The sequence below is a fragment of the Pseudomonas boreofloridensis genome, from assembly GCF_030580795.1.
GTDB classification, from domain to species: domain Bacteria; phylum Pseudomonadota; class Gammaproteobacteria; order Pseudomonadales; family Pseudomonadaceae; genus Aquipseudomonas; species Aquipseudomonas boreofloridensis.
The window spans coordinates 56,175-112,012 of the sequence record NZ_JAUQOQ010000011.1 but is presented as its reverse complement, the minus strand read 5'-3'; the positions used below and the strand labels follow the sequence as shown (position 1 = coordinate 112,012).

The following is a 55,838-nucleotide window of genomic DNA, read 5'->3' as shown; positions in this document are numbered from 1 at the left end:
GATCGCCGACCTGGGCATCGACCGCCAGCAACTGGGCTGGCTGACCACCAGCGCCTTCGGCCTGGCCGCGCTGCTGTCGCCGTGGGCCGGGGCGCTGGTGCAGCGCATCGGCTCGCGCAACGGGCTGCGCGCGCTGTTCGTGCTGGTGGCGTTGTCGTTCAGCCTGGTGCTGGTGCTGCCGGGCTTCGTCGGCCTGGTGGTGGCGCTCCTGTTCTGCGGCGCGGCGCAGGCCTTGGCCAACCCGGCCACCAACCAGGCCATCGCGCAGACCGCCGATGCGCCACGGGCCAGCCTGGTCGGTATCAAGCAGGCCGGGGTGCAGGCGTCGGCGCTGCTGGCAGGCATTGCCTTGCCGGCGCTCAGCGAAGCGCTGGGCTGGCGCCTGGCGCTGGCCTGCTGGGCGCCGCTGGCGCTGCTGCTGGCGCTGGGGGTGGCCCGGCGGATCGCCGCACCGGCCACACCGGCCAAAACCGCGCTGCGCGTGCAGCGGCCCAATGGCTGGCTGCTGCGACTGATGGCGATCCAGGGCTGCGCGGGGCTGTGCCTGTCAGCGTTCATCACCTTCTTTGGCGTGTATGCGAGCAGTCTTGGCGTCGCCCCGGCCACTATCGGGCTGATGATCAGCGGCTTCGGCATCACCGGCATCCTCTCGCGCCTGCTGTTGACCCCGTTGGGCGCGGCGCTGCGCGATGAAACCGCGCTGCTCGGCGGGTTGTTCCTGTTCGCCCTGGCCACTGTGCTGCTGTTGCAGCAGGCGGCGCCGGGCCGGCTCTGGCCGCTGTGGGGCGCCGTGCTGGGCATGGGATTGAGCCTGGTGGCAAGCAATGCGGTGGCGATGAGCATGCTGCTGCGCGAGCCGCGCTTCGGTGGCGTGGCCGGCAGCGCCGGGCTGCTGTCGCTGGGTTTCTTCGGCGGCATCGCGCTCGGACCGCCGCTGTTCGCCGCGCTGCTGCGCCAGCCCGGTGGTTTCACGGCAGGCTGGACACTGCTGATGGCGGCGCTGTGCGTGGGCGCCGGACTGTGCCGCAGCCTGTACCGGGCGCGGCGCACGCAGGAGGGCTGCAGCGATGCCGGAACAGCGTAAGCGTCAGGCGGTCATCGAGGCCTTGCTGGCGCCGCTGGGGCGAGTCTCGCAGCAGTGCGACGGACAGTTCCCGCTGTATCGCCTGGCCCCGGACACGCCGTGGAAGCTGTCGCGGCGTGGCTCCTGGCTGGGCGGTTTCTGGGCTGCCCTGTGGTGGCGCCGCGCCGGGCTCAGCGGGCAGGCCACTGACCTGGCCGAAGCCCAGGCCTGGAGCGAACGCCTGCACGGGCAACTGGCCGAACCCAGCCTCAACCGCAGCTTCGTGTTCTGGTACGGCGCCGGCCTGGCCGCCCGCCATCCAGACGGCGCGCAAGCGCGGCAGTTGGCCGAGCGCGCCGCCGCTGCCCTGGCCGCCGACTTCGATCCTGGCTTGGGCGGTTGGTGGCTGGGCACCGGCCTGGGCGCAGGCGAGCCAGGGGCGGCCACCCTCGACGTCGATGCCCTGGCCCCGACCCTAGCGCTGCTGCACAGCAGCCCCGTGGCGAGCCACGCAGACCTGGCGCGCCGCCATCTGCAACGCTGCCTGCATAGCCTGGCCGAGCCGTCAGGCGCCTGGGCCGCCCAGGCCGTGCGCCACGCCGACGGGCACTGGCAGCGCAGCGCGCCCGGACACTGGGCGCGCGGTCAGGCCTGGGCAATGCTGGGCCTGGCCGAGGCCGTGGGCCGGTACGGCGGCGAATACGCCGAGGCCGCCGCGCGGGCGTGCGAATACTGGACTCAGCGCTGGGGCGCGCAGGCCGCCGCCGGGCGCCTGCGCGCCAACGAGGCGGACCCCTGCGCCATCGCCATCGCCTCGCTGGCGCTGCTGCGCCTGTGGCAATGCCTGCCAGGGCGCAATGCCTGGTGCGAACTGGCCTGTCGGCAGATCGGCGGGTTGCTGTCACCCGAGGTCAAGCGCGGCCGTTTCGTGGGCCACAGCTACCGCATCGGCCCACAGCAGACCCACTTGGTAGAGACGCCCTGCGCGACGTTCTTCCTGATCGAGGCGCTTCGTGCCCAGGGTCAGGTGCTGGCGGGCGACGGCGGCGTGGCCGGTTGGTAGGTGCGCGCGGCGATTCACAAAGCGCTATAAAAAAAGCCCGGCCATGTGCATGGCCGGGCTGACACACCCAAAGGAGCAACAGGTGTCAGGGGTTGGGAATGGATTCGCCCCAGCGTCTCAGGCAACCGCCGCCAGTTTCGCCTTGGCCTGGTTCAGGCCCTGCTCGTGGAAATCGCCGCTCATGTTCAGGCCTTCGGCATGGATGAAGGTCACGTCGTGGATGCCGATGAACGCCATCACCTGGCGCAGGTAGGGTTCCTGGTGGTCGCTGCTGGCGCCGGCATGAATGCCGCCGCGAGCGGTCAGCACGATGGCGCGCTTGCCGCTGAGCAAGCCTTGCGGCCCGGTGGGGGTGTACTTGAAGGTGATGCCGGCGCGCAGCACATGGTCGAGCCAGGCCTTCAACGTGCTGGGGATGGTGAAGTTGTACATCGGCGCGGCCAGCACCAGCACGTCGGCAGCCAGCAACTCGTCGGTCAGTTCGTTGGAGCGCAGCAGCGCCTGCACCTCGGCGGCGCTGCGTTGCGCCTCGGGTTTCATCCAGCCGCCGAGCAGGTCGGCGTCCAGGTGCGGCACCGGGTTCAGCGCCAGGTCGCGCAGGGCCAGGGTGTCAGCCGGGTGCGCGGCCTGCCACTGCTGGGTGAATTCGCGGGTCAACTGGCGAGACACGGAATCCTGCTGGCGGGCGCTGCTTTCGATGATCAGTACGCGGGACATGGCTGCCTCCATCGGCAAATACGGTTGCGATTCGATGGAGGTGAGACTAATGCTTGACCTATCGATAAAAAAGCGTAAAAAATCGCTGCAATCTATCGACTAATCCGTTCATTCCGCCTGGCAGTTGACGTCGATGCGCAGCTTGATGATCTGCCGATTGAATTTCGCCGTCACGTCCACGCTTCGCCCGGCGGGCACGTTGATCCGGCGCACACGGGGCGCTTCGGGGCCGTTCCTGAAGGTCACCTTGCAGGCGGCAGGCACCTGGCCATAGTTGTTCAGGGCGATGCTGCCGATGTCAGGGGCGGTGTCGTAGGCGGTGTAGTCCAGCTTCACGCCGTCCACCTGCTTCTGCACCTCGATCGGATAGGCCAGCGCCGTGATCGGCAGCAACGACATCAGTATCGCCAGGCATTTTTTCATCGTGCGCGCTCCTTGAGAGTTCGCAGCTTAGGACAACAGGAGCCGAACATGAAAGCGCCGCGCGTGACCCTGGATCAGTGGCGAACCCTGCAGGCGGTGGTCGACCACGGCGGCTTCGCCCAGGCCGCCGAGGCCCTGCACCGCTCGCAGTCGTCGGTGAGCTACACCGTGGCGCGCATGCAGGAGCAACTCGGCGTGCCGCTGCTGCGCATCGACGGGCGCAAGGCAGTGCTCACCGAGGCCGGCGACGTGCTGTTGCGCCGCTCGCGGCAACTGGTCAAGCAGGCCAGCCAACTCGAGGACCTGGCCCACCACATGGAGCAGGGCTGGGAGGCCGAAGTGCGCCTGGTGGTCGATGCCGCCTACCCCAGCGCCCGCCTGGTGCGTGCCCTGAGCGCCTTCATGCCGCAGAGCCGCGGCTGCCGTGTACGGCTGCGCGAAGAAGTGCTGTCGGGCGTCGAGGAGGTGCTGCACGACGGCATCGCGGACCTGGCCATCAGCAGCTTCAACATTCCCGGCTACCTGGGCGCCGAGTTGAGCACGGTGGAGTTCATCGCCGTCGCCCACCCCGAGCACAGCCTGCACCGGCTCAACCGCCAACTCACCTTCCAGGACCTGGAAAGCCAGTTGCAGGTGGTGATCCGCGATTCCGGGCGCAGCCAGCCGCGCGACGTCGGCTGGCTGGGCGCCGAGCAGCGCTGGACGGTGGGCAGCCTGGGCACGGCGGCGACCTTCGTCGGCAGCGGTCTGGGCTTTGCCTGGCTGCCGCGGCACATGATCGAGCGCGAACTCGAGGAAGGTCTGCTCAAGCCGTTGCCGCTGGATCAGGGTGGCAGTCGTCATCCGCTGTTCTACCTTTACGCGAGCAAGGAAAAGGCCCTGGGCCCGGCTACGCAGATCCTCATCGAGTTGCTGCGCAACTTCGACACCGCGCCGCTGGACGTGCCCTTCGCCGCCCCCGCACAAGCCTGAGAGGACCTCGGCCATGGCCCGTTTCGAACACGCGGGATGCCGTCTGCACTACGAGGTGCACGGCCAGGGCGAACCGCTGGTGCTGCTGCACGGGCTCGGTTCGAGCAGCCAGGATTGGGAGCGGCAGGTGCCGGTGCTGAGCCGGCACTACCAGGTGATCCTGATGGACCTGCGCGGCCACGGGCAGTCGGCCAAACCCCGCAGCGGCTACCGCATCGCCACCTTCAGCGACGACCTGCTGGCCCTGCTCCAGCACCTGGGCTGTGGCCCGGTGCATGTCGTCGGCCTGTCGATGGGCGGCATGGTCGGCTTCCAGTTCGCCGTCGATCACCCGCAATGGCTGCGCAGCCTGTGCATCGTCAACAGCGCGCCCGAGGTCAAGCGGCGCAGCCTGGAACACTGGCTGTGGTGGGCCAAGCGCTGGAGCCTGGCGCGCCTGCTCAGTGTCGAGACGGTCGGCCAGGGCCTGGCCGCGCGCCTGTTTCCCAAGCCTGAACAGGCCGCGCTGCGCCGCAGCATGGCCCAGCGCTGGGCGCGCAACGACAAGCGCGCCTACCTCAAGAGTTTCGACGCCATCGTCGGCTGGGGCGTGCAGGAACGCATCGGCGCCATCGAGTGTCCGACCCTGGTGATCGCCGCCGACCACGACTACACCCCGGTGCAGCACAAGCAACGCTACGTCGCCCTGATGCCCCATGCGACGCTGGCGGTCATCGAGGATTCACGGCACGCTACGCCGCTGGATCAACCCGAGGTCTTCAACCAGACCCTGCTGCGCTTTCTCGCAGCCCATTTTCCCCCTCAAGGAACATCGCGCCCATGCTGAAGAAACTCCTGCTCACTGCCTGCTCGGTCGCCTTCGCCACCAGCGTCATGGCGTCCGACAAAACCCCTCACGTGCTCCTGGACACCAGCCTCGGCCAGGTCACCATAGAATTGAACGCGGAAAAAGCGCCCGTCAGTACCAAGAACTTCCTGAGCTACGTGGACAGCGGTTTCTACAACAACACGATCTTCCACCGCGTGATTCCGGGCTTCATGGTCCAAGGCGGTGGCTTCACCGAACAGATGGTGCAGAAAGACACCCAGGATCCGATCAAGAACGAAGCCAGCAACGGCCTGCAGAACACCCGCGGCACCCTGTCGATGGCGCGCACCTCGAATCCGAACTCGGCCACCAGCCAATTCTTCATCAACGTCGCCGACAATGACTTCCTCAACCCAGGCCGCGATGCGGGCTATGCCGTATTCGGCAAGGTCACCCAAGGCATGGAAGTGGTCGACCAGATCGTCAACTCGCCGACCACCGTGAAGAAAGGCATGCGCGACGTGCCTGCCAATCCGGTCTTCATCAAGTCGGCCAAACGTATCGATTGATCGCAGGTCTCACGGGAGGTGACGCCCTCTGTGCGCGAGACCGACAGGAGTACCCATGCTGTACCGCCGTTTCGAGCAACTGATCGACATCTTCCGTGAGGCGCCCAGCGAGGCGCCGCCAAGCACGGTCTGGCCGTTTTACCTGTACTACCTGCGTCAGGTATGGCCGAGCTTCCTCGCCCTGCTGGTGGTCGGCCTCATCGCCTCGCTGATCGAGGTGGCGCTGTTCAGCTACCTGAGCCGCATCATCGACCTGGCCCAGGGCACGCCCAACGTCCACTTCTTCAGCGACCACAGCGGCGAGCTGATCTGGATGCTGGTGGTGGTGCTGGTGCTGCGGCCGGTGTTCTTCGGCCTGCACGACCTGCTGGTGCACCAGACCATCAACCCAGGGATGACCAGCCTGATCCGCTGGCAGAACCACAGCTACGTGCTCAAGCAGAGCCTGAACTTCTTCCAGAGCGACTTCGCCGGGCGCATCGCCCAGCGCATCATGCAGACCGGCAACTCGCTGCGCGATTCAGCGGTGCAGGCGGTGGATGCGCTGTGGCACGTGCTGATCTACGCGGTCAGTTCGCTGGTGCTGTTCGCCGAGGCCGACTGGCGGCTGATGATTCCGCTGCTGGCGTGGATCTTCGGCTACATCGCCGCACTGTGGTACTACGTGCCGCGGGTCAAAGAGCGCTCGGTGGTGTCCTCCGACGCGCGCTCCAAGCTGATGGGGCGCATCGTCGATGGCTACACCAACATCGCCACCCTCAAGCTGTTCGCCCACACCGACCACGAACAGCAGTACGCCCGCGAGGCGATCTCCGAGCAGACCGAGAAGACCCAACTGGCGTCGCGGGTGATCACCAGCATGGATGTGGTGATCACCACGCTGAACGGCCTCCTGGTGGTGGCCACCACCGGCCTGGCGCTGTGGCTGTGGAGCCAGTCGCTGATCAGCGTCGGCGCCATCGCCCTGGCCACCGGCCTGGTGATCCGCATCGTCAACATGTCCGGCTGGATCATGTGGGTGGTCAACGGCATCTTCGAGAACATCGGCATGGTTCAGGACGGTCTGCAGACCATCGCCCAGCCGGTGACCGTCACCGACGCGCCGAACGCCCCAGCGCTGAAGGTCGAGCGCGGCGCCGTACGCTTCGACAACGTGGACTTCCATTACGGCAAGGGCAGCAAGGTGCTCGAAGGGCTGACGCTGGACATTCGTCCGGGCGAGAAGATCGGTCTGATCGGGCCGTCCGGGGCGGGCAAATCCACCTTGGTGAACCTGCTGCTGCGCCTGTACGACGTGCAGGGCGGACGCATTCTGATCGACGGCCAGGACATCGCCCAGGTCAACCAAGCCAGCCTGCGGGCGCAGATCGGCATGATCACCCAGGACACCTCGCTGCTGCACCGCTCGATCCGCGAGAACCTGCTGTACGGGCGACCGGAGGCGAGCGAGGAAGAGGTCTGGGAGGCAGTGCGCGGCGCCCGTGCCGACGCGTTCATCCCGCAGTTGTCCGATGCCCAGGGCCGTACCGGCTTCGATGCCCATGTGGGCGAGCGCGGGGTCAAGCTGTCCGGCGGCCAGCGTCAGCGCATCGCCATTGCGCGGGTGCTGCTGAAGAACGCGCCGATCCTGATCATGGACGAAGCCACCTCGGCGCTGGACTCGGAGGTGGAGGCGGCGATCCAGGAAAGCCTGGAGACGCTGATGCAGGGCAAGACGGTCATCGCCATCGCCCACCGCCTGTCGACCATCGCGCGCATGGACCGGCTGGTGGTGCTGGAGCAGGGGCGCATCGTCGAAAGCGGCAGCCATGCCGAGTTGCTGGCGCAGCGGGGTCTGTATGCGCGGCTGTGGCATCACCAGACAGGCGGGTTCGTCGGCGTGGATTGAGGGGTTCTAACCGGCCCTATCGCGGGACAAGCCCGCTCCCACAGGTACCGCGCTGTCCGTCAGTGCAACGCGGTACCTGTGGGAGACAGGCGGGTTCGTCGGCGTGGATTGAGGGGGGTCTAACCGGCCCTATCGCGGGGCAAGCCCGCTCCCACAGGTACCGCGCTGTCCGTCAGTGCAACGCGGTACCTGTGGGAGACAGGCGGGTTCGTCGGGGTGGATTGAGGGGTTCTAACAGGTCCTATCGCGGGACAAGCCCGCTCCCACAGGTACCGCGCTGTCCGTCAGTGCAACGCGGTACCTGTGGGAGACAGGCGGGTTCGTCGGGGTGGATTGAGGGGGTCTAACCGGCCCTATCGCGGGACAAGCCCGCTCCCACAGGTACCGCGCTGTCCGTCAGTGCAACGCGATACCTGTGGGAGCGGGCTTGCCCCGCGATAGGGCCGGCACACACTCAACCCCGCCGATACGGCAGCATCTCGCGTGCCTGCTCGGCATACGCCTTCACCCCGTCTCGCTCCTGGGCCAGAAACTCATCCACCGCCCGGCGCAGACCGGGGTGACGCAGGTAATGCCAGGAGCGTGTCAGTACCGGCTCGAAGCCTCGGATCAGCTTGTGTTCGCCCTGGGCGCCGGCGTCGAAACGTTGCAGACCGTGTGCGATGGCGTAGTCCATGCCTTGGTAGAAACAGGTTTCGAAGTGCAGCCGGTCGAACTCATCCAGGCAGCCCCAGTAGCGACCATACAGGCTGTCGCCGCCCACCAGGCTCAAGGCCATGGCTACGTCGCGCCCGTTCTGCCGGGCGATCACCACCCGCAGCGCCTCGGGCATGCGCTCGGCCAGCAGGCTGAAGAATTCACGGGTCAGGTAGGGTGCGCGGCGGCGCACCGCATAGGTATTGGCGTAGCAGCGATAGACGAAGTCCCAGCGCACCGGGTCCAGTTCCTCGCCACGCAGCCAGTGGAAATCGATGCCCTGCCCGGCCACCTGCTCGCGCTCCTTGCGCATCTGCTTGCGCTTGCGCGAGGCCAGGGTGTCGAGGAAGTCCTGGAAATCGCGGTAGCCCCGGTTGCGCCAATGGAACTGGCAACCCAGACGCTCCATCCACCCAGGCTGCCCCATCATCTGCTGGTCCAGGACGCTGTCGGTGAAATTGATATGCGCCCCGGACAGTTCGCCCTTGACCAGGTACTCGGGCAAGGCCTGCAACAGCAGTGAAGCATCGGCCGGCTCGGCACTGAGCAAGCGCGGCCCACTCACCGGGCTGAAAGGCACCGCGCCGAGCAGCTTGGGGTAATAGGCGATGCCGGCGCGCTCGCAGGCCTCTGCCCAGCCGTGGTCGAACACGTACTCGCCGAACGAATGCCATTTGCGGTACGCCGGCAGCACGGCGCGCACTTGGCCGTCGCGCTCCAGCACCAGATGCTCGGCGGCCCAGCCGGTCTGCGGGCTGACGCTGCCGCTGTCTTCGAGGGCGCTGAGAAACGCATGGCGCAGAAAGGGCTGGCCGGCAGGCACCAGCGCGTCCCACTGCGGCGCCGCAAGGTCGCGCAGGTGGGCAAGACTGTAGAGGCTGGTCACGACGTCGACTCCCTGGACACAAGCGGCCAGTATCGCCAAAGGCGTCGATTCGCTCAAATCATGACGATTTCGCTTATAGCCAAAGGTTAGCTGACTTAACCGCAGCGCCATCAAAAAGACATTATTCTGTCATCCGCCCCCGCAATACTTGCGCCTGTTTTCGGAAAGCCAAGAACCTGTCTAGCCAGGCACTTTCCGTCGACATGCCAACTCGGGGCGAGGCGTACACGGGCCTCCCCACACCTTTTCAACAGGGAGAACCTTATGCGTCTTGTTTCTACACTTACCGGAGTTAGCCTCACCGGCATGATGCTGGCACTGAGCGCCCCGGCCAGTGCTGCAGTCGACGCCAAGCTGCTCGAAATGCTCCGCGCCAATGGCTCGATCAACCAGGCGCAGTACAGCGAACTGCAGGCCGACCTGGCAAAAGAAACCAAGGAAAAGGTCGACCAGAAAGCCCAGGCCGATCGCCTGAGCTCCTTCGAACAGAAAGTCGCCTGGGCTGCCAAGACCCAGATCAAGGGCGATGTGCGCCTGCGCTACGAAGACGTCAACGTCGACAACCCACGCAGCGGCAGTGGCAACCAGGACCGCGAACGCGTTCGCGCCCGTGTTGGCTTCTACAGCGAGATCAACCCGCAGGTCGACGCTGGCGTGCGTATCGCCACCGGCAGCAGCGCCGACGGCCGCTCCACCAACCAGAGCCTGGACAACTACTTCGAGAAGAAATCCCTGTGGGTCGACCTGGCCTACCTCGACTGGCACCCCACCGCCATCCCCAACCTGCACCTGATCGGCGGCAAGATGCAGCAGCCGTGGGTGAGCATGGGCGACATCATCTGGGACAGCGACCTGAACCCCGAAGGCGTGGCCGTCACCTACAAGACCAACCTGGGCGGCACCGAACTGTTCGGCAGCGCCGGTCACTACATGCTCAAGGACAACGTCGACGGCGACGGCGTGCAGTTCAAGCACGACGCCCAGCTGTACCACGGTCAGTTGGGTGCTCGCTTCGCGCCAGCCGATACCCTCAAGCTCACCGTCGGCGGCAGTGTCTACGGCTATGACAACGACAAGGAATCGGCGGCCCTGCGCCAGTTCGGCAACACCACCAACGAGTTCAACCTGGTCGAAGGTTTCGGTCAGATCGACTTCACCGGCTTCGCCATCCCGTTGGCCGCCTACGGTCAGTTCGTCAAGAACACCGAAAGCACCGACGGCGAAGACAAAGGTTGGTTGGCCGGTCTGAAGACCAAGGTCGGTGCCTGGAGCATGGACTACAACTACCGCGACGTGCAGCGTAACGCCGTGGTCAGCGCCTTCACCGATTCGGACTTCGGTAACGGCTTCACCGGTGCTCGCGGTCACAAGTTCAAGGTCGGCTACGAGATCGACAAGAACTTCGCCGTCGGCGCAGCCTATCTGATGGCCAAGACCGACCGTTCGCAACTGCCGAACACCGATGCAGACGTCGATACCCTGCAGGTCGACCTGGAAGCCAAGTTCTAACCGAACGCTCCCCTGCGTAGCTCAGCGGGAAGTGCCGAACCCCATCCGGCGCTTTCCGCTTTTTTTCGTCTGCTGCGAGGGTGATCGAGCAGTACGGCGTCGGCAGGATCGATAAAGGTAGCCATGATCGTTCGTCCTTGAGGACGGTGAGAAACAGTGGGTGAGGATTCATGCACGTCGGGCCAGCCACAGCGTCCAGCGATCGCGCTCGACCAGAGCGCTAGCAGGCACCCGAGCACGGATGTAGGTGATCAGCTCCTGTAACTGGTCATCGCTCAGGGCGTGCAGGATGGAGCGCCCCGTGCGTGCGGCGAGCTCTTGGGCATACGCGTCGAATGCGTCGTAGCGTCGCCGCGTTTCCCATAGGCTCTGGACACGCTCCAGGCGCAGGCCTGCGTTGCGCAACGCGCAGGCGACCGTGTTTGGATCAGGACGTCGTTGCGCTTCCAGAGCGCGCAGGTGAGGAAATTTCTCGAAGAAGTAGCCGCGCAGATGCTCGGCAGATGCCGGCTGTGCCACATCCTCCGCGGTGCGATCCTGCACCAGCAGGATGCCGTCATCGCGCATCAGACGGCGCGCTTCGGCGAAGCAGCCCGCATAGTCGTCCAAGTGATGAATCAAGGCACGCTCGAACACCAGGTCGAACGCACCTGCGGGCAAACCGGTACTGGAGGCCTCGCCCTGCTCGAAGGTGAGGCCGCTGATGTGCGACGTGCGCTCACGTGCACACTCAAGCATCTGCTGCGAAAAATCCACGCCAGTGACCTGCGCGGCGCCCAGTTTTTTCCAAGCGGTGGAATAGATCCCACCGCCGCATCCGATGTCCACGACGTGCATGCCCATCGGATCAAGCAGGGCAGTCATGGCGACAGACCAGCTGTCCGACGCCTCGCGCGTTGCATAGGTGTGCCTGTTGGAAGCATCGTGAAAATCAATGGTCATTGGCCTACTCCTTTGTCGCTTCGTAGCGTAGGTCCACTAATTAGGTATGTAAAATATATAAAAAGTACTTTATAAATACTTTAAAAATATTATCGGATGGTTCAATGGAACTCAGACATTTGCGCTACTTCATCGCCGTAGCGCAAGAGCAGCACATGACGCGTGCCGCTCACCGGCTTGGCATTCAGCAGCCACCTCTGAGCCAGCAGATCCAAGACCTGGAGCGTGAGCTGTCGGTCCAATTGTTCGAGCGCAGCCCGCGCCGCATTCGCTTGAACACTGCTGGCCAAGTCTTTCTCGAAGATGCGCGCAAGCTGCTGGAGCAGGTCGAGACGGCGGTCGAGCGGGTGCGCCAGACGGCCCGCGGCGAGTTGGGCAGCATTCGCCTGGGCTACACCAGTTCCGCCGCCATTCATGACCGAGTGCCGCAAGTGATCCGCGTGTTCAGAGAGCGCTATCCGCTGATCGACCTGCATGTCCAGGAGAACACCACCCGCGACTTGCTCGATGCGTTGCAGGCAAGGCAGCTCGACGCCGCGTTCGTGCGCTCCACCACCGAACGCTACCCTGACCTGCAGGCCATCGATCTAGGCGGTGAACCCATGGTCGCGGCGTTGCCGCAAGGGCATCGGCTGGCGCTGGGCACTGCGCCCCTGGCGTTGAGCGAATTGGCCCACGAGCCGTTCGTGGCCTACCGTCGTGCCGATGGTCCCGGTATTCAGGACGTACTGATGGCGGCATGCCGCAGAGCAGGCTTCGTGCCGCGCGCGGTGGAAACCGTGCCACGGATGCTGTCTGCTTTAACGATGGTGGCAGCCGGTCGAGGGGTGTCACTGGTGCCGGCGTCGCTACGCGTGGTGCTGAGCGACAGCGTGCACTACCGAACACTGGAGGCTGCGGACAGCTTCAGCGTTCCACTGACGCTGGCACACGGGCCTGTGCAGCCGGGTTCCCCGTTGAGTCGCTTGGTAGGCATCCTGCAGGCGCCAGAAGGGTAAGGCGCTACCCAGCGATCTGTGTCCGCACCCCTGTGACAAGGGCCTTGGAGCAGGCTGCCCGGCCAAGGCCACCGCCGCGATCAACGCTTGCGCAGAATCACGCTGCCGATCGAATAGCCCGCGCCGAACGAGCTCAGCACCGCCACCGAACCCGGCGCCAGGTCATCCTGATACAGGTGGAAGGCGATCACCGAGCCGGCCGAGCTGGTGTTGGCATAGCGGTCGAGGATCACCGGCGCTTCCTGCTCGCTCACTTCGCGCCCCAGCAGCTTCTTGACGATCAGGTGGTTCATGCTGAGGTTGGCCTGGTGCAGCCAGAAGCGCTTGACGTCGGCAGGCTGCAGTTGATTGTCGGCCAGGTGCTTGCCGATCAGCTCGGCGACCATCGGGCAGACTTCCTTGAACACCTTGCGGCCTTCCTGCACGAACAGTTTGTCCGTGCTGCCCTCGCCCTCTTCAGCCGCGCGGTTGAGGAAACCGAAGTTGTTGCGGATGTTGTTGGAGAAGGTGGTCAGCAGCTTGGTGCTGACGACGTCGAACTGGTGCGCCGAGGTGGCCTGGTCGGCCCGCTCGAGCAGCACCGCCGTGGCCGCGTCGCCGAAGATGAAGTGGCTGTCGCGATCGCGGAAGTTCAGGTGCCCGGTGCAGATCTCCGGGTTGACCACCAGGATCGCCCGGGCCTGGCCGAGTTGAATGGCGTTGGCGGCGTTCTGGATGCCGAAGGTGGCCGAGGAACAGGCCACGTTCATGTCGAAGCCGAAGCCCTGGATGCCCAGCGCCTGCTGCACTTCGATGGCGATGGCCGGGTAGGCGCGCTGCAGGTTGGAGCAGGCGACGATCACCCCGTCGACATCGGCGGCGCTGCGCCCGGCACGTTCCAGCGCCTGGCGGGCGGCAGCCACGGCCATTTCGCAGAGAATCGACGGCTCGTCGTTGGCGCGCTCCGGCAGGCGTGGCTTCATGCGTTGCGGGTCGAGGATGCCGGCCTTGTCCATGACGAAGCGGCTCTTGATGCCCGAGGCTTTCTCGATGAACGCCGCGTCGGACAGCGGCGCGGCCTCCAGTTCGCCACGCTCGATGGCTTCGGCGTTGTCATAGTTGAACTGTTGCGACCAGGTGTTGAAAGACTCCACCAGTTCTTCGTTGGAAATACTCTGGGCCGGGGTAAACAGGCCGGTGCCGCTGATCACGACGTTGTGCACGGTCGTTCCTCTGGTCTGTGGCACGTCAGTGCCAATTTGTAGTCGGATGGACAGCTTGCAGCAGGATCGCGACCGAACCCGCCGCCCGCAGGCGCGGGTTCAACCGCGACGAGGCCCGCATCGCCGGACCAAAATTGCGCCAAGTGTGCCACAAATCGGCGCAGTTTAACCCTCCACCAGCGCCCATTGCTTGCTCAGACGTTTGTCTGAAATCGCCACCTTGGTCCCCAGTTGCTGGGCGAACAGCGACACCCGGTACTCCTCCAGCAGCCAGCGGTAGAGCGTGAGCTCCGGATCGCGCTTGCCCTCCTGGGCGTGCTTGTCGGCACGGGCTTTGTACTGGGTCCACAGGGTGCCCAGCTCGCCGCTCCACACCCGGTCCTTCTGCACCTGCGCGCCCAGCTTCTCCAACCGCAGTTCGACGGCCTTGAGGTAGCGCGGCAGCTCCTTGAACCACTGCGTCGGGGTTTCGCGCACGAAGCCTGGGTAGACCAGGTTGGTTAACTGCTGCTTGATGTCGTTCAAGGCCACGGCCTGGCTCAGGTCGATCTTGCCCTTGAAGCGCTTCTGCAGCCCGTGCCAGAGCTTGAGCATCTCCAGCGTCTGGCGCGCCAGGCGCTCGGCATGCTCGGTCCAGTCACCGCGCTTGCGCTCGGCCAGCGAAGCGAGCGCAGCGCCGTCTCGCGGCAACGTGGTTTCGCCTTCCAGCACGCAGCTGTCGAGGCTGGCCAGCAGGATATCTTCGACCAGCGCGTCGATGCGGCCCAGCTCGCGGTACAGCAGCCCCAGTTCGGTCAGCCCCGGCAGCTTGCCGCGCAGGAACTTGGCGGGCTCGGCCAGTTGCTGCAGCAACAGGCGCTGCAGGGCACGGCGGTGCTGGAATTGGGCTTCGGCCTGGGTCGAGAAGCGTCCCTCGCGCACACGCCCCGCGTCTTCAACCAAGGCCGGGTACACGGTCAGCGACAGGCCGGCGATCTTCTGCTGGGCGGTCTGCGCCACTTCGGAGAAGGCCTTGGCCTGCACCGGCTGCTCGGTCTTTTCAGTGCGTGGCAGGGCCAGCGCCGCTTGGCTGGCCGCGGCGAAGCGGGCGGTGAGTTCGGCCAGGTCGCGGCCCTCGCCGAGAAACTTGCCCTGGCCATCGACCACTTCGACATTCATGCGCAAGTGCCCTTCGACCTGCCCGGCCGCTTCGGCCCAGGCTTCGTCGGACACGCGGGCACCGGTCATGCGCAACAGCTCGTGACCCAGCGCCTGGGGCAGCGCACCCTGGCCGAAGCTCAGTCGCACCAGCGCGGCCTTGACGAAGTCCGGCACCGGCACGAAGTTCTTGCGCAACGCTTTGGGCAGGTTACGCACCAACGCCACGCACTTGGCCTCCAGCAGCCCCGGCACCAGCCACTCCAGGCGCTCGCCCGGCAAGGTCGGCAGCAACGGCGCCGGCACCCGCACGGTGACCCCGTCGCGCGGGTGATTGGGTTCGAAGTGGTAACTCAGCGGCAGGCGCAGATCGCCCACCTGCAGATGATCCGGGTACTGCGCGGCGGTGACTTCGCTGGCTTCGCGGGCCAGCACGTCTTCCTCGCGCATGATCAGCAGGTCGGCGTCCTTCTGGCTGTTCATCCGGTACCAACTGTCGAAGGTCGCGCTCTGGTGGATCTCCTGTGGCAGGCGCGCCTCGTAGAAGGCGTAGAGGGTTTCCTCGTCGGCCAGGATGTCGCGTCGGCGCGCCTTGGCTTCCAGTTCGTCGAGCTGTTCGAGCAGGCGCTTGTTGGCCGCCAGGCACTTGGCCCTGGACTGGATTTCGCCGCCCACCAAGCCCTCGCGGATGAACAGCTCGCGTGAGGTCGCCGGATCGATCGGCCCGAAATGCACCGGGCGACGGCCGACGATGATCAGCCCGTACAGGGTGATCTGCTCGTAGGCCACCACCTGGCCACGCTTCTTCTCCCAGTGCGGCTCGAAGTGATTCTTCTTGATCAGGTGCCCGGCCAGCGGTTCGATCCAGTCCGGCTCGATCTTGGCCACCATGCGCGCGTACAGCTTGGTGGTCTCGACCAATTCCGCCGCCATCAGCCATTGCGGGCGCTTGCGGCCGATGCCGGAGGACGGATGGACCCAGAAGCGGCGCTGGCGCGCGCCCTGGTAGTCGCCCTCTTCGGCCTTGTGGCCGATCTGGCTGAGCAGGCCGCTGAGGATCGCCTTGTGCAGGCGCGGGTAGTCGCACGGCTCCTTGTTCACCGTCAGTTGCAAGTCGCGGCAGATCAGCGACAACTGCCGGTGGGCATCGCGCCACTCGCGCAGGCGCAGGTAGTTGAGGAACTGCTTGCGGCACCAGTTGCGCAGCGGATTGGCGGTGAGGGCCTGGCGCTGCTCCTCGAAGCCGCGCCACAGGTTGACCAGCGCGGCGAAGTCCGAATCGACGTCCTTCCACTGGGCATGGGCCTGGTCGGCGGCCTGCTGGCGCTCCGGCGGACGTTCGCGCGGGTCTTGCACGGACAGCGCGCTGGCGACGATCAGCACTTCCTGCAAGCTGCCCTGGCGGGCACCTTCGAGCAGCATGCGGCCCAGGCGAGGGTCGATCGGCAGGCGCGCCAACTGGCGACCCAGCGGAGTCAACTGGTTCTCGCGGTTGACCGCCGACAGCTCCTGCAACAGGTTGAAACCGTCGCTGATGGCCTTGCCATCCGGCGGTTCGATGAACGGGAAGGCGTCGATGGCACCCAGGCGCAGGTGCAACATCTGCAGGATCACCGCCGCCAGGTTGGTGCGCAGGATCTCGGGATCGGTGAACGCCGGGCGGCCGTTGAAATCCTCTTCGCTGTACAGGCGGATGCAGATCCCCGGCTCGACCCGTCCGCAGCGCCCTTTACGCTGGTTGGCGCTGGCTTGCGACACGGCCTCGATGGGCAGGCGCTGGACTTTGGCGCGGTAGCTGTAGCGGCTGATACGGGCGGTACCGCTGTCGATCACGTAGCGGATGCCAGGCACCGTCAGCGAGGTTTCGGCGACGTTGGTGGCCAGCACCACGCGTCGGCCGCTGTGGGACTGGAAGATCTTCTGCTGTTCGGCCGGGGTGAGCCGCGCGTACAGCGGCAGGATCTCGGTATGGCGCAACTGCGCCTTGCGCAGGATCTCGGCGGCGTCGCGAATCTCGCGCTCGCCGGGTAGGAACACCAGCACATCGCCCGGGCCCTTGCCCTGGCTGCGCTCGTGCGCGGCAATTTCGTCCAGCGTGGCGAGGATCGCCTGATCGACGCTGAGGTCGTCCTCGACCACGTTGCCTTCCTCGTCCTGCTCGCTGGTCAGCGGGCGATACCAGGTGTCCACCGGGTAGGTGCGCCCGGACACCTCGATGATCGGCGCGCCGTCGAAGTGCTGGGAGAAGCGCTCCAGGTCGATGGTCGCCGAGGTGATGATCAGCTTGAGGTCGGGACGGCGCGGCAGCAGGGTCTTGAGGTAGCCGAGCAGGAAGTCGATGTTCAGGCTGCGCTCGTGGGCTTCGTCGACGATGATCGTGTCGTAGCGCTCGAGGAAGCGGTCGTGCTGGGTTTCGGCCAGCAGGATACCGTCGGTCATCAGCTTGACCAGGGTGTTGGCATCGCTCTGGTCTTCGAAGCGCACCTGGTAGCCGACCAGCGCCCCCAGGGGCGTGCCCAGTTCCTCCGCCACCCGCGCGGCGACGCTGCGCGCGGCAATTCGCCGTGGCTGGGTGTGGGCGATCAGGCCATGGCTGCCGCGGCCCAGCTCCAGGCAGATCTTCGGCAACTGGGTGGTCTTGCCCGAGCCGGTCTCGCCGGCGATGACCAGCACCTGGTGTTCGGCCAGGGCTTTCTTGATTTCGTCGCGCTTGGCGGCGATGGGCAGGTTGTCGTCGTAGCGGATGCTCGGCACGCTCTGCTGGCGCGCGGTGACCTGGGCGCAGGAGGCCTGGACCTTCTGCGCCCACTGCGCCAGCTTGGCCTCGTCGGGGCGCTTGCGCAGCTCGTGCAATTGCCGCCGCAGGCGGTGGCGGTCGGCGAGCATGGCGTGGTCGAGGGTGTGCAGCAGTGTGTCGATGGCGTGGTCAGTCATGGGGCTTCTGGGTGATGCAGGTGGCCCTGCTTTCTCATGATCGGCATTCGGAAGGTGGGCGATTGTCGCAGATTTGCCCGGACTTTGCTGGATGGGGTGGCTGAGCTGGGGGCTGTTGCGGCGTTGCGGGCTTGGACGTCAGGGGCGACGACGCTCGAACACCGCCGACCGCTCGAACAGCAGTCGCGTGCCGATCAGGGTGAAGAAAATGGTCCAGTCCAGACCGTCCAGCCACAGGATTTCGCGCTCGCCCAATTGCGTGCAACTGGTGATGCTGGCCACCATGAACAGCAGACACACCGCATCGCGCAGACGCGCCGATCGGCACAGCCAGTCCAGCACGCAGCCGGCGACCAGGATGAAGGCCAGGGTGGAAAGGGTGGACATGGCAGCTCCTGCATTGACGATGTCGGCGTCGCGGCGTGCATGGGGAGTGAAACCTTCACCTGATCATGCGACGCGGCCTACCCGACAAATCCGAACAGGTCAGCGCAAAGACTTCCCTATTGGCAGGACAGATTCCGAATGTTTAGTGATAACAGGAGTGAACGTCGCCACTCACCGCTTTAATCACCCTTCCAGCGCATGTGAGTATCCAACCCATGACCCCCGAGCCGATCACCCCGCCCCCGCCTTCACGCCCTTCGCTAGCGAAGGCCAGGGCGCGCGCCGGTGAGAATCCGCTGGTGCACGTCATCCTGGCCTTCTGGGCGCTGTGGCACTGCCGCCATGCACGCCCGCCGGACACCTCGCTCGCCTTTTCCTGACGCCCACCGCAGCCCTGTGGCTGCCTGACTTCGTCCGACGCACCGCGCCTGTTTCGCGGTGGTCCCGTGCGCACCCTCACCCAGGGCGCGCGAGCGAGCGCTTACATGCATTTTGCCGATCCCAATCACGCCCGCCAGTTTCTGGCGAGCAACCCCGATATCGAGTTGTTCGAGCTGTTCATCCTCGACGCCAACGGTGTACCACGCGGCAAGCTGCTGCACCGCGACGAGCTGTTGGCGGTGTATGAACAGGGCCGACCGTTGCCCAGCACCATCCTCGGCCTGACTATCCAGGGTGACGACGTGGAAAACTCCGGCCTGGTGTGGGACGTCGGCGACATCGACTGCCGCGCCTACCCACTTGAAGGCAGCCTGGTGCGTCTGCCCTGGCGCAGGGTGCCCACTGCCGCCGTGCAAGTCAGCATGCATCCCAGCGAAGGGCTGCCGGCCAGTGTCGCCGACCCCCGGCATGTGCTGCTGCACACCCTCCAGGCCCTGAAAGCCGACGGCTACCACCCGGTGATGGCCTGCGAGCTGGAGTTCTACCTGCTCGATCAGCAGCGCGATGCCCAGGGCCAACCGCAGCCGGCGCTGGACCGCGACGGTGGACGACCGCGTGCCACCCAAGTGTATGGCTTGCGCGAACTGGAGCAGATCGAGCCCTTCCTCGCCGACCTCTACGCCGCCTGCAAGGCCCAGGGGATACCGGCGCGCACGGCGATTTCCGAGTATGCCCCCGGGCAAGTGGAAATCACCCTGGAGCATGGCGATGCGCTGACGGCGATGGACCAGGCCGTGCGCTACAAGCGCCTGATCAAAGGCGTGGCTCACGCCCATGGCATGCAGGCGTGCTTCATGGCCAAACCCTTCGCCCACCTCGCCGGCACCGGCATGCACATGCACCTGAGCCTGGCCGATGCGGCCGGGCGCAACCTGTTCACCAGCGACGATGCGGCCGGTACGCCGCTGCTGCGCCAGGCAGTGGCCGGGATGCTGCGTCACCTGCGCGAATCACTACTGCTGTTCTGCCCCACCGCCAACGCCTACCGGCGCTTCCAGGCCAACAGCTATGCACCGCTGGCGCCGACCTGGGGCGTCGACAACCGCACCGTGAGCCTGCGCGTGCCGGGCGGACCGGCGGCCAGTCGGCATATCGAGCATCGCGTCTGTGGCGCCGATGCCAATCCCTACCTGGCCGCCGCTGCGATGCTCGCCGCCAGCCACGCCGGTATCCGCCAACAGCTCGATCCGGGGGCACCGGTGCAGGGCAACGGCTACGCCCAGGCCCAGGAACACCTGCCCACCGACTGGCTGACTGCCCTTGAAGCCCTGGAGGGCTCGCAGTGGGCACGCGACGCCTTGGGCGACGCTTTTCTCGGCGTGTACCTGAAGGTCAAGCGCGCCGAATACCGCCAGTTCATGGCCGAAGTGGGCGAACAGGACTGGCGCTGGTATTTGCACCAGGCCTGATACCCCGAACGACAAGGAATTTCTCATGCATGCAGCAGTGAACGGCGCCCAGGCGCAACGTGCCTCTTCCTACTACAGCGCCACGCTCAACGACCCCGTCGAGTACCCCCGCCTCGAGGGCACGGTCGAGGTCGATGTGGCGATCATCGGCGGCGGTTTCACTGGCGTCGCCACAGCGGTGGAGCTGGCCGAGCGCGGCCTGAAAGTGGCCATCGTCGAAACCCATCGCATTGGCTGGGGCGCCAGCGGGCGCAATGGGGGTCAGGTCACCGGCAGCCTGTCGGGCGACGAGGCGATGCGTACACAGATGCGCCGGCGCCTCGGCGCCGAAGTGGACGACTTCATCTGGCAACTGCGCTGGCGCGGGCATCAGATCATCGAGCAGCGCGTGGCACGCTACGGCATCCAGTGCGACCTCAAGCACGGCCACCTGCACGCGGCCATGAAGCCCTCGCACCTGGATGAACTGCGCGCCTTCGAAGCCGAGGCCCAGCGCCGCGGCATGGGCGATCAGGTGCAGTTGCTCGACCGTCGCGGCGTCTCCCAGCACCTGCAGAGCCCGTTGTACCTGGGCGCGCTGAAGAACAGCCGCAACCTGCACCTGCACCCGCTCAACCTGTGCCTGGGCGAGGCCCGTGCCGCCGGCCAACTGGGCGCGTTGATCTTCGAGCAGTCCGAGGTGCTGGAGATCGTCCACGGTGCGCGTCCGGCGGTGATCACGGCCCACGGGCGCATCGACGCGCGCCAGGTGCTGCTGGCCGGCGACGTCTATCACAAGCTCGAGCAGCGTCAGCTCAAAGGCAAGATCTTTCCGGCCATGGGTGGGATCGTCACCACCGCTGCGCTGGGCGAGCTGGCAGAGCAGATCAACCCCCACGACCTGGCGGTGTACGACTGCCGCTTCGTCCTCGACTACTACCGCCTGACGGCCGACAAGCGCCTGCTGTTCGGCGGCGGCGCCCACTATTCCGGACGCGACTCACGGGACATCGAGGCCGAGCTGCGGCCATGCATCGAGCGCACCTTTCCCGCGCTCAGAGGCGTGCCGATCGAGTTCGAGTGGAGTTGCGCGATGGGGATCGTGGTCAACCGCATTCCGCAGTTGGGCAAGCTGTCGGACAACGTCTGGTATTGCCAGGGCTATTCCGGGCACGGCATCGCCACCAGCCACATCATGGGCGAAATCATGGCCGAAGCGTTGACCGGCACCCTGGAGCGCTTCGACACCTTCGCCCAATGCCGGCACATCAAGGTGCCGATGGGCGACCTGCTGGGCAACCCGTTGTTGTCGGTCGGGATGTGGTACTACCAGATGCTGGAAAAACTGCGCTGACCTGCGGGCACCCGCCCCTGCTGTAGGCCGTGTCTACAGCAGGGGCTGCCAGGGCTCAGGCGGTCTTTTTCAGGCCCAGCTTTTTCAGCTCTTCATCGCGCAGTTCGCGGCGCAGGATCTTGCCGACGTTGGTGGTCGGCAACGCATCGCGGAACTCGATGGCCTTGGGTACCTTGTAGCCGGTGACGTTGGCGCGCATGTGGGTCATCACCTGCTCCTTGGTGAGGGTCACGCCGGGCTTGGCGACGATGAACATCTTGATCACCTCGCCCGACTTCTCGTCCGGTACACCGATGGCTGCGCACTGCAACACGCCGGGCAGCGTGACCAGCACGTCTTCCAGCTCGTTGGGGTACACGTTGAAGCCCGAGACCAAAATCATGTCCTTCTTGCGGTCGACGATGCGCATGTAACCATCCGGCTGGATCACCGCGATGTCACCGGTCTTCAGCCAGCCGTCGCTGTCGAGGATCTCGGCGGTGGCGTCTTCGCGCTGCCAGTAGCCCTTCATCACCTGCGGCCCCTTGATGCACAACTCGCCGATCTCGCCCAACGGCAATTCCTGGCCGTTGTCGTCGATGACCTTGCACAGGGTGGACGGCACTGGAATGCCAATGGTGCCCACCTGGTTGGCTTCCGACGGGTTGACCGCCGCCACCGGGCTGGTCTCGGTCATGCCGTAGCCTTCGCAGATGGCGCAGCCGGTGACCGCCTTCCAGCGCTCGGCCACGCTCAATTGCAGGGCCATGCCGCCGGACAGGGTGACCTTCAGTGCAGAGAAATCCAGGCTGCGGAAGGTGTCGTTGTTGCACAGCGCGACGAACAAAGTGTTGAGTCCGACGAAGCCGCTGAACTTCCACTTGCTCAGTTCCTTGACCATGGCGGGCAGGTCACGCGGGTTGCTGATCAGCACGTTGTGGTTGCCGATCAGCATCATCGCCATGCAATGGAAGGTGAAGGCGTAGATGTGGTAAAGCGGCAGCGGCGTGATGATGATTTCCGAGCCTTCCTGCAGGTTCGAGCCCATCAGGGCGCGGCACTGCAGCATGTTGGCGACCAGGTTGCGGTGGGTCAGCATCGCCCCCTTGGCCACGCCCGTGGTGCCGCCGGTGTATTGCAGCACGGCCACGTCGTTGGCCTCGGGGCTGGCTTCGGTCACCGGCTGGCCCTTGCCCTTGGCCAAGGCCTCGTTGAAGCGCACCGCCTGCGGCAGGTGGTAGGCCGGCACCATCTTCTTCACGTACTTGATGACGCTGTTGATCAGCACGCGCTTGAGCGGCGGCAGCAAGTCGGCCACCTCGGTGACGATCACGTGCTTGACCTGGGTCTTGGGCAGCACTTTCTCAACCAAGTGGGCCATGTTCGCCAGGCACACCACCGCCTTGGCCCCGGAGTCGGTGAACTGGTGTTCCAATTCGCGGGCGGTGTACAGCGGGTTGGTGTTGACCACGACCAGACCGGCGCGCATGGCGCCGAATACCGCGACGGGGTATTGCAGGACGTTGGGCAGTTGCACGGCGATACGATCGCCGGGCTTGAGATCGGTGTGCTGTTGCAGCCATGCGGCGAAGGCGCCGGACAGGGTGTACAGCTCACCGTAGGTGAGGGTCTTGCCGAGATTGCTGAACGCCGGCTTGTCGGCAAAGCGCTGGCAGGATTGCTTCAATACGGCCTGAATGTTGGGAAATTCGTCAGGATTGATTTCCGCCGTAATTCCGGCTGGGTACTTATCCTTCCAAAAATGTTCGATCATGGAAGCCCACTCCTTTAGCAACAGCGAATGCTCTACGCGTCGATGCGCTTATTATTGATATGGGATGAGGGCTCAGTGCAAACCGCATCATCCGAAGCGCGCCGAGAGTAGCAGCTTTGCCGGGGGCCGCCTAGGGCCGCGGCGGCCCGCACAGTCACAAAAATGACCTTAAATTACATTGTGGTCACATTTTGAATTTCGCCCTCCTGCGGCGAACAAGCACTGAACCTCTCCGACTGCGCGGTGGCAGCAGCGACCCACCCCCGCTGCTGCCATTGGCACCTCAGGCGATGTCGCGCAATTCGCGGCGCAGGATCTTGCCCACCGGGGTCATGGGCAGCGAGTCGCGTAGCACGATGTGCTTGGGGACTTTGTAGCCGGTGAGGTTGGCCTTGCAGAAGGTTTTCAGTTCCTCGACGCTGACCCCGCCCGCCCGCGGCACCACGAACAACTTCACCGCCTCGCCGGAGCGCTCGTCCGGCACGCCGATCACCGCACAACTGGCCACCTGCGGGTGGCCCATGAGCACATCTTCGACTTCATTGGGGTACACGTTGAAGCCCGAGACGATGATCATGTCCTTCTTGCGGTCGACGATACGGGTGAAGCCTTCGGCATCGATGACCGCGATGTCACCGGTCTTGAACCAACCCTCGGCATCCAGCGCCTCGGCCGTGGCCTCGGGTTGTTGCCAGTACCCCTTCATCACCTGCGGCCCCTGGATGCACAGCTCGCCGCGCTCGCCCAGCGGCAGCTCCTGACCCTGGTCATCGATGACCTTGAACGCCGTGCCCACCACCGGAATACCCACCGTACCCAATCGCGCCAACGTGCCGTAGGGATTGGTGCTGGCCACCGGCGAGGTTTCGGTGAGGCCGTACCCTTCGACGATGCGACAGCCCGTGAGCGTTTCCCAGCGCTCGGCCGTGGCCTTGACCAGTGCCGTGCCCCCCGAATTGGTGACCTTCAGCGACGAGAAGTCCAGCGACGCGAAGCCTGGGTGGTCCATCAGCGCGACGAACAACGTGTTGAGCCCCAGCAACGCCGAGAAACGCCACTTGCCCAACTCTTTGATGAAACCAGGGATGTCGCGGGGATTGGTGATCAGCACGTTGTGGTTGCCGGTGGCGGTCATGCACATGCAGTTCGCGGTGAAGGCATAGATGTGATAAAGCGGCAGCGGCGCGATCATCACCTCCTGCCCTTCCTTGATCAGCGGCTGGCCGTCGGGGCCATGCTGGGAAAAGCAGGCCAGCACCTGCTGCATGTTGGCCACCAAGTTGCGGTGGGTCAGCATCGCGCCTTTGGCCAGGCCTGTGGTGCCGCCGGTGTACTGCAGCACGGCGACGTCATCGAGCGTGCGTGGTACCGGGGTGCGGCGAAGATCGCGGCCCTGGCGCAGCACCTGCTTGAATGACAGCGCCTGGGGCAGACGATAGGCCGGCACCATCTTCTTCAATTTGTCGACGACGGTGTTGATCAGCCAGCCCTTGGCGGCAGGCAGCAGGTCGCCCATCTTCGCCTCGATCAGGTACTCGATGCCGGTGTCCGGCAGCACGTTCTGCACGCGCTGGCCAAACATGTTCAAGTACACCAGCGCGCGGGCGCCGGAGTCCTTGAACTGGTGACGCATTTCGCGTTCGGTGTACAGCGGGTTGGTATTGACCACGATGAGCCCAGCGCGCATGGCGCCGAACACGGCGATCGGGTACTGCAGCACATTGGGCATCTGCACGGCGATGCGCTCGCCAGGCGCCAGATCGGTCTGGTGCTGCAACCAGGCGGCGAAGGCGGCCGAGTGGCGATCCAGGTCGGCATAGGTCAGGGTGACGCCCAGGTTGCTGAACGCCGGGCGCTCGGCGAAGCGCTTGCAGGCGCGCTCGAAAACCTCGACGACCGACGCATAGTCGCCCATGTCGAGGATGGAGGGCACGCCCGCCGGGCGTTTGTCGTTCCAGAAGTCGGCTTGCATTTATTGTTGTTCCTCAGCCTGAACCGTCCATGCCCTGATTGCCCTTGGCAAACAGGCGTTCAGCCGACGTTAGCAGGTAAGCCTGAGGGGACAAACACAGGAAGGGCTGCCATTAACATCGTGAATCTTATTTGTGCCCTCCCTGCAATTCTGGTCATTGTGCATACACTGATCTGAGGCCCGTGCGCAAAGGATCGGTCATGTCTCCCAACGCCTTCTGGCTACCCACCGGCGAGCGGTGCAGCCTGTATGTCCACCAGTGGTTGCCGCTCACCCCGGTCAAGGCCGTCGTGCTGCTGGTCCACGGCATGGCCGAGCATGGCGGACGTTATGGACGACTGGGCCAGGCGCTGAACGAGGCCGGTTTCGCCCTGTTCGCACCCGACCTGCGCGGTCACGGCCGCACCGCCGCACCGGCCGATCGGGGCCTGTTCGCCGAGCGCAATGGCTGGAGCACGGTGCTCGATGACCTGGGCTTGCTCAGCCAGTACATCGGCCAGCAGTTTCCCGGCACGCCGCTGTTTCTGTTCGGCCACAGCATGGGCAGCTACCTCGCCCAGGCCTATTTGCTGCACCACAGCGCCAGCCTGCAAGGCACCGTGCTCAGCGGCTCGAACAGCCGGCCGGCGGCGCTGTACCGTGCGGCGCGGCTGATCGCCCGCCTGGAAACCTGGCGCCAGGGACCGCGCGGGCGCAGCGGCGTGATCGACTGGCTGTCGTTCGGCGCCTTCAACAAGGCATTCAGGCCCAACCGCACCGCCTTCGACTGGCTCAGCCGCGATGCGCAGGAGGTGGACGCCTACCTCAACGACCCCCTGTGCGGCTTTCGCTGCTGCAACCAGCTATGGCTCGACCTGCTGCAAGGCCTGGTGCAGATCAGCCAGCCCCGCCACCTGGCGCAGATCGACCCGGACCTGCCGCTGCTGGTGATCGGCGGCGAATGTGATCCGGTCAGTGCCGGCGGACGTCTCACCCATCTGGCCGACGCGCTGCGCGCCACCGGTAACCGCCATGTACAATTGCGCGTCTACCCCGATGCCCGGCACGAAGTGCTCAATGAAACCCATCGCGACGAGGTCACCCGCGACATCATCGTCTGGCTGGAACAGGCCCTGGCCCTGAACCGTCCAGCCCGTAGCGAATGAACACCCGCCTCGTCCCTCTCAAGGAAGCCCTGATGACCCAGGTCAGCAACACGCCCTACGAAGCCCTCGAAGTCGGCCAGACGGCCAGTTACGAAAAAGCGGTGGAAGAACGCGACATCCAGCTGTTCGCTGCGATGTCCGGCGATCACAACCCGGTGCACCTGGATGCCGAGTTCGCCGCTAAGAGCATGTTCCGCGAGCGCATCGCCCACGGCATGTTCAGCGGCGCACTGATCAGTGCTGCGGTGGCCTGCACCCTGCCAGGGCCGGGCACCATCTACCTGGGTCAGCAAATGAGCTTCCAGAAGCCAGTGAAGATCGGCGACACCCTGACCGTGCGCCTGGAAATTCTCGAGAAGCTGCCCAAGTTCAAAGTGCGCATCGCCACCAACGTCTACAACCAGAACGACGAACTGGTGGTCTCCGGCGAGGCCGAGATTCTCGCCCCGCGCAAGCAGCAGACCGTCGAACTGGTGTCGCCGCCGAACTTCGTCGCCAGCTGAGGGCTCAGCCTGCCAGGACCTGCGCGTAGCGCGCACGGTCCACGTTCGCGCCGCTCAATACCACTGCCACACGCCTGCCGACCTGGCGTTCGCGCTCCTGCAGCAGCGCCGCCAACGCCGCAGCACCGGCGCCTTCGGCGGTGTTGTGGGTGGTTTCGTGGTACAGGCGCATGGCCTGGGCGATCTCGTCGTCGCTCACCCGCACGATCCGCGCCGCGTGCTCTCGCACCAGGGCGAAGGCCTCGGGGTTGGGCACACGGCAGGCCATGCCGTCGGCGAAGGTGTGCGCGCTGGCGGTGGTGACGATACGCCCCGATTCGAAGCTGCGCGCATAGGCATCCGCCGCACTGGAGACCACGCCGACGATCTCGGTGCGCAGCCCCAGCAGGTTCCGCGCCTGGATCAACCCACAGATGCCCGAGCCCATGCCGATCGGCACGTAGACGGTGTCAAGACCGGTCACCGCCTCGAACAGCTCCAGGGCGTAAGTCGCCACGCCGCGTACCAGTTGCGCATGGAACGACGGCACCATCAGGTAGCCACGGCCCTGGGCCAGTTGTGCCGCGTGCTCGCGGGCCACATCGAAATCGACGCCATGCTCGATCAGTTCCGCCCCCAGCGCGCGCATGGCCGCGTTCTTTTCCAGCGAGTTGCCTTCAGGCACTACGATCACCAGCGGCAGGCCCGCTTGCCGCGCCGCCAGCGCCATGCTCTGCCCGTGATTGCCGCGGGTCGCGGTCACCAGGCCAGCGGGCACCTCGCCGCTGTCGAGCAGTGAACGCACGTAGACCAGTCCGCCGCGCACCTTGAAGGCGCCGGTGGGGGCATGGTTTTCGTGCTTGACCCATACCTGGCATCCAGTCCGCTCGGCCAGCAGCGGCCAGGCCAACTGAGGCGTCGGCGGCACATGCTGATGAACGAAATCGGCGGCTTCGCGCAAGGCGGTGAGGTCGAACATGGCGGTCATCCTTCTCGGTTGCAGTTGCCTCGATCCTGAGCGCCCGGCATTGTATGGGTCAAACCTTATATTGCATGGGCCGCAATTTCGTGTGGACACCTCACCTGGTCGATGATGACCAACCCCGCTACCTGGCGCTGGTCGATGCCATCGCCATGGCCATCGAGCGCGGTGAACTGACAGTCGGCGAGCGCCTTCCCCCGCAGCGGCGCCTGGCGTGGAAGCTGGGGCTCAATCCAAGCACCACGCAGCAGGCCTACCGCGAAGCGGCCGCCCGCCACCTGGTGGCCGGCGAAGTCGGGCGCGGCACCTATGTGCTGGCGGGGAGCAAGGAAGCGACGCTGTTTCGCCTCAAGCAGCACGACCGCCATCCGACCTTGATCGACCTGTCGACCAACGTGCCGGTGGCCGACCTGGCCCCACAGGATCTGCAACAGAGTCTGCAATCGTTGCTGCAGGCAGGCGACTTCAACCTGCTGGATCACTACCTGGACCATGATCGACTGCTGCTGGGCCGCCTGCAGGGCGCCCATTGGCTCAGCCTGCGCGGCATCACCGTGGATGCCGACGACCTGCTGCTGTGCGGCGGCGCGCAACAGGCACTGACCTGCGTGTTGCAGTCGCTGTGCCAGCCCGGCGAGCCGGTGATGGTCGAAGCGCTCAGCGCGCCCGGCATCAAGGCGGCTTGTCGACAACTGCGCCTCCCCGTGCAGGGCGTGGCCCTGGACGGTCAAGGCTTGCGCCCCGAGGCGCTGGAGCGGGTGGCGAGGGCCAGCGGCGCGCGGGTACTTGTGACCACGCCGACGCTGCACAACCCCACCGGAGCGTGCATGGACGATGCCCGTCGCCAGGCCATCGCCGACGTGGTCCGACGCAATGAGCTGTGGGTGATCGAGGACGATGTCTACGGTGCGTTCAGCGAACGGCCACCGTTGTATCCACTGCTCGATGGCCGTGGCGTGCTGGTCAGCAGCCTGTCGAAAACCGTGGCCGCCGGGCTACGGGTAGGCTGGATCGCGGCGTCGCCGGAGCTGCTCGAACGCATCGACCCCCACACCCGCGCCACCCACTGGTCGGTATCACCGCTGAATCTGCAGATCGCCTGCCAGTGGATCGGCGAGGGCACGGCAGCACGCCGGTTGGCCCAGCAGCGCGAGGAAGTCGCGCAACGCTGGCGTCTGGCCCGACGGTGGTTGGGCGAGGCCTTGCTCACCCGCGAGGCGCCGTCCCCGCATATCTGGGTGCGCACACCCGCCTGCGCCGAAACCTTGGCGGCAGCGTGTCGGCAACGGGGCGTGGAAGTGGTGCCAGCCAGCGTGTTCGCGGTGGGCGGCGAGGCAGTGAAAGCCGTGCGCATCAGCCTGTCGGCGGCCGTCAGCCGCGCGCAGCTCACACAGGGGCTGGAGATCGTGCGCGCAGTGCTGGACGACGGCAGTGACTGAGGCACCTAGCCCTGCTGGCAACCCTCGCCCATGGCGCGGTATTGAAGGGTGTGCACCTGCCCCTGGTGATCTTCGTAAGTCATGGTCGCGGGTACCACCTCGCAGACATTGGGCAGGGTCGACAGATGGATGACCCGCTTGATATCGAGGTTGGTCGAGTAGTCGTATTGCACCGGGGGTTGGGCCTGGGCCGTCTTGACCTCATCCGCCAGGGCGAACGAAGACATCCCGACCAATGCGAGGATCAGTAATGGTTTCATGATTCAAGACCTTGAAGACAATCGGCTAGATCGACTTCTTGTGCCGTCACTGGCGTGGAGAAGTTGTCACCGAAGCGGTGACACGAAGCACGAATCCCGCTTCGGACAGTGCGAAAGGGATAGCTGGAATTCTACGCCTGCCGCGCCGTACGTGAACCCGGCAGTCGGAGTTTCACCCTTGCTCCAAATGCAACAATCTGCGACAAAGCCGCCCATGACTCCGCCTGACTATCATCGGCTATGCCACTCACAGCGCCGCTTGCTCGAGCATTTCTATCGCCTGCAGGGCTCGCGCATGCGCGCCAGCGGAGACGGTGAGTCATGGGTAGCACGGGCTGACGGCCTGATCGGCGCGCTGAGCCTGACGCCGGTTGCCGGGGGTCAATGGTTGACGGGATTGTTCGTCGCCGAATCGTGGCGCAGGAAAGGCATCGCGGCGGGGTTGATCGAGGCGTCACTGGCAGCACGTCCAGGCCCGACCTGGCTGTTCTGCCACCCCGACCTGCAGACCTTCTATGCTCGGCTGGGGTTCGACTCAACCCATACCCTGCCCGCCGAACTGGCTTCTCGCTTGGCCCGCTACCAGCGCAGCAAGTCACTGGTGGCGCTGGTGCGGGCGGGGTTCACGCCAGGCTGAATCGCGCTTCAGGCATCAGGCTGACGCGGGTGCGACTCGGCCGATACCGGCTGCTCGTGACCAAGCACGGTGATGGTCTCCTTGGGTTTCTCGCCGTCGAAGTCCTTCTCCCCGGGATCCTTGCCCTCGGCCGACATGTGCTCGATCACCGCATTCATCTCGGCACCCAGCAGCAGCACTGCAGAGGAAATGTAGAAATACAGCAGCAGTACGATGATCGCCCCGATGCTGCCGTACATGGCGTTGTAGTCGGCGAAGGTTTTCACGTAATAGGCAAAGCCCAGTGACGCCAGGATCCACACGACCACCGCCAGCACAGACCCCGGCGTGATGAAGCGGAATTTCTGCTTCACATCCGGCATGACGTAATACATCAACGCCACCGCGACCATCATCAGCAGGATGATGACCGGCCAACGGAGCACCGTCCAAACGGTGACGATCACCTCTTGCAAGCCGACCTGGGCGGCGATCCACTCCATCACCTGCGGGCCAAGTACCATCAGTGCCGCCGCCATCAGCAGCATGCCGGCGATACCGATGGTGTAGAAGATCGACAGGGGAATGCGCTTCCACACCGGACGGCCTTCGGGCACGTCATAAGCGGCGTTCATTGCGCTCATCATCAGGCGCACGCCGGCAGAGGCGGTCCACAGGGCGATGACGATACCCACCGACACCAGCCCACCCTTGGACTGCTGCAATTGGTCGATCACCGGATTGACCTGTTCCAGCGCCTGGGGCGGTAATACCAGTTCGGTTTGCAGGCGCAGCCAGGAGAAGAAGTCGGGAAGGTGCAGGAAACCGATCAGGGCGATCAGGAACAGGATGAAGGGGAACAGCGAAAACAGCATCTGGTAGGCCAGTGCCGAGGCGTAGGTGGACATCTCGTCGTCAAGGAACTCCTGGACGGTGCGCACCATCACGCGGTGCAGAGGCAGCCCCTGCAAGGCGGGAAAAATCATAGCGTCTCCTTTCGCCGCTCGATCGTCGTGGTTGTCACAAGGCGGTCAAGTCTAATAGACCACGCGGCTGGTGTACTGCTCCCTGCCTGTTTCAGGAAAAAACCTACTCAGGTTGCGACAACCCACAGTAAAAGGCCGCCGCGTGAAAGAGCGTAGTCGCTCATCCACTTGGCGGCCTTGAGCGTTACAGGCAGTTACTTGTCGAGCTTGTCCTTGACCTTGCCGACTTTCTGCTGAGCTTCACCCTTCAGTTCCTGGGCTTTACCTTCGGCCTTCAGCTTGTCGCTGTCGGTGACCTTGCCAACACCTTGCTTGACGTTGCCGATGGCTTCGTTCGCCAGGCCCTTCGCTTTGTCTTTAGTGCCGCTCATGGTGAATCTCCTGATAGAGACACGTGAACCGTGCCGACAAAAGGTTGACCGCTGGGCTTGTCGGGGAGTTTCAAACTTTTTCACCTCGCCGAACCCGGCGGCAAACAGCGGGCGAATACCGCACCGAATCGACCTTCGCTCACTGCAAGAGCCTGACCCGCGCCTCTAGAATCGGCCGCTCATAACAACAACAGTTTGCGGACCTACCTGCCCATGCGTCTGATCACCTTGCTCGCAGCCGCCCTGCCGCTGCTGCCCCTGCCTGCCCTGGCGGCAGACCCGACCACCCCTGAAATCCTGCGCGTCGATCGTTACAGCGACGATGGCCAGCCCGGCACCCTGCGCTGGGCGCTGGAAACCAGCAATTCAGCCCCTGGCCGTTATCGCATCGACATCGTGCCCGTGGGCGAGCCGCCTTATGTCATCCGCCCCAACCGGGCGCTGCCGGAGATCAAGGGGCCGCTGCGCATCACCGGGCTGTCCTGGGCGCGTGACGGTCAATACATCGCCATTGACGGCTCCGGCTACATCCGCGACCAGGGCGTGCGGACCTGCCCCGGCGCCCTGCCCGGCCAGTTCGGCACCAACGTGCGCACGACCCGCTACCCCGGGCTGGTGCTGCGCGACACCCAGGGCGTGCACGTGAGCGGTTTGGAGGTGCGCAATTTCTGCATCGGCATCCTGGTCAACCGCGCCAGCGGCAACGTCATCGAGGACAACCGCATCGTTGCCAACAAGGGCGGTGCCGGCATCATGCTCACCGGCGACGACGGCGCCGGTAATCCGACCGCCACCACCACGATCAATAACAAGGTGTTGCGCAATCAACTGATCGACAACGGCGACGGTCTGGAACTGACCCGTGGCGCGGCCTTCAACCTAGTGGCCGACAACCTGTTCCGCTCCACCGACGCCAATCCCGAGCCGTCCCAAGGCATCGAAATCCTGCTGGGCAACGACAACACCGTGGTGCGCAACCGCTTCGAGCACTACTCCGACGGTCTGCAGATCAACTGGGGCAAGCGCAACTACCTGGGCGCCAACACCTTCACCGGCAACTCCATCGGCGTCAGCGTCACGGGCGAAGACAACGTGCTCGACGGCAACCTGATCCACGGCAACCGCATCGGTGTGGCCCTGCGTCCAGAGCCACAAGTGACTGCCACGCGCCTGACCGCCAACCGCATCTGGGGCAACGGCCTGGACATTCGTCGCTGCCAGGCGGGCGGCTCGTGCGTGCCGAACCAGCGTACCGGGGCCATCGTCTTCGGCGTGCCGGCCCAGGCACATGCGCTGTACGTCGGCTCGCGCGGCGTCGGAGCGGAATTGGCGAAGCAGGACCAGGCGATCATCTGCGACGCCAACGGCCAGCCCCAGCCGTGCCAGCCGCTGCCCAACCATAATCAACCCGCGCCACGACTGTTGGCGTTGGACGGCGCGTTGCTCAGAGGAGAGGTGCAGGGACCGGCCTCGAGCCGGCTGCGTATCGAAGTGTTCGGCAACTCCACGGCCGATGGCCAGGAGGCCGAACATTTTCTGGGCGAGGTGCTGGCCAACAGTGATGCTCAGGGCCACGCACGCTTCGAGATGATGTTGAGCGACATCGACGAACTGCACAGTTTCACCGCCACGGTGACGACCGCCGATGGCGCGACCTCGGAGTTGAGCCCGCCATTACGGCGATGAGCCGGGCCACGGCAGCGACGGCCGGTGCGCCGTGGCTGCCGTGAACCCTGCAGACCTTGCCGCGCCCCGCGCCGCCTTGCACAATGTCAGGCCTTTCAGGCGTCAACCCGCAGGAACCTGCATGAAACTCGACAAACCCACCGCCATTGCCCGGCGCAACGAAGCGCTGGCCCGGCCGGTGCTCGACCGCGACAACACCCTGTTCGCCATCCTCGACAAGAAACGCAACCTGTGGTGGTTCGAGGTGCCGGTGGGCTTGCTGCGCAAAGGCCAGCCCGACTGGGTCAACCTGCTGCTGCACACCCCCGATACCGACACGCTGCAACACTTGAAGGTGCCGGTGAACTTCCTGCGCGCGCATCAGGAACAGATGGAAATCCGCAACCCCGGCAAGCGCCGCTCGACCATCAGCCTGGCACTCAGCGCCGACCGCGACTCGCTGCTGCGCGACACCCGCCCGGGCGGTGAGCAGTTGGACTTCAGCCCCTTCGTGCAGGGCTGATCAGGCGCGCTCGATGCGATCGTCATGGATGACGATCAGCCCTTGCCTGAACAAGCCACCGATCGCTTTCTTGAAGTTGCCCTTGCTGACGTTGAACAGCTTGGCGATGACGTCCGGCGCGCTCTTGTCGCACACCGGCAACACCCCACCGGCCTCCTCCAGGCGCTTGAGGATCTGCGCCTGCAGGTCGTCGGCCAGCGCCGCGCCCACCGGTTGCAGGCTCAGGGCGATCTTGCCGTCGGGGCGCACTTCCTTGATGAAGCCCTGTTCGTGCATCCCCGAACGCAGGAACTTGAACACCTCGTTCTTGTGAATCAGGCCCCAGTGACGACTGTTGATGATGGCCTTGAAGCCCATCGGCGTCTCGCCAGCCACCAGCAGTTCCACCGGCTGACCCGGCGAATAGTCGGCCGGGGTACGATCGAGGTAGCGGTCCAGGCGCGCGGTGGCGGTGATGCGCCGGGTGCGCTTGTCGAGGTAGGCGTGGACCACGCAGTAGTCGCCGATCTTCAGCGGCTGCACTTCTTCGGAGTAGGGCATCAGCAGGTCCTTGGACAGCCCCCAGTCGAGGAAGATACCGGCGCCGTTGATGTCCTTGACCTTGAGACTGGCGAAGCCACCGACCTGGATCTTGGGCTTTTCGGTGGTGGCGATCAGCTGATCTTCGCTGTCCAGGTAGATGAACACGTTGAGCCAGTCGTCCAGCTCCAGCTCAGCGTCTTTGGGGAAGTAGCGCCTGGGCAGGAGGATCTCGCCGTCGGCGCCGCCGTCCAGGTAGAGACCGAACTCCACGTGTTTCACGATTTGCAAACTGTTGTAACGCCCAAGCAGAGCCATTTCCGATGTTCCTCCAGACAAGGCGGCTATTCTACACCCGATGCGCCCAGGCTGCCGATCCGCTGGAACCGCCGAGCGTACCGCCGCGTCTACTCCCTGGTCCGCTACCTGCAAGGATTCGCGCATGCCTGCCCAGCTCATCCGCACCCTGGTGCTCATCGTCGGCCTGGCCCTGACGCTGGGGGCCTGCACGCGTATCGACCTCGCCTACCGCAACCTCGACCGCCTGGTGCCCTGGTCGCTGGGCGACTACCTGGACATGAACCGCCAGCAGAAGGCGCTGCTCGACGAACGGCTCAAGGATCACCTGGCCTGGCACTGCAAAACGCAGTTGCCGGGCTATCTCGACTGGCTCGACAAGGTCCGGCAGATGGTCGCCGACCAGGCGGTCACCGACCAGGCCTTGCAACAGCGCACCGCCGAGGCGCGCCTGGCCATCGGGCGGGTGGCCGAGGCGATCACCCCGTCGGCCGCCGAGCTGTTGCGCGACATGAGCGATGCCCAGGTGGCCGAGATGCGCAAGGCGTTCAGCGACGACATCGCCGAGCGCCAGAAAGAGTACGTCGACACCCCGCTGCCCAGGCAGATAGAAGAGCGCGCCACGCGTATGCACAAGCGCCTCAAGCCCTGGCTGGGCGAGCTCAGCGCCGTCCAGCGTCAGCGGGTGATGAGCTGGTCCCAGGCGCTGGGCGATCAGAACCGCGAGTGGATCGCCAACCGCCAGGCCTGGCAGCAGCAGTTGCTGCTGGCCATGGACCAGCGCCAAACCCCGGCCTTCGAGCCGCGCCTGGCGCAGTTGCTACAAGACAAGCAGAGCCTGTGGTCGCCGGCCTACCGCGCTGCCTTCGACAACACCGAGCGCCAGGCCCGCAGCCTGTTGGTCGACTTGCTGCAGCAGAGCAGCGCGGCGCAGCGCCAGTTGCTGATCGAGCGGCTGGGCAAGGTGCGCCAGGACTTCAGCCAGTTGAAGTGCCTCAAGGGCTGACCGGTTCACATCGCAAGAAACGACAGGAAAGCCCCTCCCCGCTCACGTACACTCGCGCCCCTGTCCCGTCCACCGGAGATGTCCGTGAGCCCCATCGCCCTCGCCCGCCTGCTGATCCTCGCCGCCTTCTGGGGCGCGAGTTTCCTGTTCATGCGCATCATCGCGCCAGAGCTGGGTGCGCTGCCCACCGCCTTTTTCCGCGTGTCCATCGCCTGCCTCGGGCTGATCGCCATCCTCGCCGCCGGGCGCGTGCGCTGGGACTTTCAGGGCAAGCTCGGCGCCTGTCTGGTACTGGGCATGATCAACTCGGGCATTCCGGCGACCTTCTATTCGGTGGCCGCGCAAGTGCTGCCCGCCGGCTACTCGGCGATCTTCAACGCCACCACGCCGCTGATGGGCGTGCTGATCGGCGCGCTGTTCTTCCATGAGGCCATGACCCTGCCCAAGCTGTGCGGGATTTTCCTGGGGCTGTTCGGCGTGGCCATCCTCAGCGGTGCCGGCCCGGTCGCGCTGGACCTGGCGCTGCTGCAAGGCGCCCTGGCGTGCCTGGCCGCGACCACCTGCTATGGCTTCGCCGGCTTTCTCGCACGGCGCTGGATCAGCGGGCTGGACAGTCGGCTATCGGCCCTGGGCAGCATGCTCGGTGCCACCTTGCTGCTGGCCCCGCTGTTCGCCTGGAGCGCCTTGACCCAGCCGCCGCCCAGTTGGGGCGGCTGGTCGGTGTGGGGCTCGTTGCTGGGACTGGGGCTGGTGTGCACGGCGTTCGCCTACATCCTGTACTTCCGCCTGCTGGACGAGATCGGGCCGGTCAAGGCCACCACGGTGACCTTTCTGATTCCGGTATTCGGCGTGCTCTGGGGGGCGTGGCTGTTGGGCGAGCCGCTGTCGCTGGCGCACCTGTATGGCGGGGTGATGATCGGCGCGGCCTTGTGGCTGGTGCTGCGACCGGCGCGCCGCTGAGGGAAGGCCCCGGCGTCGTCGACAACGCCGGGACAGGCAGATCAGAACAACCAGCGATACAACAGGTAGGCCACCAATACGGCCAGCACCGGTCGCAGCACACGGTAGGCCTTGGGGTTGGCCCGCTTGAACTGTTTCACATGGGTACTGATGCGGTTGCTGAAGCGCTTGCTCCAGGCGTAGGCCTGGTTGATGCCACCCACGCGCTCGTCGTCGGTGTTCTGCGGCGCGGTGGCGCGGCCGAGGAACGCGCTGACCTTGCGGTTGATGCGGGTCATCAGCGGGCTGTTCAGCGGACGCTCGACGTCGCAGAACAGGATCACCCGGGTCACGTCGGTTTCATTCTTCACCCAGTGCACGTAGGTTTCGTCGAACATCACGTCCTCGCCGTCACGCCAGGCGTAGACCTGGCCGTCGACGTAGATGCGGCAGTCGTCGGAGTTCGGCGTGGACAGCCCCAGATGATAGCGCAGGGAGCCGGCGAACGGATCGCGGTGCGGATTGAGGTGGCTACCGCCGGGCAGCAGGGCGAACATCGCACCCTTGACGTTGGGAATGCTGTTGACCAGTTCCACGGTGCGTGGGCACAGCGCCTCGGCCGAAGGCAGGGCCTTGTCGTACCACTTCAGGTAGAAACGCTTCCAGCCCTTCTTGAAGAACGAACCGAAGCCGGCATCGTTGTCCTTTTCCGCAGCGCGAATGTAGCCCTCGTCGAACAGGCGCATGGCCTCTTCGCGAATTTCCTGCCAGTTGTTCTTCAGTACATCCAGCTCGGGAAAGCGCTGACGGTCCAGGTACGGCTTGGACGGCACCCCGGAGAACAGGTACATCAGGCTGTTATAGGGCGCGAACAGCGCCGAATGATTGACGAACTGGCGCAGCACCGGCAAGCGCGCCTTGCCCCGCAGGTGCACGAACAGCACACTGCCGAAGAACACCAGCAGGACACCCGCCTTGGCGAGGAAGGAAAAGGTCATGCAACACTCCTTTGGGGGAATCAGGCCGTCCCCGAATAGCCGGACATGATAAACCCATCCCAGACAGCTGCAACCTGATCCCGATCAAGCCTTTTTTCGAGCGGCAAGTGGCAAGCTTCAAGCGGCAAGCTGATCGGTGGGGTTCCACGGTGCAGCTTGCAGCTTGCAGCTTGTTGGCGCTTAGCGCTGAGCGTCTGCGCTCAGGGCTGGAGTTCCTGGTCGGTGAACAGGTCGCTGAAGAGCATGCTCGACAGGTAGCGCTCGCCGGAGTCAGGGAGGATCACCACCAGCGTCTTGCCTTGCATTTCCGGCTTTTCTGCCAGGCGGACGGCAGCGGCCATGGCGGCGCCGCAGGAGATGCCGCAGAGGATGCCCTCTTCCTGCATCAAACGAATGGCCATGGCCTTGGCTTCTTCGTCGGTGACCAACTCCACCTGGTCGACGATCGACAGGTCCAGGTTCTTCGGGATGAAACCGGCACCGATGCCCTGGATCTTGTGCGGGCTTGGCTTGAGCTCCTCACCGGCCAGGGCCTGGGTGATCAGCGGCGAGGCCGCCGGCTCCACCGCCACCGACAGGATCGATTTGCCCTGGGTGTGCTTGAGGTAGCGTGATACGCCGGTAATGGTGCCGCCGGTGCCCACGCCCGCCACCAGCACATCGACCGCGCCGTCTGTGTCGTTCCAGATTTCCGGGCCGGTGGTCTTCTCGTGGATGGCCGGGTTGGCTGGGTTCTCGAACTGGCCTGGCAGGAAGTAACGCGCAGGGTCGGAGGCGACGATCTCGTCGGCCTTCTCGATCGCGCCCTTCATGCCCTTGGCCGGATCGGTCAGCACCAGCTCGGCGCCCAGCGCCTTGAGCACCTTGCGCCGCTCCAGGCTCATGGACGCCGGCATGGTCAGGATCAGCTTGTAGCCACGTGCAGCCGCGACGAAGGCCAGGCCGATGCCAGTGTTGCCCGAGGTCGGTTCGACCAAGGTCATGCCCGGCTTGAGCTTGCCGCTGCCTTCGGCGTCCCAGACCATGTTGGCGCCGATGCGGCACTTGACCGAATAGCCTGGGTTGCGTCCTTCGATCTTGGCCAGGATGGTCACCCCACGCGGGGCGATGCGATTGATCTGCACCAGCGGCGTGTTGCCGATGGAATGGGCGTTGTCGGCGTAGATACGGCTCATGGCTGCAGTCCTTGAATCGTGGGAAACAGGCGGAAAACCTCAAGGGTAAGCCGGCCCCCAGCACGGCGTAAAGCCCGGTCGAACCAAGCCGGGCAACGGGCGGTCAACCGCACAACCTGACCTGGAGACCCTGGGATGAAAGCTCGCTATCGCTGGCCGCTGCTCGGCCTGGCTGGCCTGGTCGTGCTGTTGGTGGCCCTGCACCTGGCCCTGCCCTACCTGGTGCGCGACTACCTCAACGACAAGCTGGCCGACATGGGCGACTACCGCGGCCAGGTCAGCGACGTGGACTTGGCCTGGTGGCGCGGGGCCTACCAGATCAACGGGTTGAAGATCGTCAAGACCAGCGGCAAGGTGCCGGTGCCGCTGCTCGATGCACCGCTGATCGACCTGTCGGTGAGCTGGCATGCACTGTGGTACGACCAGGCGGTAGTGGCCGAAGTGGCCTTCGTGCACCCGGAACTGAACTTCGTCGACGGCGGCAGCAAGCAGAACTCCCAGACCGGTCAGGGCACCGACTGGCGCGCGCAATTGGAAAAGCTGTTGCCGATCACCCTGAACGAGGTGCGCATCGACGACGGCATCCTGACCTTCCGCAACTTCAATTCCAAGCCCCCGGTCAATCTCAAGGCCACTCGACTGCAGGCCAGCATCCGCAACCTGACCAACGTGCGCGACGAGGCTGGCCGGCGCGATGCCAGCTTCCAGGCCACAGCCTTGATCGCTGGCGACGCCAAGGTGGAAAGCCGCGCCACCTTCGATCCGTTCAGCGACTTCGACGACTTCGAGTTCCGCCTGCGTGCCACGGGTATCGAACTGCGCCGCCTCAACGACTTCGCCAGCGCCTACGGCAAATTCGATTTCAATGCCGGTAATGGCGATGTGGTGATCGAAGCCCAGGCCGAAAACGGCCGGCTCAAGGGCTACATCAAGCCGCTGTTGCGCAACGTGGACGTGTTCGACTGGCAGCAGGACGTGGAGAACAAGAACAAGGGCGTGTTCCGCTCGATCTGGGAAGCGCTGGTCGGGGCCAGTGAAACCGTGCTCAAGAACCAGCCGAAGAATCAGTTCGCCACCCGCGTCGAGCTCAGCGGCAGCGTTCACCAGCAGGACATCAGCGCCTTCGAGGCATTCCTGCAGATCCTGCGCAATGGCTTCGTCCAAGCCTTCAATGCCCGCTACGAACAGCCCGCGCCGACCTCGAATTGAGCACTGCCTGACGGGGCATTCAGCCAGTGAATATCGGGTCTGCATTTTCGCTCGCCGAGGTGCGGGTTATAGTCGCGGGCACATCACAGACACGCGTCGTCAGCGGTGCAGCCTTCGCGGATGAACCCGCTCCCCCAAGGCCACCCCTGACACCTCATAAAGGAACGGTTTCATGAAATTCGAAGGCACCCGCAACTACGTCGCCACCGACGACCTGAAGCTGGCGGTCAATGCGGCCATCACCCTCGAACGCCCGCTGCTGGTCAAGGGCGAGCCCGGCACCGGCAAGACCCTGCTCGCCGAACAACTGGCCGAGGCCCTGGGCGCGCGCCTGATCACCTGGCACATCAAATCCACCACCAAGGCCCAGCAGGGCCTGTACGAGTACGATGCCGTCAGCCGTCTGCGCGACTCGCAGTTGGGCGTGGACAAGGTCCACGACGTGCGCAACTACCTGAAGAAAGGCAAGCTCTGGGAAGCCTTCGAGGCCCAGGAGCGGGTCATCCTGCTGATCGACGAAATCGACAAGGCCGACATCGAATTCCCCAACGACCTGTTGCAGGAACTCGATCGCATGGAGTTCTACGTCTACGAGACCGACGAAACCATCAAGGCCGCCCAGCGCCCGATCATCATCATCACCTCCAACAACGAGAAGGAACTGCCCGACGCGTTCCTGCGCCGCTGCTTCTTCCACTACATCGCCTTCCCCGACCGCGACACCCTGCAGCGCATCGTCGATGTGCATTACCCGAACATCAAGGCCTCGCTGGTCAGCGAAGCGCTGGATGTGTTCTTCGACGTGCGCAAGGTGCCGGGCCTGAAGAAAAAGCCTTCCACGTCCGAGCTGGTCGACTGGCTCAAGCTGCTGATGGCCGACGACATCGGCGAAGCGGTGCTGCGCGAGCGCGATCCGACCAAAGCCATTCCACCGCTGGCCGGCGCGCTGGTGAAGAACGAGCAGGACGTGCAACTGCTCGAACGCCTGGCCTTCATGAGCCGTCGCGGCAACCGCTGAGGGCCTGGCCATGCTGCTCAACCTGTTCAACGAACTGCGCGCAGCCAAGGTGCCGGTGTCGCTGCGCGAACTGCTCGACCTGCTCGACGCCCTGCAGCAGCGGGTGGTCTTCGCCGACATGGACGCGTTCTACTACTTGGCCAGGACGATTCTGGTCAAGGACGAACGGCATTTCGACAAGTTCGACCGCGCCTTTTCCGCCTATTTCAACGGTCTGGAACGCCTCGACCATCACCTCGAGGCGCTGATCCCTGAAGACTGGCTGCGCAAGGAGTTCGAGCGTTCGCTCAGCGCCGAAGAGCGTGCGCAGATCCAGTCCCTGGGCGGGCTGGACAAGCTGATCGAAGCCTTCAAGCAGCGCCTGCAAGAGCAGAAGGAACGTCACGCCGGCGGCAACAAATGGATCGGCACCGGCGGCACCAGCCCGTTCGGCTCGGGCGGTTTCAACCCCGAGGGCATTCGCGTGGGCGATGCCGGGCAGCGCCAGGGCAAGGCGGTCAAGGTGTGGGATCAGCGTGAGTACAAGAACCTCGACGACCAGGTCGAACTGGGCACACGCACCATCAAGATGGCCCTGCGCCGCTTGCGCAAGTTCGCCCGTGAAGGCGCTGCCGAGGAACTCGACATCGACGGCACCATCGACCATACCGCCCGCGATGCCGGGCTGCTGAACATCCAGATGCGCCCGCAGCGACGCAACACCGTCAAGCTGCTGTTGCTGTTCGACATCGGCGGCTCGATGGACGCCCACGTCAAGGTCTGCGAGGAGCTGTTCTCGGCCTGCAAGACCGAGTTCAAGCACCTGGAGTACTACTACTTCCACAACTTCGTCTACGAGACGGTGTGGAAGAACAACCTGCGCCGCAACGCCGAACGCTTCGCCACGTTCGACCTGCTGCACAAGTACGGCGACGACTACAAGGTGGTGTTCGTCGGCGACGCCGCCATGGCGCCGTATGAAATTACCCAGCCGGGCGGCAGTGTCGAGCACTGGAACGAAGAAGCGGGTTATGTGTGGATGCAGCGCTTCAGGGAGAAATTCCGCAAGATCGTGTGGATCAACCCGTATCCCCGGCAGACCTGGGACTACACCGCGTCCACGCACCTGGTACGTGAACTGATGGAAGACCGCATGTACCCGCTGACCTTGCAGGGCCTGGAAGAGGCGATGCGCTACCTGTCGAAGTAGCGCGACCATTCATCCGCGATGGGCCTTAACGCCAACGTTGCAGGTACGCCTGCTGCTCGCGCCATGCAGTGTCCTGCACCACCGCCCTGAAGCGCACCACCGCCCCCGGCATGCACTGCGCCAACTGCGCCAGCGCCAGGGGCGTGAGGGCCCCGAGTCGCGGATAGCCGCCGATGGTCTGGCGGTCGTTGAGCAGCACGATCGGCTGCCCATCCGGCGGCACCTGCACGGCGCCCAGGGGAATGCCTTCGGAAATCATCGGCGGTCCTTGGTACACCAAGGGCGGCCCCAGCAGACGGCTGCCCATGCGGTCCGCTCGGCTGTCCAGGGTCCAGTCGCGGTTGAACGCCTCGAACAGGCTGAGGCCGCTGAACGCGCCGATCTGCGCGCCCATCACCAAGTCCAGTTGGGGCTTGGCCGAAGCGGTCGGGCGCAGGGCGGCAGGCACCTCACGCACCGCTGGCGTGCCCTCGCCGAAGCGCAACGTCTGCCCTTTGGCCAATGGCCCGCCGCAGCCGTCCAGGCCGCCGAGTTGCTCACGTGCCACGGTGGCGCAACTGCCCAGCACCGCCGCCCCGTGAAAACCGCCGGGCGCAGCCACGTAGGCGCGCACGCCCTGACGGGGCTGCCTGAGGGTCAGGCGCTGGCCTTTACCCAAGGCCAGGCTGCGCCAAGGGGCAACTGGCTGGTCATCGACGCACGCGTCCAGGTCGGCGCCGGCCAGGGCCACCACGCAGTCCTGCTCGGCCAGCACCGTGAAACCGCCCAGCGCCACCTCCAGCACCGGGGCGTCCAGGGCATTGCCCAGCAGCCAGTTGGCCCAGTACATCGCCACCCAGTCCAGCGCGCCACCCTGGGTCACGCCCAAATGCCGCACACCCAGGCGCCCGCCATCCTGCAACTGGCACAGGGCGGTGCTGGCCTCGATCGTCAACTGCTTCATGCGTAGGCCTCCTGCGGGCGATCGTCGCCGCCCAGGGCGATGAACTCGGCGTGCGACACGGCCACGAAACGCACCCGGTCACCCGGCTGCAACAGGCTGTAGCCGTCACGGTCACGGTCGAACAGGCGCACCGGGGTGCGCCCGAGCAGGTTCCAGCCGCCCGGCGACACCGCCGGATAGGCCGCCGTCTGCCGCTCCGCGATCCCCACGCTGCCAGCGGCCACGCGCTTGCGTGGCGTACTCAGGCGCGGCGTGGCCAGGCGCTCGTCCACCATGCCCATGAAGCCGAAACCCGGCGCGAAGCCCAGGGCGAACACCGGGTATTCGCGCTCGCTGTGCAGTTGCACGACCTCCTGCTCGCTCAGGCCACTGCGTGCGGCCAGCAGGGGCAGCTCGGGACCGACGCTGGGGTGGTACCACACCGGGATCTCATGGCGGCGTCCGCTGCTGCCTGCGTCGGGCGCAAGTCCCGCCAGCGCCTGATCGATGCGCGCCCGCGCCGAGGCCGGGGCCAGATCGGACTGCAGCATCAGCGTGGTGTAGGACGGCACCAGGTCGATCAGGTGCGCGCCGAACGCCGCGCGCAGGCGCTGGCTGGCGGCGAGGATCCACGGCATGTTGGCCTCGTCGATGGCGTCGAACAGCCGCACCATCAGGCTGTCGATGGCCACCACTTCGATACGCGGGTTCATCGCGGCGCCCTCATGCCTGCAACGCATCCAAGGCCTCGCGGATCTGCCGGACGGCCGCCACCGAGCTTTCGTTGTCACCATGCACGCACAGGGTGGCGGCGTTGAGCCGCAGCGCGCTGCCGTCATCGGCCACCAGCGCCTCACCGCGCGCCAGGCGGACGGCCTGCTCCACGACCAGTGCCGGATCGTGATGCACGGCGCCGGGCAGGCGTCGCGACACCAGGTGACCGCTGGCGGTGTAGGCGCGGTCGGCGAAGGCCTCGAACCACAGCGGCACGCCGACCTCCTCGCCCAAGGCCTGCGCGGCGCTGTCGTCGGCGGTGGCCATCAGCATCAGCGGCAGACCGGCCTCGTACGCCGCCACCGCTTCGAGCACGGTCCGCAACTGACGGGGGTCGGCCATCATGTCGTTGTACAGCGCGCCATGGGGCTTGACGTAGGCCACGCGCCCGCCGAGCACCTTGCAGATACCGTCCAGCGCGCCGATCTGATAATGCAGCAGGTCACGGATCTCCTCGCTGCTGCAGGCCATGGAGCGGCGACCGAAGCCGTTGAGGTCGGGGTACGCCGGGTGAGCGCCGATGCTGACGCCATGCTCCAGCGCCAGGGCGACGGTGCGGCGCATGGTGCCGGGATCGCCGGCATGGTAGCCGCAGGCGATGTTGGCGCAGTCGACGAAGGGCATCACCTCGGCGTCCAGGCCGGTGCGCCAGTTGCCGAAACTTTCGCCCATGTCGCAGTTGAGCAGCAGGCGTTGGCGGTGTGTCGAGGGGTTCATCAGGGCCTCGTCTTGTTGGTATGGTTCGGGGCGAGCCGCGCTGCGGCGTGTGCGTCATTGTCGGAACGCCGCGCAACCGGCGTCCAATGAGAAAAACCTGCGGTCTGGAACAAGAAAAACCGATCGCCCAGCCTTGCGAGCCCTCCATGAACCTGCGCTTTCTCGAAACTTTCGTCTGGGTCGCCCGGCTCAAGAGCTTTCGCCTGACGGCCGAGAAGCTGTTCACCACCCAGGCCTCGGTGTCCAGCCGCATCGCCGCGCTGGAGGCCGACCTGGGCGTGAAGCTGCTGCTGCGCGACTCGCGCGGGGTGAGCCTGACGCCCGAAGGCAGCCGCGTGCTGGAATACGCCGAACGCATGCTCGACACCGCCCAGGCGATGAAGCAGTCCTTGGGCGCCGAGCGCACGCGGGTGGGCCGAGTGCGCCTGGGCATCATGGACACGGTGATCCACACCTGGATGAGCGCGCTGGTGGCCGAGCTGACCGCGCGCTATCCGCAGGTGGAGATCGAACTGGTCGCCGACACCGCGCTGAACCTGCGCGAGCACCTGCACAAGGGCTTCGTCGATGTGATCCTGCAGACCGACCTGCTGCGTGAAGAACGCATTCGCAGCCTGGACCTGGCGCGCTACCCCATGGGCTGGATCGTCGCCAGCGGCTCGGCCCTGCATCGCGAGTACGCCGACCTGGCCGAGCTGGCACGCGAGCGAATCCTCACCTTTTCACGCAACTCGCGTCCGCATCAGGACGTCGCCAGCCTGCTGCAGGCGGCGGGTGCCCACAGCTTGCGGCTCAATTGCGTGAATTCGGTGTCGGCGATCACCCGACTGCTGCGTGACGGCTTCGGCGTCGCTGCACTGCCCCCGGCGCTGGTGGCCAGCGAGCTGGCACGGGGCGAATTGGCCTTGCTCGACGGCCTACTGGCGCCGCCGAGCCTGGAACTGGTGGCGTCCTGGCAGACCGGCGTGGAGCTGGTGGAGGAAGTGGTGGGTGTGTGCCGGCAGGTGCTGGCGCGCTACGCGCAGGAGGCGGGCGAGCGCAGGATCGTGCTGGTGCAGACAAGTAGAGCCTAGCGCCAGCTCTCCTTCACCGCGCCCCGCCGACCACCGAGAATCGCCCAGCCGATGCCCAGCAAAAGGCTCTCGACCAGCAGCGCCAGCAGGAACCCGCAACCGATGCCCCAGCCGATCGCCTCGGGCACCAGCAGGATCTGGTAGCTGTAGCCCTTGAGCGTTTCCTCGCGAAGCTGCGGATCGGCCTGCGCCACGACATGCCAGGTACGGCTGACCCAGTTGCCCTGCAACGCCTGCCACTCGCTCTCCAGCAACTGGTTACGGGTCATCAGGCTTTCGATGCTGTTGGCATCGCTGTTGAACACCGGGTCGTCGCTGCTGCGGTAGTGCCGCAGCAACGCTTGCAGATCGCCGTTGAAGAAGCGCTCGGCGGTTTCCTGGAAGCCCGCCAGGGCCTCGCGCGACTCGAGCATGTGCGCTTCGACGCGCTGGCTGTAGTCCTTGACCAACCCCGGCACCTGGATGCCGGCCAGCAGGCCGACGGTGAACAGCAGCAACCGCAGGTAACTTCTGAACATGCTCGCTCCTCAGCCGTTGGCGACGCACTCGCCATGGCGCCACAGGGCCCACTGGCCAGGGGTATAGCGCTGCCAGGTTTCGTTTTCGGTGAGCGCCTCGGTGGCGATCACCGTGACCACATCGTTGGGGGTGGTTTGCGACTGGAAGTCGACGATCAGGTCGACATCCTTCAGGCGCGCGGCGCCGAACGGGGCGCGCCGGGTGATGTGTACCAGCTTGGTGGAGCAGTAGCAGAACAGCCAGTCGCCGTCGCTGAGCAGGCAGTTGAACACGCCTTTGTCACGGTAACCGGCGCACGCCTCGACCAGCACCGGCAGCAGCGCCTCGGCTTCGACCGGCTCGGGGAAGGCCTCGCGCACGCGGTTGAGCAAGTCGCAGAACGCCGCTTCGCTGTCGGTGTCGCCCACGGGGCGGTAAAAGGTCTTCTCGCCGACGAACCCTGCCAGTTGACCGTTGTGCGCGAAGCACCAGTTACGCCCCCACAACTCGCGAACGAACGGGTGAGTGTTGGACAGGCAGACCTTCCCGACGTTGGCCTGGCGGATGTGGCCGATGACCACCTCGCTCTTGATCGGGTAGCGCTGCACCAGGTTGGCCACTTCCGATTCGCTGCTGGCGGTCGGGTCCTGGAACAGGCGCAGGCCACGCCCCTCGTAGAAGGCGATGCCCCAGCCGTCGCGGTGCGGGCCGGTGCGCCCGCCGCGCTGCATCAGGCCGGTGAAGCTGAAAACGATATCGGTCGGGACGTTGGCGCTCATGCCCAGCAATTCACACATCGACCAGCGCTCCGTGTCAGATCCGGGGTTCGACGCGACCGCCGCCATTGGCGGGACGGCGCGGTGCCGGGGCGGGCGGCTCGCTGCGGTAGCGGTCGCGCGGGTCGACCTGCGGGGCATCGTCGTCCATCGCCTCGTCTTCGGCGGCGCGCCGGCTGGCAGCGGCCTCGGCCCGCGCCTTGCGCTCGCGAGCACGCTTTTCCAGCGGCCAGCGCACCAGCACGAACAGCAGGTACAGGGCGAAGGCGATCATCCCGTACATGGCCAGGTCCGACGCCGCGCGCCAGGCGTTGTTGCCCACCTTGAACGCCAGGTCCAAGGCGGTGATGGCAATGGCCGGGGCGAAGCTGTCCTTGACCGGATCGACGATGGTGGGGCTGAACAGCAGCACGGCCACCAAGACCCGCAGCGGCTCGCGCAGCCAGCGCCACATCCAGCCGGTGAGCTTGAAGGCCACCAGCAGGCAGCCCACGGCAGCAACGGCGTAGAGGCCCCAGGCCAGTGTGTAGTCTTGTTCGATCATGGTGTCCGTGCAAGGCAGGCGAAGAGGCGCCTATGATAAACACTTTTAGGGGCACAGGTGCCCTTTCCATCTCGGGACCTTTCATGCCTATCAGACCCCAGCCCCCCATTGCCCGCCAAGCCCCCGGCCGCGATCCCTACGCCTGGTTGCAGGAACGCGACAACGCCGAGGTACTGGCCTACCTGGAGCAGGAAAACGCCTACCAGCAGGCGTGCCTGGCCGACCAGGCCGAACTGCGCGAGCAGCTATTCGAGCAGATCAAGGGCCGCATCCTGGAAACCGACCTGTCGCTGCCCTCGCCCTGGGGCCCTTTCCTCTACTACACCCGCACCACCGCCGGCGACGAGTATCCGCGTCACTACCGTTGCCCGCGTCCGGCCGACGACAGCCTGCAGGTCGACGAAGGCGCCGAGCAGTTGCTGCTCGACCCCAATGCCCTGGCCGAGGGCGGCTTCCTGGCCCTGGGCGCGTTCAACGTCAGCCCCGACCATCGCCTGCTGGCCTACAGCCTGGACACCCGTGGCGATGAAATCTACACGCTGTACGTCAAGGATCTGGACACCGGCGCCCTCACCGCCCTGCCCTTCGACGACTGCGACGGCAGCCTGACCTGGGCCAACGACAGCCGCACCCTTTTCTTCGCCGAACTGGACGAGACCCACCGGCCCTGGCGCCTGCTGCGCCACACCTTGGGGGAGGCCGACGCGACGCAGGTCTTCGAAGAGTCGGACGGACGCTTTTTCCTGCACTGCTACCGCAGCAGCTCGGAGCGTCAGTTGGTGCTGCTGCTCAACAGCAAGACCACCAGCGAGGCCTGGGTGCTCGATGCCCAGACGCCCAAGGCGCCCTTCACCTGCCTGGCGCCACGGGTCGAAGGCCACGAATACTTCCCCGACCACGGCCAACTCGACGGCCAATGGCGCTGGTTCATCCGCAGCAACCAGGATGGCATCAACTTCGCCCTGTTCCATGCGCCCGCCGACAGGGTTCCCACCCACGCCCAGTGGCAGGTGCTGGTGCCGCACCGCAACGAGATCATGCTCGAAGGCCTTAGCCTGAATGCCAGCGCGCTGACGCTGAGCCTGCGCGAAGGCGGTCTGCCGATCATCGAGGTGCATCCCCAGGGTCTGCCGGCCTACCGCGTCGAACTGCCGGACGCGGCCTACAGCTTGTACGTGCAGGACAGCCTGGAGTTCGCCAGCGCGTCTATCCGCCTGCGCTACGAGGCCCTCAACCGCCCCGCCCAGGCGCGCCAGTTGACCCTGGCCAACGGCGCGCAGCAGGTGCTCAAGCAAACGCCAGTGCTGGGCCCGTTCGATGCCGACGACTACGTCAGCCAGCGCCTGTGGGCCACCGCGGCGGACGGCACGCAGGTGCCGATCAGCCTGGTGCGCCGACGCCAGGACCTGGGCCGCAGCGTGCCACTGTACCTGTATGGCTACGGCGCCTACGGCGAAAGCCTGGACCCCTGGTTCTCCCACGCTCGCCTGAGCCTGCTCGAGCGCGGCGTGGCCTTCGCCATCGCCCACGTGCGCGGCGGCGGTGAGCTGGGCGAAGCCTGGTATCGCGCCGGCAAGCAGGCGCACAAGCAGAACAGTTTCGACGACTTCATCGCCTGCGCCGAACACTTGATCGCCCAAGGCGTGACCCGCTCCGAGCAGTTGGCGATCAGCGGCGGCAGCGCCGGCGGCCTGCTGATCGGCGCCGTGCTCAACCAGCGTCCCGAGCTGTTCCGTTGCGCCATTGCCGAAGTGCCCTTCGTCGATGTGCTCAACACCATGCTCGACCCCGAGCTGCCGTTGACCGTCACCGAGTACGACGAGTGGGGCAACCCCGAAGAGCCCGAGGTGTACGTGCGCATCCAGGCCTATGCGCCCTACGAGAACGTCAAGGCCCAGGCCTACCCGGCGATGCTGGTGGTGGCTGGCTACAACGACAGCCGCGTGCAGTACTGGGAGGCGGCCAAGTGGGTGGCCCGGCTGCGCACCCGCAAGACCGACGACAACCTGCTGCTGCTCAAGACCGAAATGGGCGCCGGCCACGGCGGCATGAGCGGGCGCTACCAGGGCTTGCGCGACGTGGCCCTGGAGTACGCCTTCGTGCTCGATGAACTGGGCGTTACGCGCTAGCGTCAGTCGCTTTTGACCGGCGGCGCGGGCGACAGGCCCGGCAGGGGCTGATCCTTCGGCGGCCCTGGCTTGGGCATGGGCGGCAACAGCGGCCCGCCGGCCTCGCTGCCGCCGGCCTTAGGCGGCACGCTCGGGGTGATCTGTGGATAGGGCGTGGGCGTGGGCGTACCTGGCGCACCGGGCACCGGGGCCAAACCGCCCGAAGGCTGGCCGGCAAGCGCGGCGCACGGCGCGGCGAGCAGCCACACACTGGCAAGCAGTACAGGCAACATCGATCACCTCCCGTCCGGAACCTGCCTACAGGCTACGCCCAATCGCGCGCGTTTGCCTGTGCGCTGCACCGCAGTCGCGCTAGACTCAGCGCAACCACCGTCATAGCCCTGATAACGATAAAGGTAACACCATGAGCTCGGCCTCCACCTCCGCCGCCACCGCCCGTCTCGACCGCATCCTCGCCGACGCCAAGCGCGACAAGGAAATGGGCTACCGCGACAAGGCGCTGAAGATGTACCCGCACGTCTGCGGACGCTGCGCCCGTGAATTCGCCGGCAAGCGCCTGTCGGAACTCACCGTGCACCACCGCGACCACAACCACGACAACAATCCCCAGGACGGCTCGAACTGGGAACTGCTGTGCCTGTATTGCCACGACAACGAACACTCGCGCTACACCGACCAGCAATACTTCGGCGAAGGGTCGCTGAGCACGCCCAAGACCAACGTGGCCACGCACAACCCCTTCGCCGGCCTCGCCGCGCTGATGAACAAGGACTGACCGTCCAATCGCGCCCACACGACGTCGGCGAGCCCGTATAATCGCGCTCTTTTTTTGCGAAGGGCCCCGACTCGTGGCGAACAAACGGTACAGCTGCATCGGCCTGTTCAACCCCAAATCCGCGGAAAACGTCGGCTCGGTGATGCGCGCCGCAGGCTGCTACGGGGTCAACTCGGTGTTCTACACCGGCAAACGCTACGAGCGTGCCCGCGACTTCGTCACCGACACCAAGCGCGTGCACTACGACATCCCGCTGATCGGCATCGACGATCTGCAGCGCATCATCCCGCTGGGCTGCACGCCGGTGGCGGTGGAGTTGGTCGAGGGCGCCCGGCCGCTGCCGGAATACACCCACCCCGACCGCGCGATCTACATCTTCGGCCCCGAAGACGGCAGCCTGGACGACAGCGTGCGCGCCTGGTGCGAGGAAACCATCTACATCCCCACCCACGGCTGCATGAACCTGGCCGCGACGGTCAACGTGGTGCTCTACGACCGCCTGGCCAAGGGCCTGAACACCCGCTCAGGGCCGAAGTTCAAGTAATGGTGCGCAGCGGCCAGCGCCGCCGTGCACCGGACCGCGCGCCTTGGCACCTCCTCACGACGCGTTGATCCAGATGGTCTTGAGCTCGGTGTACTGATCGTGCGCCCAGATCGACTTGTCGCGCCCACCAAACCCGGACTCCTTGTAGCCGCCGAACGGCGTCGAGGCATCGCCTTCGCCGAAGCAATTCACCGTCACCACACCGGCGCGGATTTCCCGCGACAGGCGCAACGCGTTGCGCAGACTGCCGGTATAGGCGGATGCGGCCAGTCCATAGACCGTGTCGTTGGCGATCTCGATCGCCTCGTCGAGGGTCTTGAAACTGGTCACGCTCAGCACCGGGCCGAAGATTTCTTCGACGAACAATCGGTTGTCGCGGCCCACGTTGTCGACGATGGTCGGCTGCACGAACACCCCAGCCTGGGTTTGCCCGCCCTGAACCACAGCAAGCTGCTGTTCAGCCGCATACGCCAGGTACGACTTGACCTTCTCGAAGTGCGCCTTGCTGACCATCGCCCCCAGACGATTCTGCGGATCGAGCGGATCACCCAGCTTCCAGTCCTGCAGATGCTTGCCGATCAGCCCCAGCAGCGCGTCCTTGACGTCCTCGTGAACGATCAGCCGCGAAGACGCCGAACAGTTCTCACCCATGTTCCAGAAAGCCCCGGCGGTCACGAACTGGGCCACCTCGTCGAGGTTCTCGCAATCGTTCATGACCACCGCAGGGTTCTTGCCGCCCAGCTCCAGGACGACGCGCTTGAGGTTGGATTCCGAGGCGTACTTGAGGAACAGCCGGCCGGTGTCGGTCGAACCGGTGAAACTGACCATCGAAATGTCCATGTGCCGGCCGATGGCCTCGCCCACTTCGCGGCCGCCGCCCGGCACCAGGTTGAACACCCCCGCCGCAATGCCCGCCTCATGGGCCAGTTGCGCCACACGCAGGGCGCTGAGCGTGGTTTCCTTGGCCGGTTTGACCACGATCGAGCAGCCCGCAGCCAACGACGGAGCGATCTTCCAAGCCAGCATCAGTAGCGGAAAGTTCCAGGGCAGCACCAGGCCGACCACGCCGATGGCTTCGCGCACCACCAAGGTCACCGCGTCGTGACCGGTGGGCGCGGTCGCGTCGTAGATCTTGTCGATCAGTTCCGCGTGCCAGCGCAGGGTATGAATGGTTTCCGGGACATCGACGGTCTGGCATTCGCTCACCGGTTTGCCGCTGTCCAGGCTTTCCAGCACTGCCAGCTCATGGGCATTGTCCTCCAGCAGTTGGGCGAACCTGAGCAGCAAGCGCTTGCGCTCGCCGGGCTGCAGCTTGGACCAGGAGCCGGCCTCGAACACGCGCTTGGCAGCCGCCACGGCCACGTCGACGTCGTGCCTGTCGCAGGCGGCAACTTCGGCCAGTGGCTGGCCGGTGGCCGGATTGGTGGTGACGAAGGTTCTGCCGCCGATCGCATCGCGGAACTCACCGTCGATGAACGCCTGCGTGCGCGGTTGCAATCTGGCAGCGATGGCCGCGTATTCGGCCTTGCTCAACAATGGGGCCATGGTCCTGTTCTCCTCAATTGATCTTGGCGATGGTGGCCTTGAGTTCGCTGACCACTTGGGCGAGCGCTTGCTGCTCGGCCACGTCGAGGTCTTGCAACGGCTTGCGCACTCCTGCGCTCTTCAGGCCATTGAGCGCCACGCCATGCTTGATCGACTGCACGAACTTGCCGCCCTCGAGGATGTCCATCAGCGGCATCAGGGCGGCCATGATCCGGCGGCCCTTGTCGAAGTTCTTCTCGACCACGCAGGCCTCGTACAGCGCCACATGTTCACGCGGGATGAAGTTGGAGCCGGCGCAGACCCAGCTCTTCGCGCCCCAGGCGAAGAACTCCAGGGCCTGATCGTCCCAACCGCAGGACAACTGGATGTGCGGCCGGCGCGTCGCCAGGCGGTGCAACTGGCCCATGTCACCGGAGCTTTCCTTGATGGCGACGATGTTTCCGACTTCAGCCACGGCGTCGAAGAACGCATCGCCCATGCCCACGCCCATGCGGCCTGGGTAGTTGTAGAGCATGATCGGCAAACCGGCGGCGGCGTCCACCGCCTTCACGTGCAACGCGATTTCCTGCTGGGTGGGCAGTGCATAGGGTGGGGTTCCGACCAGCAGTGCGTCGGCCTGGATCTGCCTGGCGTGTTCGGCGAAGGCCACCGCATCTTCGGTGCGAATGCCACCGGTCCCGACGATCAGCGGCAAGCGCCCGTGGAGCACGTCCTTGGCCTTGGCAGCCAGGTCGATCCGCTCCTGGGCGGTGTGCGCGTAGTACTCCCCGGTCGAGCCGCCGATGATGACGCCATGGATTTTCGCCTCGACCAGGTATTCGAGGACTTCGGCGAATGCAGCCATGTCGATCGAGCCATCGGCAGCCAGCGGGGTGATAGCAGGGGTGTAGATACCTTCGAAGTGCATGACGGGTTCTCCTGTGAATGCAAAGGGTGTCGGCCGCACCGAGACACCGGCGCGGCCGGAGGGATCAGCTCAGCGAGGCTGCTTGTTGCAGATTCAGCGAACGGGTTTCAGGCGCCAGCGCCCAGGACACGACCAGGCCGAGCAAGGTGACCGCCGCGGCGGCGTACATGGTGAAGGCGATGCCGTAGCGATCGAGCACGATCGGCACCAGCCAGGTACCGATAGCCGCACCGACCCGTGACAGCGACGTCCCCACGCCGACGGCGTTGGCGCGGATCTCGGTGGGGAACAGTTCGTTGGGGTACACCAGTTGCAGGACCTGGGCGCCACCGATGAACAGCGCATAGGCACCGAACAAGGCGAGGATCAGCCACTCGGCGCCGGCGTGGAAAACGCCCAGTCCCAGCAATGCCAGGCCCGACCAGAAGAAGCTGTGGATCAGCATGCTGCGCCGGCCCATGCCATTGATCAGGCGCGTGGCGATGATGCACCCGACCACGAACAGCAAGGTGATCGCCACCGAGCCGAACGAGGCCCAGTCTCCTTTCAGGTTGAGCGCGCCGAGCACCTTGGGCGCGAAGGCGTACACGGCGAACACCGGGATCACCGAGCAGGACCAGAACACGGCGACGAACATCATGCGTTTGCCGTAGCCCGAGTGCAGCAGGCTGCGAAACGACAGCGTCTGCTGCTCGGGCTCCTCGGGCAGGTTGCGCAGGCTGAAATCGTTGCCGTATACGCTGCGAATCACGGCGTCGGCTTGCTCCGCTCGCCCTTTGCTGAGCAACCAGCGTGGCGACTCGGGCGTGCCGATGCGCACCACGAACAGCAGCGCGCCGATCAACGCCGGGCTGGCCAGCACCAGACGCCAGGCATCGTCGCCCCCTTGGCGCAAGAGGAAATCGCCGAGCATGTAGGCGAAGGCGGCACCGGCGAACCACAGGATGGTCAACGTGGCCAGGCGCGGACCGCGGTTGCGCTTGGGCAGAAACTCGACCAGCAGCGAAGTCGCTACCGGGTACTCGATACCGACCGCGACGCCCACCACGAAGCGCAGCAGGAACAGCGCCATTGCCGACTCCACCCAGAACTGGCTGAGCGAAGCGAGAATGAACAAGGTCGGACCGACGAAGAACACCCGCTTGCGACCGAAACGGTCGGTCAGCCAGCCGCCCAGGAAACCACCGAAGAAAATGCCGATCAGCGCCGACGCGGCAATCATGCCCTGCCAGAAGCTGTCCAACGACAGTCCGGCGGTCATCTGCACCATGGCGACACCGATGATGCTCAGCACGTAACCATCGACGAAAGAGCCACCGCCGGAACGCACGGTGAGCCACTGATGAAAGCGATTAAGCGGTACGTCTTCAATTGATACAGTATTCGTTGTCATTATTTTTCCCCTGCTTATATCGAACGCAGGCCGTTTTCAGGACGCACGAACCCGCGACACTGAACTTGGCGTCAGCGACGGGAGCCCGAAGTTGTTCTTCGAACCGAAACAGCACGCAATGGAAAGTGCAGGCCGGACTTACCGAGTCCAGCGAATATCAAGTGATGTCGAACGCTTCAATGCCCTTCAGCTTTCTTGCCCGGCGCGGTATTGCCCCCACTTCAGATTGAAATTGAGCCCCAGCGACACCAGCGGCGCCGGGGGGTCGGCACTGGGTCCAGGCGTGTCGAGGACGAACTGGATCAATTCATTGCGTTGGCCTGCCAACCAGTCGCCGAGCAACTTTCCGGTCGCCGTGCCACGGGTCACGCCCAAGCCATTGCAGCCCAACGCACCGTAGACATTGGGCGCCAACTTGCCGAAATGCCCCATGTGATTGCGCGACATCGCCAATGCGCCACCCCAGGTGTATTCGAACGGCAGCGCCGGCAACATCGGAAATCGCCGGGCAAAGGATTGGCGATGCCGCTGGGCGACTCGGGCGAGGTATCTGGCGTTGGCCCGACCGTCCGGGTTGAAGCTGAAACTGTTGCGGATCAGCAACCGGTTATCCGGCGTGCGGCGGACCGTGGTGCCGAAAGGATCGGCCGGAATCAGCCCCCAGTAGGGCTTGCCGCCCAGGCTCGCCTGCTCTTGCGCCGTCATCGGCCGAGTCAGGCTGGCGTAGGTGAAGACCGGCAGCATGCGGCCTTTGAGAAATCCGAAGTTCATACCAAAGGCGTTGGTGGTGAGCACCAACTGATCGGCCGTGATCGACCCTCGCGCATGGGAGAGCACCGTCTTGGCGCCGTACTGCACGTCGGTGATCGGCGTATGCTCGTAAAGTGTCACGTTGGCCGGCAAGTTATCGGCCAGCCCCTTGACCAGCGCCGAGGGCTGGATCAAGGACGTGCCGGGGGTGAACAGCGCCTGGCGGTAAAAATCGGTCCCGACGTGCTCCGGTAGTTCGCCGGCCTCGAGCATCTGATAAGGCTGATCGAGCCGGTCCAGGCCGCGGCGGTAAGCCTCGAGCACGGCAATGCCGCGTGGCTCGACAGCGGCCTGGTACTTGCCGCAATGCGTCATCTGGCACTCGATGGCGTAGCGCTCGACCAGTTCCTTGAGAAACGACTGGCCGCTGAGGTTGAGCTTGAGCGTCTTGCGGGCGATGGCGATATCACCGATGTAGTCTTCAGCGCCGATGTCATGGGGCAAGTCGATGGCGAAGCCCGCGTTGCGCCCGGATGCGCCATAGCCGACCTCCTGGGCTTCGATCAGCAC

52 protein-coding genes (2 of these 52 cut by a window edge) are annotated in these 55,838 nt (G+C 65.3%); 25 read left to right on the top strand and 27 right to left on the bottom strand.

Going from position 1 to position 55,838, the window contains the following annotated elements; all coding sequences use genetic code 11:
• Positions 1-1,084 carry the 3' portion of an MFS transporter gene (locus Q6A47_RS14955; protein ID WP_304484670.1) on the top strand. Its footprint begins 95 nt before the window's first position, so the window shows 1,084 of its 1,179 coding nt (coding positions 96-1,179); its start codon lies off the left edge, out of view; its stop codon occupies positions 1,082-1,084.
• Positions 1,068-2,126 (top strand): glucuronyl hydrolase, encoded by a 1,059-nt coding sequence (locus tag Q6A47_RS14950; RefSeq protein ID WP_304484669.1) that lies wholly within the window; start codon positions 1,068-1,070, stop codon positions 2,124-2,126. The genes Q6A47_RS14955 and Q6A47_RS14950 overlap by 17 nt, the downstream gene beginning before the upstream one ends.
• A gap of 117 nt (positions 2,127-2,243) precedes the next feature.
• On the opposite strand, the gene Q6A47_RS14945 is transcribed toward Q6A47_RS14950, so the two are convergent.
• Positions 2,244-2,843 carry an FMN-dependent NADH-azoreductase gene (locus tag Q6A47_RS14945; protein WP_039576164.1) on the bottom strand — a complete coding sequence of 200 codons (600 nt, stop codon included), beginning with the start codon at positions 2,841-2,843 and terminating at the stop codon, positions 2,244-2,246.
• Positions 2,844-2,951: 108 nt separating this feature from the next.
• The gene (locus Q6A47_RS14940; RefSeq protein ID WP_029613683.1) at positions 2,952-3,266 is read right to left on the bottom strand and encodes a hypothetical protein; all 315 of its coding nucleotides are present in this window, start codon (positions 3,264-3,266) and stop codon (positions 2,952-2,954) included.
• Between the two features lie 48 nt (positions 3,267-3,314).
• Between Q6A47_RS14940 and Q6A47_RS14935 the strand changes: the two genes are divergently transcribed.
• Genes Q6A47_RS14935 through Q6A47_RS14920 form a run of 4 tightly spaced genes read left to right on the top strand, consistent with a single transcriptional unit; the run spans position 3,315 to position 7,503 of the window.
• A complete protein-coding gene (locus Q6A47_RS14935; protein WP_039576162.1) occupies positions 3,315-4,238 on the top strand; it encodes a PA3225 family LysR-type transcriptional regulator in 924 nt (307 codons plus the stop codon).
• Positions 4,239-4,251: 13 nt separating this feature from the next.
• Complete coding sequence (locus Q6A47_RS14930) at positions 4,252-5,064, top strand: alpha/beta fold hydrolase (RefSeq protein ID WP_039576161.1); 813 nt, start codon at positions 4,252-4,254, stop codon at positions 5,062-5,064.
• Positions 5,058-5,615 (top strand): peptidylprolyl isomerase, encoded by a 558-nt coding sequence (locus Q6A47_RS14925; protein WP_304484668.1) that lies wholly within the window; start codon positions 5,058-5,060, stop codon positions 5,613-5,615. The genes Q6A47_RS14930 and Q6A47_RS14925 overlap by 7 nt, the downstream gene beginning before the upstream one ends.
• 55 nt (positions 5,616-5,670) lie before the next feature.
• On the top strand, positions 5,671-7,503 hold the full coding sequence (locus Q6A47_RS14920) for an ABC transporter ATP-binding protein (protein WP_116887767.1): 1,833 nt from the start codon (positions 5,671-5,673) through the stop codon (positions 7,501-7,503).
• A gap of 454 nt (positions 7,504-7,957) precedes the next feature.
• On the opposite strand, the gene Q6A47_RS14915 is transcribed toward Q6A47_RS14920, so the two are convergent.
• A complete protein-coding gene (locus tag Q6A47_RS14915; protein ID WP_304484667.1) occupies positions 7,958-9,085 on the bottom strand; it encodes a GNAT family N-acetyltransferase in 1,128 nt (375 codons plus the stop codon).
• A 264-nt stretch (positions 9,086-9,349) separates the two neighbouring features.
• On the opposite strand from Q6A47_RS14915, the gene Q6A47_RS14910 reads away from it, so the two are divergent.
• Positions 9,350-10,594, top strand: coding sequence for a putative porin (locus tag Q6A47_RS14910; protein ID WP_039576153.1), 1,245 nt, complete (start codon positions 9,350-9,352; stop codon positions 10,592-10,594).
• 168 nt (positions 10,595-10,762) lie between these two features.
• Here the strand turns inward: Q6A47_RS14910 and Q6A47_RS14905 are convergent, their stop codons facing one another.
• Complete coding sequence (locus tag Q6A47_RS14905) at positions 10,763-11,458, bottom strand: class I SAM-dependent methyltransferase (protein WP_304484666.1); 696 nt, start codon at positions 11,456-11,458, stop codon at positions 10,763-10,765.
• 182 nt (positions 11,459-11,640) lie between these two features.
• Between Q6A47_RS14905 and Q6A47_RS14900 the strand changes: the two genes are divergently transcribed.
• Positions 11,641-12,534 (top strand): LysR substrate-binding domain-containing protein, encoded by an 894-nt coding sequence (locus tag Q6A47_RS14900; RefSeq protein WP_304484665.1) that lies wholly within the window; start codon positions 11,641-11,643, stop codon positions 12,532-12,534.
• A gap of 80 nt (positions 12,535-12,614) precedes the next feature.
• On the opposite strand, the gene Q6A47_RS14895 is transcribed toward Q6A47_RS14900, so the two are convergent.
• The 3 genes from Q6A47_RS14895 to Q6A47_RS14885 form a co-directional block, all read right to left on the bottom strand.
• On the bottom strand, positions 12,615-13,736 hold the full coding sequence (locus Q6A47_RS14895; RefSeq protein WP_039576146.1) for a beta-ketoacyl-ACP synthase III: 1,122 nt from the start codon (positions 13,734-13,736) through the stop codon (positions 12,615-12,617).
• A 165-nt stretch (positions 13,737-13,901) separates the two neighbouring features.
• Positions 13,902-17,807 carry an ATP-dependent RNA helicase HrpA gene (gene hrpA / locus Q6A47_RS14890; protein ID WP_304484664.1) on the bottom strand — a complete coding sequence of 1,302 codons (3,906 nt, stop codon included), beginning with the start codon at positions 17,805-17,807 and terminating at the stop codon, positions 13,902-13,904.
• Positions 17,808-17,945: 138 nt separating this feature from the next.
• A complete protein-coding gene (locus tag Q6A47_RS14885; RefSeq protein ID WP_295484889.1) occupies positions 17,946-18,194 on the bottom strand; it encodes a hypothetical protein in 249 nt (82 codons plus the stop codon).
• A 485-nt stretch (positions 18,195-18,679) separates the two neighbouring features.
• On the opposite strand from Q6A47_RS14885, the gene Q6A47_RS14880 reads away from it, so the two are divergent.
• Both Q6A47_RS14880 and Q6A47_RS14875 read left to right on the top strand, forming a co-directional pair.
• Positions 18,680-20,044, top strand: a complete 1,365-nt coding sequence (locus Q6A47_RS14880) for a glutamine synthetase family protein (protein WP_304484663.1) — start codon at positions 18,680-18,682, stop codon at positions 20,042-20,044.
• A 25-nt stretch (positions 20,045-20,069) separates the two neighbouring features.
• Positions 20,070-21,377: an NAD(P)/FAD-dependent oxidoreductase gene (locus Q6A47_RS14875; RefSeq protein WP_304484662.1), complete on the top strand. Its 1,308-nt coding sequence runs from the start codon at positions 20,070-20,072 to the stop codon at positions 21,375-21,377.
• Positions 21,378-21,432: 55 nt separating this feature from the next.
• Here the strand turns inward: Q6A47_RS14875 and fadD1 are convergent, their stop codons facing one another.
• On the bottom strand, positions 21,433-23,130 hold the full coding sequence (fadD1, locus tag Q6A47_RS14870; protein WP_029613689.1) for a long-chain-fatty-acid--CoA ligase FadD1: 1,698 nt from the start codon (positions 23,128-23,130) through the stop codon (positions 21,433-21,435).
• Between the two features lie 283 nt (positions 23,131-23,413).
• On the bottom strand, positions 23,414-25,102 hold the full coding sequence (fadD2, locus tag Q6A47_RS14865; protein WP_304484661.1) for a long-chain-fatty-acid--CoA ligase FadD2: 1,689 nt from the start codon (positions 25,100-25,102) through the stop codon (positions 23,414-23,416).
• 200 nt (positions 25,103-25,302) lie between these two features.
• Between fadD2 and Q6A47_RS14860 the strand changes: the two genes are divergently transcribed.
• Both Q6A47_RS14860 and Q6A47_RS14855 read left to right on the top strand, forming a co-directional pair.
• On the top strand, positions 25,303-26,247 hold the full coding sequence (locus Q6A47_RS14860; RefSeq protein ID WP_304484660.1) for an alpha/beta hydrolase: 945 nt from the start codon (positions 25,303-25,305) through the stop codon (positions 26,245-26,247).
• Between the two features lie 32 nt (positions 26,248-26,279).
• A complete protein-coding gene (locus tag Q6A47_RS14855; RefSeq protein WP_039576132.1) occupies positions 26,280-26,750 on the top strand; it encodes a MaoC family dehydratase in 471 nt (156 codons plus the stop codon).
• Between the two features lie 4 nt (positions 26,751-26,754).
• Here the strand turns inward: Q6A47_RS14855 and Q6A47_RS14850 are convergent, their stop codons facing one another.
• Entirely contained in the window at positions 26,755-27,708 is a 954-nt protein-coding gene (locus Q6A47_RS14850; RefSeq protein ID WP_304484659.1) for a threonine dehydratase, read from the bottom strand.
• Positions 27,709-27,782: 74 nt separating this feature from the next.
• Here Q6A47_RS14850 and Q6A47_RS14845 point away from each other — a divergent pair, with 74 nt between their 5' ends.
• Positions 27,783-29,150, top strand: a complete 1,368-nt coding sequence (locus tag Q6A47_RS14845) for an aminotransferase-like domain-containing protein (RefSeq protein WP_304484658.1) — start codon at positions 27,783-27,785, stop codon at positions 29,148-29,150.
• A gap of 5 nt (positions 29,151-29,155) precedes the next feature.
• Here the strand turns inward: Q6A47_RS14845 and Q6A47_RS14840 are convergent, their stop codons facing one another.
• A complete protein-coding gene (locus Q6A47_RS14840) occupies positions 29,156-29,410 on the bottom strand; it encodes a DUF2790 domain-containing protein (RefSeq protein ID WP_029613691.1) in 255 nt (84 codons plus the stop codon).
• Positions 29,411-29,624: 214 nt separating this feature from the next.
• Between Q6A47_RS14840 and Q6A47_RS14835 the strand changes: the two genes are divergently transcribed.
• Entirely contained in the window at positions 29,625-30,047 is a 423-nt protein-coding gene (locus Q6A47_RS14835) for a GNAT family N-acetyltransferase (protein WP_304484657.1), read from the top strand.
• Between the two features lie 8 nt (positions 30,048-30,055).
• Here Q6A47_RS14835 and Q6A47_RS14830 read toward each other — a convergent pair whose 3' ends face one another.
• Together Q6A47_RS14830 and Q6A47_RS14825 are read right to left on the bottom strand one after the other, a co-directional pair.
• A complete protein-coding gene (locus Q6A47_RS14830) occupies positions 30,056-31,012 on the bottom strand; it encodes a YihY/virulence factor BrkB family protein (RefSeq protein WP_029613693.1) in 957 nt (318 codons plus the stop codon).
• 194 nt (positions 31,013-31,206) lie between these two features.
• Complete coding sequence (locus Q6A47_RS14825; protein ID WP_080754705.1) at positions 31,207-31,383, bottom strand: CsbD family protein; 177 nt, start codon at positions 31,381-31,383, stop codon at positions 31,207-31,209.
• Positions 31,384-31,596: 213 nt separating this feature from the next.
• On the opposite strand from Q6A47_RS14825, the gene Q6A47_RS14820 reads away from it, so the two are divergent.
• Together Q6A47_RS14820 and Q6A47_RS14815 are read left to right on the top strand one after the other, a co-directional pair.
• Positions 31,597-33,069, top strand: coding sequence for a right-handed parallel beta-helix repeat-containing protein (locus Q6A47_RS14820; RefSeq protein ID WP_304484656.1), 1,473 nt, complete (start codon positions 31,597-31,599; stop codon positions 33,067-33,069).
• A 121-nt stretch (positions 33,070-33,190) separates the two neighbouring features.
• Positions 33,191-33,571 carry a hypothetical protein gene (locus tag Q6A47_RS14815; RefSeq protein ID WP_037028026.1) on the top strand — a complete coding sequence of 127 codons (381 nt, stop codon included), beginning with the start codon at positions 33,191-33,193 and terminating at the stop codon, positions 33,569-33,571.
• On the opposite strand, the gene Q6A47_RS14810 is transcribed toward Q6A47_RS14815, so the two are convergent.
• Positions 33,572-34,408, bottom strand: coding sequence for a CvfB family protein (locus Q6A47_RS14810; RefSeq protein ID WP_304484655.1), 837 nt, complete (start codon positions 34,406-34,408; stop codon positions 33,572-33,574). It abuts the gene before it with no gap.
• 124 nt (positions 34,409-34,532) lie between these two features.
• On the opposite strand from Q6A47_RS14810, the gene Q6A47_RS14805 reads away from it, so the two are divergent.
• Together Q6A47_RS14805 and Q6A47_RS14800 are read left to right on the top strand one after the other, a co-directional pair.
• Positions 34,533-35,393 carry a DUF6279 family lipoprotein gene (locus tag Q6A47_RS14805; RefSeq protein WP_039576120.1) on the top strand — a complete coding sequence of 287 codons (861 nt, stop codon included), beginning with the start codon at positions 34,533-34,535 and terminating at the stop codon, positions 35,391-35,393.
• An 84-nt stretch (positions 35,394-35,477) separates the two neighbouring features.
• The gene (locus Q6A47_RS14800) at positions 35,478-36,353 is read left to right on the top strand and encodes a DMT family transporter (protein WP_304484654.1); all 876 of its coding nucleotides are present in this window, start codon (positions 35,478-35,480) and stop codon (positions 36,351-36,353) included.
• 41 nt (positions 36,354-36,394) lie between these two features.
• Here Q6A47_RS14800 and Q6A47_RS14795 read toward each other — a convergent pair whose 3' ends face one another.
• Both Q6A47_RS14795 and cysK read right to left on the bottom strand, forming a co-directional pair.
• On the bottom strand, positions 36,395-37,330 hold the full coding sequence (locus Q6A47_RS14795) for an aspartyl/asparaginyl beta-hydroxylase domain-containing protein (RefSeq protein WP_029613695.1): 936 nt from the start codon (positions 37,328-37,330) through the stop codon (positions 36,395-36,397).
• A 200-nt stretch (positions 37,331-37,530) separates the two neighbouring features.
• Positions 37,531-38,505: a cysteine synthase A gene (gene cysK / locus Q6A47_RS14790; RefSeq protein WP_039576116.1), complete on the bottom strand. Its 975-nt coding sequence runs from the start codon at positions 38,503-38,505 to the stop codon at positions 37,531-37,533.
• A gap of 135 nt (positions 38,506-38,640) precedes the next feature.
• Here cysK and Q6A47_RS14785 point away from each other — a divergent pair, with 135 nt between their 5' ends.
• From Q6A47_RS14785 to Q6A47_RS14775, 3 genes are all read left to right on the top strand, one after another.
• Positions 38,641-39,714 (top strand): DUF748 domain-containing protein, encoded by a 1,074-nt coding sequence (locus Q6A47_RS14785; protein ID WP_304484653.1) that lies wholly within the window; start codon positions 38,641-38,643, stop codon positions 39,712-39,714.
• Positions 39,715-39,886: 172 nt separating this feature from the next.
• Positions 39,887-40,732 (top strand): AAA family ATPase, encoded by an 846-nt coding sequence (locus Q6A47_RS14780; protein ID WP_029613698.1) that lies wholly within the window; start codon positions 39,887-39,889, stop codon positions 40,730-40,732.
• A gap of 10 nt (positions 40,733-40,742) precedes the next feature.
• Entirely contained in the window at positions 40,743-41,921 is a 1,179-nt protein-coding gene (locus Q6A47_RS14775; RefSeq protein WP_116887753.1) for a vWA domain-containing protein, read from the top strand.
• Positions 41,922-41,946: 25 nt separating this feature from the next.
• Here the strand turns inward: Q6A47_RS14775 and Q6A47_RS14770 are convergent, their stop codons facing one another.
• The 3 genes from Q6A47_RS14770 to Q6A47_RS14760 are packed head-to-tail and all read right to left on the bottom strand — an operon-like array spanning position 41,947 to position 44,334.
• Entirely contained in the window at positions 41,947-42,864 is a 918-nt protein-coding gene (locus Q6A47_RS14770; protein ID WP_304484652.1) for a 5-oxoprolinase subunit C family protein, read from the bottom strand.
• Positions 42,861-43,556: a 5-oxoprolinase subunit PxpB gene (gene pxpB, locus Q6A47_RS14765; RefSeq protein WP_304484651.1), complete on the bottom strand. Its 696-nt coding sequence runs from the start codon at positions 43,554-43,556 to the stop codon at positions 42,861-42,863. The genes Q6A47_RS14770 and pxpB overlap by 4 nt, the downstream gene beginning before the upstream one ends.
• 10 nt (positions 43,557-43,566) lie before the next feature.
• Entirely contained in the window at positions 43,567-44,334 is a 768-nt protein-coding gene (locus Q6A47_RS14760; protein WP_039576108.1) for a 5-oxoprolinase subunit PxpA, read from the bottom strand.
• Positions 44,335-44,480: 146 nt separating this feature from the next.
• On the opposite strand from Q6A47_RS14760, the gene Q6A47_RS14755 reads away from it, so the two are divergent.
• Positions 44,481-45,407 (top strand): LysR family transcriptional regulator, encoded by a 927-nt coding sequence (locus Q6A47_RS14755; RefSeq protein WP_304484650.1) that lies wholly within the window; start codon positions 44,481-44,483, stop codon positions 45,405-45,407.
• Here Q6A47_RS14755 and Q6A47_RS14750 read toward each other — a convergent pair.
• Genes Q6A47_RS14750 through Q6A47_RS14740 form a run of 3 tightly spaced genes read right to left on the bottom strand, consistent with a single transcriptional unit; the run spans position 45,404 to position 47,225 of the window.
• Positions 45,404-45,925 (bottom strand): DUF2937 family protein, encoded by a 522-nt coding sequence (locus tag Q6A47_RS14750; RefSeq protein ID WP_304484649.1) that lies wholly within the window; start codon positions 45,923-45,925, stop codon positions 45,404-45,406. The genes Q6A47_RS14755 and Q6A47_RS14750 overlap by 4 nt on opposite strands.
• A gap of 9 nt (positions 45,926-45,934) precedes the next feature.
• The gene (locus Q6A47_RS14745; RefSeq protein ID WP_029613703.1) at positions 45,935-46,702 is read right to left on the bottom strand and encodes a class II glutamine amidotransferase; all 768 of its coding nucleotides are present in this window, start codon (positions 46,700-46,702) and stop codon (positions 45,935-45,937) included.
• Between the two features lie 16 nt (positions 46,703-46,718).
• Positions 46,719-47,225, bottom strand: a complete 507-nt coding sequence (locus Q6A47_RS14740; RefSeq protein ID WP_304484648.1) for an MFS transporter — start codon at positions 47,223-47,225, stop codon at positions 46,719-46,721.
• An 83-nt stretch (positions 47,226-47,308) separates the two neighbouring features.
• Between Q6A47_RS14740 and Q6A47_RS14735 the strand changes: the two genes are divergently transcribed.
• Positions 47,309-49,354: a S9 family peptidase gene (locus Q6A47_RS14735; protein ID WP_304484647.1), complete on the top strand. Its 2,046-nt coding sequence runs from the start codon at positions 47,309-47,311 to the stop codon at positions 49,352-49,354.
• Between the two features lie 2 nt (positions 49,355-49,356).
• Here Q6A47_RS14735 and Q6A47_RS14730 read toward each other — a convergent pair whose 3' ends face one another.
• On the bottom strand, positions 49,357-49,626 hold the full coding sequence (locus tag Q6A47_RS14730) for a hypothetical protein (RefSeq protein ID WP_039576100.1): 270 nt from the start codon (positions 49,624-49,626) through the stop codon (positions 49,357-49,359).
• A gap of 131 nt (positions 49,627-49,757) precedes the next feature.
• Between Q6A47_RS14730 and Q6A47_RS14725 the strand changes: the two genes are divergently transcribed.
• Positions 49,758-50,129, top strand: a complete 372-nt coding sequence (locus tag Q6A47_RS14725; RefSeq protein ID WP_029613705.1) for a YajD family HNH nuclease — start codon at positions 49,758-49,760, stop codon at positions 50,127-50,129.
• A gap of 73 nt (positions 50,130-50,202) precedes the next feature.
• The gene (locus Q6A47_RS14720) at positions 50,203-50,673 is read left to right on the top strand and encodes an RNA methyltransferase (protein ID WP_029613706.1); all 471 of its coding nucleotides are present in this window, start codon (positions 50,203-50,205) and stop codon (positions 50,671-50,673) included.
• Positions 50,674-50,727: 54 nt separating this feature from the next.
• Here Q6A47_RS14720 and Q6A47_RS14715 read toward each other — a convergent pair whose 3' ends face one another.
• From Q6A47_RS14715 to Q6A47_RS14700, 4 genes are all read right to left on the bottom strand, one after another.
• Complete coding sequence (locus Q6A47_RS14715) at positions 50,728-52,218, bottom strand: aldehyde dehydrogenase (RefSeq protein WP_304484646.1); 1,491 nt, start codon at positions 52,216-52,218, stop codon at positions 50,728-50,730.
• 13 nt (positions 52,219-52,231) lie between these two features.
• On the bottom strand, positions 52,232-53,125 hold the full coding sequence (locus Q6A47_RS14710; protein ID WP_304484645.1) for a dihydrodipicolinate synthase family protein: 894 nt from the start codon (positions 53,123-53,125) through the stop codon (positions 52,232-52,234).
• A 64-nt stretch (positions 53,126-53,189) separates the two neighbouring features.
• Positions 53,190-54,518: an MFS transporter gene (locus Q6A47_RS14705; protein ID WP_039576094.1), complete on the bottom strand. Its 1,329-nt coding sequence runs from the start codon at positions 54,516-54,518 to the stop codon at positions 53,190-53,192.
• 186 nt (positions 54,519-54,704) lie between these two features.
• Positions 54,705-55,838, bottom strand: the 3' portion of a protein-coding gene (locus tag Q6A47_RS14700; RefSeq protein WP_304484644.1) for an NAD(P)/FAD-dependent oxidoreductase. It continues 186 nt past the right edge of the window; only the last 1,134 of its 1,320 coding nucleotides appear in the window; its start codon lies off the right edge, out of view; its stop codon occupies positions 54,705-54,707.

Bases quoted from the DNA above. Each gene is read 5' to 3' on its own strand.
- Q6A47_RS14745 (WP_029613703.1), bottom strand. From the start codon at position 46,702: ATGTGTGAATTGCTGGGCATGAGCGCCAACGTCCCGACCGATATCGTT.
- Q6A47_RS14740 (WP_304484648.1), bottom strand. From the start codon at position 47,225: ATGATCGAACAAGACTACACACTGGCCTGGGGCCTCTACGCCGTTGCT.
- Q6A47_RS14875 (WP_304484662.1), top strand. From the start codon at position 20,070: ATGCATGCAGCAGTGAACGGCGCCCAGGCGCAACGTGCCTCTTCCTAC.
- cysK (WP_039576116.1), bottom strand. From the start codon at position 38,505: ATGAGCCGTATCTACGCCGACAACGCCCATTCCATCGGCAACACGCCG.
- pxpB (WP_304484651.1), bottom strand. From the start codon at position 43,556: ATGAACCCGCGTATCGAAGTGGTGGCCATCGACAGCCTGATGGTGCGG.
- Q6A47_RS14705 (WP_039576094.1), bottom strand. From the start codon at position 54,518: ATGACAACGAATACTGTATCAATTGAAGACGTACCGCTTAATCGCTTT.
- Q6A47_RS14840 (WP_029613691.1), bottom strand. From the start codon at position 29,410: ATGAAACCATTACTGATCCTCGCATTGGTCGGGATGTCTTCGTTCGCC.
- Q6A47_RS14855 (WP_039576132.1), top strand. From the start codon at position 26,280: ATGACCCAGGTCAGCAACACGCCCTACGAAGCCCTCGAAGTCGGCCAG.
- Q6A47_RS14845 (WP_304484658.1), top strand. From the start codon at position 27,783: ATGGGCCGCAATTTCGTGTGGACACCTCACCTGGTCGATGATGACCAA.
- Q6A47_RS14930 (WP_039576161.1), top strand. From the start codon at position 4,252: ATGGCCCGTTTCGAACACGCGGGATGCCGTCTGCACTACGAGGTGCAC.
- Q6A47_RS14785 (WP_304484653.1), top strand. From the start codon at position 38,641: ATGAAAGCTCGCTATCGCTGGCCGCTGCTCGGCCTGGCTGGCCTGGTC.
- Q6A47_RS14810 (WP_304484655.1), bottom strand. From the start codon at position 34,408: ATGGCTCTGCTTGGGCGTTACAACAGTTTGCAAATCGTGAAACACGTG.
- Q6A47_RS14910 (WP_039576153.1), top strand. From the start codon at position 9,350: ATGCGTCTTGTTTCTACACTTACCGGAGTTAGCCTCACCGGCATGATG.
- Q6A47_RS14860 (WP_304484660.1), top strand. From the start codon at position 25,303: ATGTCTCCCAACGCCTTCTGGCTACCCACCGGCGAGCGGTGCAGCCTG.
- Q6A47_RS14795 (WP_029613695.1), bottom strand. From the start codon at position 37,330: ATGACCTTTTCCTTCCTCGCCAAGGCGGGTGTCCTGCTGGTGTTCTTC.
- Q6A47_RS14945 (WP_039576164.1), bottom strand. From the start codon at position 2,843: ATGTCCCGCGTACTGATCATCGAAAGCAGCGCCCGCCAGCAGGATTCC.
- hrpA (WP_304484664.1), bottom strand. From the start codon at position 17,807: ATGACTGACCACGCCATCGACACACTGCTGCACACCCTCGACCACGCC.
- Q6A47_RS14885 (WP_295484889.1), bottom strand. From the start codon at position 18,194: ATGTCCACCCTTTCCACCCTGGCCTTCATCCTGGTCGCCGGCTGCGTG.
- Q6A47_RS14735 (WP_304484647.1), top strand. From the start codon at position 47,309: ATGCCTATCAGACCCCAGCCCCCCATTGCCCGCCAAGCCCCCGGCCGC.
- Q6A47_RS14805 (WP_039576120.1), top strand. From the start codon at position 34,533: ATGCCTGCCCAGCTCATCCGCACCCTGGTGCTCATCGTCGGCCTGGCC.
- Q6A47_RS14935 (WP_039576162.1), top strand. From the start codon at position 3,315: ATGAAAGCGCCGCGCGTGACCCTGGATCAGTGGCGAACCCTGCAGGCG.
- Q6A47_RS14835 (WP_304484657.1), top strand. From the start codon at position 29,625: ATGACTCCGCCTGACTATCATCGGCTATGCCACTCACAGCGCCGCTTG.
- Q6A47_RS14940 (WP_029613683.1), bottom strand. From the start codon at position 3,266: ATGAAAAAATGCCTGGCGATACTGATGTCGTTGCTGCCGATCACGGCG.
- Q6A47_RS14850 (WP_304484659.1), bottom strand. From the start codon at position 27,708: ATGTTCGACCTCACCGCCTTGCGCGAAGCCGCCGATTTCGTTCATCAG.
- Q6A47_RS14770 (WP_304484652.1), bottom strand. From the start codon at position 42,864: ATGAAGCAGTTGACGATCGAGGCCAGCACCGCCCTGTGCCAGTTGCAG.
- Q6A47_RS14920 (WP_116887767.1), top strand. From the start codon at position 5,671: ATGCTGTACCGCCGTTTCGAGCAACTGATCGACATCTTCCGTGAGGCG.
- Q6A47_RS14880 (WP_304484663.1), top strand. From the start codon at position 18,680: ATGCATTTTGCCGATCCCAATCACGCCCGCCAGTTTCTGGCGAGCAAC.
- Q6A47_RS14905 (WP_304484666.1), bottom strand. From the start codon at position 11,458: ATGACTGCCCTGCTTGATCCGATGGGCATGCACGTCGTGGACATCGGA.
- Q6A47_RS14715 (WP_304484646.1), bottom strand. From the start codon at position 52,218: ATGGCCCCATTGTTGAGCAAGGCCGAATACGCGGCCATCGCTGCCAGA.
- Q6A47_RS14815 (WP_037028026.1), top strand. From the start codon at position 33,191: ATGAAACTCGACAAACCCACCGCCATTGCCCGGCGCAACGAAGCGCTG.
- Q6A47_RS14820 (WP_304484656.1), top strand. From the start codon at position 31,597: ATGCGTCTGATCACCTTGCTCGCAGCCGCCCTGCCGCTGCTGCCCCTG.
- Q6A47_RS14760 (WP_039576108.1), bottom strand. From the start codon at position 44,334: ATGAACCCCTCGACACACCGCCAACGCCTGCTGCTCAACTGCGACATG.
- Q6A47_RS14730 (WP_039576100.1), bottom strand. From the start codon at position 49,626: ATGTTGCCTGTACTGCTTGCCAGTGTGTGGCTGCTCGCCGCGCCGTGC.
- Q6A47_RS14925 (WP_304484668.1), top strand. From the start codon at position 5,058: ATGCTGAAGAAACTCCTGCTCACTGCCTGCTCGGTCGCCTTCGCCACC.
- Q6A47_RS14830 (WP_029613693.1), bottom strand. From the start codon at position 31,012: ATGATTTTTCCCGCCTTGCAGGGGCTGCCTCTGCACCGCGTGATGGTG.
- fadD1 (WP_029613689.1), bottom strand. From the start codon at position 23,130: ATGATCGAACATTTTTGGAAGGATAAGTACCCAGCCGGAATTACGGCG.
- Q6A47_RS14950 (WP_304484669.1), top strand. From the start codon at position 1,068: ATGCCGGAACAGCGTAAGCGTCAGGCGGTCATCGAGGCCTTGCTGGCG.
- fadD2 (WP_304484661.1), bottom strand. From the start codon at position 25,102: ATGCAAGCCGACTTCTGGAACGACAAACGCCCGGCGGGCGTGCCCTCC.
- Q6A47_RS14710 (WP_304484645.1), bottom strand. From the start codon at position 53,125: ATGCACTTCGAAGGTATCTACACCCCTGCTATCACCCCGCTGGCTGCC.
- Q6A47_RS14725 (WP_029613705.1), top strand. From the start codon at position 49,758: ATGAGCTCGGCCTCCACCTCCGCCGCCACCGCCCGTCTCGACCGCATC.
- Q6A47_RS14900 (WP_304484665.1), top strand. From the start codon at position 11,641: ATGGAACTCAGACATTTGCGCTACTTCATCGCCGTAGCGCAAGAGCAG.
- Q6A47_RS14825 (WP_080754705.1), bottom strand. From the start codon at position 31,383: ATGAGCGGCACTAAAGACAAAGCGAAGGGCCTGGCGAACGAAGCCATC.
- Q6A47_RS14775 (WP_116887753.1), top strand. From the start codon at position 40,743: ATGCTGCTCAACCTGTTCAACGAACTGCGCGCAGCCAAGGTGCCGGTG.
- Q6A47_RS14755 (WP_304484650.1), top strand. From the start codon at position 44,481: ATGAACCTGCGCTTTCTCGAAACTTTCGTCTGGGTCGCCCGGCTCAAG.
- Q6A47_RS14750 (WP_304484649.1), bottom strand. From the start codon at position 45,925: ATGTTCAGAAGTTACCTGCGGTTGCTGCTGTTCACCGTCGGCCTGCTG.
- Q6A47_RS14780 (WP_029613698.1), top strand. From the start codon at position 39,887: ATGAAATTCGAAGGCACCCGCAACTACGTCGCCACCGACGACCTGAAG.